This is a genomic window from Dactylosporangium sp. CA-139066 (genome assembly GCF_050936175.1).
Classification (GTDB): Bacteria; Actinomycetota; Actinomycetes; order Mycobacteriales; family Micromonosporaceae; genus Dactylosporangium.
In genome coordinates, this window is record NZ_JBNJNH010000003.1 from 41,409 (window position 1) to 91,322 (window position 49,914).

Consider the following 49,914-nt stretch of genomic DNA (forward strand, 5'->3'; position numbering starts at 1 on the left):
TCGGCGACGACGAACGGAAAGCCGCCGAGCGGACCCGCGACCGGGCCCGGGACAAGGCAGCCCGGCTCGCGACCGCGACCGGCTGGGTGCCGCGGCGCACCCAGCGTCTCGCGAAGGCCGTCCGCGCGTCGGGCGCCACCCTCGACCCGGTGCAGCGTGACCGACTCGTCGAGCAGGTGGCGGTGCTGCGGAGCGTCGCCGACCTGGCGGAGATCAAGATGGCGTCGCCGTGGGCTGCCGTCGCGGCGGAGCGGGACCGGCACCCCCAGGGTTCCGGCACCCCCGGCACCCCGGTTCCGGCCGACCCGCAGCACCCCGGCACCCCTGCCGCGCAGGCGCCGGCACGCCCGGTTCCGGCACCCCCGACACCGGGGTGCAGCACCCCTACCGGGGCACCCCTGAACGGTGCCAGCGCCGGGGGTGCTGCACCCCTGTCGGTGGGTGCCGGAACCCCGTCCTGCACCCCGGCACCCCTACCGCGAGCACCCCGGCACCCCGGGCCAACGGCACCGGTTCCGGCACCCCGGCACCCGCCGTGACCAGCGGCGGCACCCCTGACAGCACCCCCGGCGACGACGAGCTGCTGGCGGTGCTGCGGGACCCGGCGAGGGTGCCGCGGAACCCCGACGGCACCGTGCCGACGAAGCGGGCGATCAGGGTGCTGGGTGTCGGACGCCCCCGGGCGATCCGGCTTCTCGACACCCTCGGGCTGCGCCAGAACCCCGACCCCGATGACGGTTCCGGCACCCCCGGCGGCACCCCCGCCCAGGACGGTGCCGGCACCGGCGACGACGACCCTGACCGTGTTCCGGCACCCCGGATCAACGGCAACCGCCCCCTGATCGGAGCCGCGTCATGACCCCCGACTACCGCCGCGCCGCCCACGTGGCCGGCATCGTCGCCGGCTCGTTCGCGGTCGTGGCGCTCGCCGCGGACCGGGCCGGCTGCACCGTGCAGGGCTACACCGGCATCGCGTTCGGTGGCGTCGCGTTCGGCGCGGCCGTCTGGTACGCCGCGCTCCACGACCGTCAGCAGCGCATTGCCGCAGGTCAGGGGGCGTGATGGCGCTCAAGGGCACCCCGGCGGAGCGGCGTCAGCAGAAGGCCGACCAGCGGCGCGCGAACGAGATCGCGTTCCACCGCCAGGCGGGGATCGCCGCGCAGACCGGCCACGAGAAGGTCATCGCCGCGACGCAGGCGGCGAAAGCCGCGTCGAAGGGGCTCACCGACGGGGCGGCGCGGGAGCTGGCCCTGCACATCGTGCAGCTTGTCGAACGGTTCGACGTCGCGGAGAACAGGAGGCGGCCGTGACTATCAGTGACGCGTATGCGGTGGAAACCGGATCCGGAAGCCGATCCGGAAGCCCTGCCGTGGCGGTCGAGAAGGCGCGCGCGGGCCCGAGCCCGCGCGCGAGAGTACAGCCACTCTCCGTCATGGTCAACACGTTCGATGGCTGGGGCCGGCAGGCCCTGGCCGACCTGCGCGACGCGTGGTGGACCCCCGCCGCTCTGCCCACCTTCAGCACCGCGTGGGCGGAGCGGATGCCGGACCGCGACCGCGTCCCCGGCGGCAACACCGCCCTGTATGCCGGCTGGATCGCCTACAACCACACCGTCGGCCTCGCGGTGCCGCTCGCGGCCCTCGCCGTCGTCGGTGTCCTGACCCCGCTGCTGTGGATCGCCCGGCACCCGGCCCGGCTCCTGCTCGCCGCGGTCATCACGACCGCACTCATCGCAATCGCAACCAACTAAAGGAGGCACGCCATGGGACCCGGTGGCGGTTTCAACAAGGCCAAGGGCATCAAGGCCCTCGCCTGGATCTCGTTCATCCTCGCCGTGACCGGCGGCGCCGCCGTCGCCGGCACGTTCCTCGGCGACTGGGTGTCCGGCCTGATCGGCTTCTTCCCCGACTGGGTCGGCATCGTCATCCTCGCCGGCGCGTTCACCGCGATGGCCATCGACCTGTTCGTCGACGGCATCCCCAACCAGGTCGCCCTCTACACGGCCATGGTGCTGCCGTCCGTGGCCCGGGCCGTGCCGGGGAAGCTCGGCGACACCGTCACCGACCTGTCCCGGCAGCTGCTCGGCTCGGTCAACGGGGCGCTCGGCGTGTGGCTGGGCACCTCCTCGGCGATCGGCCTGGCGATCACGTGCGTGGTCGTGTCGCTGCTGATGGCCCGCCGCGTCGTCACCAAGGGCAGGTAGGCCGGCGGTGGAACTGCTCATCGGCGCCGCCGTCTACGCGCTGATCATCCAGAAGTTGTGGGCGGCGGCCCGCACCGACCACGAGCTCGCCAAGCAGGGGAAGATCTCGCCCCGGCTGGAGGCGAAGTACGGGGCGGGCGCCCGGGCGAAGGTCGAACAGTACGGGTTCTTCGACTACCTGCGCGACGCCTACCACGACTTCTGGGGCCGCCGCGGCGACGCGCTCGCCGCGGCCCGCACCGCGCAGCCGGAGCCTGACCGGCCGAGGGTGCGGTTCCGGGACCGGCTCGCCGCCGCCAGCAACGCCCTCACCCGGGTCGCCCGGCGGGCGGCGCCGGTGGCGCGGAGGCTCATCGAACCCGTCGAGCGCCGCCCGGAGGTGGACGCTCCGGCTACGCCGCCAGAACCCGAGCCAGCGCTGGCGGTCGACCGCGGCGACGTCCCCGAAGGCACCAAGCGATACACCGACGCCGGTGTGGAGGAGTTCTTCGACGGCCAGTGGCGGCCCGTCCCGACCACGCCGGACACGTTCAACGCGCCGCCGACCAATCCCGCACCGACCGCCCCACCCGCAGGAGAAACCATGACCGCACCGACCGGTGAAGTGACGAACTTCGCCTCCGCCATTCCCGAGATCGACGCCCTCATCAGCCTCATCCAGGTCCAGCACGACCAGGCGTCCGCGACGTTGCGGGCGCTGCAGCTCGTCGACAACGCCATCGACGGCATGCAGGACCGGCAGAAGACGATCGCCGGCGCGGCGGTCGCCCTCAGCGAGCACCTGGCGGCGCTACACCTCGACGCCGGCTCCCTCGGCCCGGTCATGGACGCCGCCGAGGTGCTGTCCGGGGGTGTCGTCGACGAGATGCTCGAGTACCTGGAGCGCCTCCGCAAGATCGTTATGAAGGTCATCGCGTCGTGCGACGCCGCCATCACCTGCCTGCGTGCCGCCCGGAGCAGCCTCGTCGCCAAATACGCCGACGCCGCCGCAACCGTCGAGGAGAACCTCGGCGGCGACTCCCGGTTCCTCGCCGGCGACAGCACCGCACCGGCCGCGAGCCCCAGCTGACCGTTTCCGTCGGGCCGGACCTGCGCCGGCCTGTGCGGTAACGGCCAGCACCATCGAACACGTCTGAGGAGAAGCCATGCAGACCGCACCGCCGACCAGCCCGCCGCCGGCCGGCACGCCCGGCCGGTCCGGGCTGCCCGGGGGGGCGGCCCGCATGTCCCGCACCTACTACGACACGGCCGGTGTCGAACGGCGCGCCGCCCACGACGTGCCCGTCGACCAGTACGGCGTCATCACCGCAGTCCAGTACCGGTGCCGGCAGCACGGCCCCGCCGGGTGGTTCCCGGCGCAGGCGAAGCACGCCCCGACGTGTGAGCGGTGCGGCCGTCGGATGGTCGCGATGGAGGTCGAGCGGGCGCCGCTGCTGCCGTGGCGTGACCTGTGGGCGGCGGCCGACCGGCCGCTGCGTCCCGTGTGGGCGCTGGTCGCCGCCGGCGGTGCCGCCGTCGCGGTCGACGCCGCCGACCTGCCGCCGCTGGTGTTCGCCGGGATGGCGCCGGTCGCCGGCTGGGTGGCGCGACGGATCGTCGTGCGCGAGCTCACGGCGAAACCGGCGAAGGGCCGGTTCGACTTCGAGGTGCTCACCGACGAGGAGCGGCTCCGCGCGGCGATCGGCCGGGTGGGTCGCGGCTTCGGCTACGTCACCGCCGGCGGGTTCGCGGCCTTCGCCGCCGTCGCCGCCCTGGGCGTGGACCTCGGAACGTGGCCCGGCCGGGTCGCCGCCGCCGTCGCGTTCGTTGCGTGGCTGGCCCCGGCCGCATGGTGGTGGCGCGCCGACCGGCGCGCACCCGCCGCCGAGCCGATGCCCGCTCCTGCGCCCGTGCCGACATCGGCGAGCCCGTCGGATGCCGATGTTGCCGCGAACATCTGGCGGCTGGACGTCGCTGTCGACGGGACCGAGCTGGACCGGGGATCGTGGCGGAAGATCAAAGGCGGCTGGCAGGCCGTGATCGTCGCGACGAAGCGCGGCGCGTTGAACGCCCTCGGCGGCGACAACATGACCAGCACCGTGAAACGGATCGCCGCCGGGTTCGACGTGCCCCGCGCCGCCGTCGGCTGGATCGACGAGTACGAGGGCTCCCCGAACCGCGCGCTGCTGCTGGTCCAGCCGAACAGCCCGCTGCGGGACAACATCACCTGGCAGCCACCGGGAGTCCTCGACGTAGACCGGGCGTTCCTGCACATGGGCATGAAGATCACCGGCGATCCGTTGCGGACCCGCCTGTGGACACCCGGCTGGGGCGCCCCATCACGGTTCATCGTCGGAACCAAGGGCTCCGGCAAGACGGAAGCCTTGCGGCTCCTGCTCCTCGGCATGCTCGAAGCGAAAGTCGCAAGCCCGGACGGGCCGCGCCGGCTCATCGCCCCGTTCCTGCACGACCCAAAGCGGGGCAAGGACTTCGGCGCGTTCCGGCGGCAGGTGTCCGGGTTCTCCACCGACCCGGAGATGCTGCACCTGATCGTCGAGGCGCTCATCCGGGAGATGGACCGCCGCTACGACTCCCTCGGCTCCGACGTGTGGTTCGACGAGCACGGCCGACCCCGTGAGGGCGAAACGGCGTTCGACCCGTCGATCCACGGGCCGATCCTGTCGCTGGTCGTCGACGAGTTCCACGAGCCTGCGAAAGACCAGCTGCTGATGGGCAAGCTCGAGCCGATGGCCCGCAAGATGCGCGCCGCCGGGATCGAGATCGTTGCCGCCACCCACATGTCGACGATCGGCGACTCAGGCTCGCAGGTGTTCCGCGACATGCTCGCCGGCGGCGAGGCGTGGCTGTTCAGGACCACGTCCGCGTTGAACGCTTCGCTCGCCACGGGTGGGCAGTTGGTCGGCGACCCCCGCGGCCTTCCGCGTGAGCCCGGGTCAGTGCTGTTCGCGTCCGGGGACGACGACACCATGCAGTCGCGGGTGGCGTACGTCCCGTCGGAGCCGCTGTATAACCGGCTGTACGACGAGCACAACCGGTCGCGGATCATGCCGGTGGAGTGGCCTCCGGAGACCCTTGAGGCGTTCGGGCCTGAGTTCGTGCAGTGGATGCGGGAGTGTCAGGCCCGTAACCCGGGCGATCCCGCGCCGGCGCTGCCGAAGCGGCTCGGCGGCCCGTCTGATGCCTCGCCGCCGAAGGCGAAGACCGCCGACGCGAGGTGCGTCGACGCGGTCCTGTCGGCGCTTGCCGGTTCGCCGGTGCCGCTGGGGATGGACGCGTTGCAGTCGACGCCGGTTGTCGCGGCGGGCGGCTGGTCGACGCGGGCGATCCGGGCCGCGATCCAGAAGCTCCGCGACGAGGCCGGCCTGGTGTTCACGACGGGCGCGGGTCCGTCGACCCGGCACGAGTTGACGCCGCAGGCCCGAGCCGACATCGAGCGGCAGTTGGCGGCGCAGATCGAGGAGGCCGCGGCCAGGGCCGAGGAGGCGGAGTGAGCCGGTCAGCGGCGCAGCGCGTCGGCGAGGAGCCGGAAGCCGCTGTCGAGGGTTTTGACGATGGTGCCGGTGGAGGTGTTGATCGCGGCGAGGAGTTCCTTGTGGCGTTCCTCGGCCCGTTTCTCTCGTTCGGCGGCGACTTTGCGGTTCTCGAGCTCGTCGTCGAGCCAGTCCCACAGCCGCTGGGCGTGATCGAGGATCCAGCGTTCGTCGATGCGGCGAAGTTCGAGGGCCATGCCGGTCAGGGTAGCGCCTGACCTTGAAGTTCGGAGTGTTCACGGCGTCCGGCCGTGACGGATAGGAGGTTGTGCGTGAACTACGACGACGAGCAGGCACGGACGGCACGGCGTGGCCTGGCGTGGGGCAAGGCGGAAACGCTGTGGTCCGACGGCGCCCGGGGTGCGGCGGTCGCGTTTCTGCGTGACGCCGGCTGGGACGACGACGTGGTGCCGTTCTGCCTGGCGCGTGGCCTGACCGCCGCCGAGGCGGATCAGATGGCGCAGCGGGTGTCCAAGGTTCCTTGAGTCACCGCTGTTTTGACGTGTCCACGGCGTTCGGCCGTGGACAGATTTGGGGAGGAGTCCCGTTGAGGATCGTGTTGACGTGGCAACCGGCTAGCGGGCCGGAGCAGACGGTGTACGTCGAGGACGCCACCGACCGGGACGCGCAGGTGGTGGAGGCGGCGTTCGAGCACCGCGACACCGAAGCCGAATCGGTGATCACGCTGCAGAACGTGGGCCTGCGGGAGAACGACCCGCAGCGCGGCGAGTTCATGTTCCGGGTCGGCCGGCTGCGCCGGTTCGAGGTTCAGCGGTGACCGGTTACGACCCGTGCTGCCGGGAGACCGTCGGCGTGCTCATCGCCGACGAGGCCGGCCGGCTGCTGATGTTCGCCCGCCAGCAGCCGCCGCCGGGTGTCGCCCCGGTCGCCGGGCATGTTGGCGAGCACGGCGACTTCGAGTCAGCCGCCCGGGCGGAGGTCGCCGAGGAGGTCGGCCTGACCGTGGTCCGGCTCGAGGAACTGGCCCGCGGCTGGCGGTCGACGTGGTGCCGGCGCGGCTCGGACGGGCACATGTGGCGGATCTACCGGGCCGAGGTGTCCGGGACGCTGCAACTGAAGCCGGATGAGGCGGCGAACGCCGGCTGGTACGGCCCGGCGGAGCTGCAGGTGCTCGCCGACCTGACGGTCGCCCACGCGCGAGGCGAGCTGCTGGCCGCAGCGTTCGAGGTCGCCCCCGGGCTGGAGCCGGTGTGGGTGTCGTGGCTGGCCGAGCTCGGCCACATCATCGTGCCCGCCGCCGACCTGGCGGCGGTCGAGGCGCTGGCGCAGCAGGCGCCGGAGGGGGCGAGATGAGCACGGTCCTGGACGATCCGCGAGTGACGGCCCGTAGCGGCGGCGGGTTCACGGTGGTCCGGCCCGGCGGCGACACCGTTGAGGTGCTGCTGTCGGCGGGAGGAGTGTTCGGCTGGACGGTCTGCCACGGCCCGAACCTCGACTTCGTGCCGGCCGCCGGCGGCGGGTTCGCGATCAAGTTCCCGACCGCCGAGGCGGCGATCGAGGCCGCCCTGCAGTAGCACCGCCTCCGGGCCCGCCCCAGCCTGGCAGCAGTCGGCGGGCCCGGAGCCTCCCGTCCATCCATCAGGAAGAGGGGCAACATCATCATGAGTCACGAGACCGGCACCATCGAAATCGGGATTGCCCAGAGGCTGCATCACGGGCCGGCCGACTGGGCCGACCTGGAGTCGTTCACGACTGACGGCTACGAGACCGCCCGGTTCAACATCGCCGTATGCCGAATGGTCAACGACGGGCGGATCCGAGCCGTCGGCTGCGAGTGGGGTCATGGGCATCGTCCCGGCTGCCGCTTCGAGGCGGTGGCCCGATGACCGCGACCGCACTGATCACGTACCTGGACGAGTCGACGATCACGATCACGGCGGACACCGCCCAGGGGGTCGCCGACCTGCGCCGGTTCGCCGAAGCGGCGCACCTGCCGGGAGAGTCCCGGTTCGTCGACGCGGACATCGACGGCACCCGGCAGTCGATCGTCATCGACCATGGCGATCTGGCCGCGGTCCGCCTGGAGGCATCGTGAGCGACCCGGTCGAGGCCGTCAACCAGCTCGGCGCCGTGTGGTCGCCGGACTTCGACGCCTACGCCGCCGGCGCGATCGACGCGTGCGCTGTCCGCTGCGTCCTCTGCACCCACACACCGTGCGACTGCCATCCATCTGGTTCCCCTGAGTACTTCGCTGCGCTCGACCGACTCCACGGACGGACGAGATGAACAATCAGGCCAAGGCGATCGCCGCGGAAAATGCCTTCCGCGCTCGGGTCGAGGAACTCGGCGGCACGGTCCTGGAGCCGACGTGGCTAGGCTCCGGAGCTCCCCACCGCATCCGTTGCCGCAACGGGCACGAGAGCCGACCGCATCCGACCAGCGTCCAACGAGGCGTCGGCATTTGTCGCACCTGCGCGGGTCGAGACCCTGCGGCTGCTTGGCGGCGGTTTCAAGAAAGTGTCGCTGCCCGCGGCGGGGTAGTCGTGGAGCCGCATTGGCTCGGTAAGGACACCCCGCATCGCGTTCGCTGCAGCGCAGGGCACCTGTCCAACCCTCGACCCGGACATGTTAGGCAGGGCGTCGGCATCTGCCGGATCTGCGCGGGCCTCGACCAGCCAACCGCGTGGGCCAGCTTTCGCTTCCGTGTTGAACTTGCCGGCGGGAAGGTCCTTGAGCCGGCATGGAGAGGCGACGCAGCCAAACACCTGGTGCAGTGCCCAGAGGGTCACGAGGGCAAACCGCGGCCCGGAGACGTGCGGCGAGGCGGCGCAATCTGCGCCACCTGTGCGCGCTCGGCTCCTGAGGCCTGGGCAGCGTTCTTGAAACGCGTTCGGGCCGCTGGCGGCGAAGTTCTTGAACGCGAGTGGCTTGGCGCCCGCGCTGCCCATCGGGTTCGCTGCGCCGCCGGTCATGAATTTCGGCACAAGCCCGGAAATGCTCAACCGGGCCGGATGGGATGCCGGACATGCGGCGGGGTGGACGCCGAACAAGCCTGGACGTCCTTCCGTGAGCGTGTTGCCGGACTTGGCGGAACCGTCCTGGAAGAACAGTGGCTGGGTAGCCACATTCCGCACAAGGTGAGGTGCCAGTTTGGGCACGAGTCCGCACCCAGACCCGGACATGTTCACCAGGGTTACGGGATCTGCGCGACCTGCGCCGGCAAGGAGTGGAACGTCTTCTACGTCGTAGAGAACCAAGTTGCGCTGCGCGTCAAGATCGGAATCACCTCCGGTAGCGGTCGTAGGCGCATCGCGGCTCATCGGGCAGCTGGCTACGCCGCCGTTGTTCGACTGGCAACCGACCTGCCAGTCGGGTTCGCTCAGAAGCTCGAACGCGAGGTTCTACTGGTTCTGCGCCGGGAAGGAATCCAGCCGGTAAAGGGCCGAGAGCAACTTCGACAAGGACGCTCTCGCCGCGATTCTGCAAGTCGCAGACCTCCGGCTGGCGCTCGTCAACCGCCTCCACGGGAGGTCGTCGTGATCGAGAACTGGAATCCGGTCGAGCCGACCGACGGCCGTCCCCGCACCGACCGGCATGGCGTGACGTGGACGCCCCGCGACGGCGTGTGGTGGGGCTTCATCGGCCACACCGGTGAGGACGGCGAGCCGTACGAGGACTTCCGGCAGTGGCGGGAGCTGTCGCAGCGCGGCCCGTTCGAGGTGGGGCCGTGAGCGCCGGCATCGCAGTGATCACGCTGCACAACGGCACGCGGATCACGATCGACTGCGGCATGGTCGAGGGTATCGACGAGCTGATCAGGTTTGTCGACGTGTGGCAGTCGGGCCGCCGCGGGGGTGCCGACATCAACGCCATCGACCCGAACGGCAACCCGGTCAAGGTTTCGATCGAGTACCGCGACGTGCTGCGGGTCGACTTCCCGGAGGTGACGTCGTGAGCACCTACGAGATCGCCGTCATCGACAGCAGTGACGGCTCGACGTGCTTCACGGCCACCGTCACCCCGGCGCCGTGGACGGCACGCGACGCGCAGGAGCTCGCCACAGACCTGGCCAGGTGCCTGAAGTCGGGGCATGTGGTCACCGCCGTCGCGGCTAGTGGCCGGGACGAAGGGCGCGCCGAGACGTGAAGCTCACCCCACGGTTCACAGTGCCCCGCGACGACCGGCGCGACTGCGCGCTCTACCGGGTCATGGTGCTGCATCCGGCGACGGGCAGGGTGGTGCTCGGCTACATCGGCGAGACCGCCCGGCAACCGTTCGTCCGGTTCCTGGAGCATCTGTACGACCAGCCGTGGGGCGACACGATCGTCGGACATCCGCACGTCGACCCGCGTGTCTTCTGCGGCAAGACCGACGTGATGGCCGCCGAGGAGTCCGCGGTGCTGGCGGAGAAGCCGCTGTACAACATCGAGTACCAGAAGGGCGCTCCGCACGCGATCCCGCAGTGGACGGCCCGCGAGCAGCGCGCCGAGCGGGACCGGCGGCGGGGCGTCGTCAGCCCCGACTGGGCCGCGAAGGACACGGTGGGCCCGGCCGGCTGGCCGCCGAAGGTGGTTGCGCGGCCGGTCGGGTTGTCGCCGGCGTGGCGTCGCTTCCGCAACTGGTCAGCCGGACTCGGCGCTGGCTGGCTGGCGGTGACGCTGCTGCTGTGGTGGGCGGACGCGGTGACTGTCGCGGTGGACGTGCCGGGACGGACCTACCCGATCGGTGGGCTGCTCGCCGCGGCGCTGGTGCCGGCGTGGCGGGTGCGTCGCCGGCGTGACCGGAGGATGGTCGTGGCCGTCGTCACCGTGGCGTGCGCTGCGTTGTGGCTGGTCACCGGCTGAAGACGCCGAAAAACGCCCCCGGGTCCGAAGACCACGGGGGCGTTTCTCATGCTGGTCGGCCCGCCACGGGGGAGGCGAGCCGCGGTTGCAGTTTACCGCTTGATGTTGATGCGCATCCATGCGTTGGTGGTGTTGCTGGTCGTGTTGCCGGTCCACGTCACCGGCTCGTTCCGCCGCGGCGGCTCCGGACAGGCGACCGCGGTACGGGTGCTCACGGCCCGTCCAGCGGTGCCACCGGGTTGCCGCCCGTCGAGCCGCCCGGGCTGGCGTACGGCATCCTGCGCGGCTCGCGCGGGCCCGCGGCGAGCAGCGCCGCCCGGACCGTCGCCGGCGACCACACCTTGAGCCGGCCCCAGAATGCGACGACGAGCGGGGCGGCCGCGGCGATGAAGCCGAGGATCGCCGCCTGCTGCCCGTCGGAGATGTGCAGGCCGTAGGCGACGAGCAGCGCGATCCCGGCGGTGACCACGGTGGTGATGGAGCCGACGGCGAGGAGCGGTTCCTTCGGCGCGCCGGGCGGCGGGGTTGCGGGGGTGCCGGTGTCGGACATGGGCGTGCTCCTGTCAGGAGACGGGTTGGGGGAGGTTGCGCGATGTGCCACGTGCCGTCTTTCGGTTGTGCTGGTCAGTCGTTCGCCCAGGGCAGCCACGCCTCGGCGCGCGGGCCGTGCGGCGTGTCTGCGCCTGGTGGACGAACAGCAGGGTGAGGAACTGGTCGCCGCCCTCAACCCGCAGCTGCCGCTGGTCGGACTTGGCGACCTCGAGCGTCACGAAGTCGGCGTCCTCGTGGAGGACCCGGCCGACCCGCATCAGATGCCCGGGGACCTTCACGACCCGGCCGCCAGGTAGCGGTCCCGCTCCGGGAACTCGCCCGTCCGGACGCCGGTGAGCAGGTCGTCGTGGACCTGGCCTTCTTCGGTGTAGCCGGGCAGGTCGGCGGGCCAGTGCTGGATCTCGGCCTTCTTCACCGTCGCCCCGGACCGCTTGAGGCGGCGGACGAACTCGCGGGCCATACAGTCCGGGCAGCCGGGACGGTCGCAGCCGATGACGGTCTCGCCGGTGCCCTTCTCCCGCTGGCAGCCGTGGCCGCCGACCGCTTCGACGACGACGCGGAAATCTCCCATGACGTGCTCCTTTGGTGTTTTCTGGCCTGTGGTGACCGCCCGGCCAGCGTGGGCGGAGTCGTAAGGTGGCGAGATGGAAGACGCGGAAATCTGGCGAGGCGACCCGCACAACACGCCCGACGGCGCACTGTGGGTGCCGAGCCAGTGCGGCGAGTGCAAGGCTGTTGTCGGCACGCCGCATCGCGACGGCTGCAGCGGCCAACACTTCGAGTCCGTGGTGACTGTCGACGGGGCCCGCCGGGGCTGGGCGTAGCGGCAGTTCAGGCCTCGACCCAGACGCCTCCGCGAACGAAGCCATGTTTGCCGCAACAAGGCCACAGGATCGACGGCTCCAGGTGCAGCGGCTCGTCGGCGATCAGGTCGTGTTTCCCTGCGACGGCGTACGCCCACCGGTCGCCGAGCGTGCACCAATGCCAGAACCCGAACGCCTCCGCGCCATGCCGTTCCGGTTCGCGGCGCAGGTAGACGTCGTGGCCGAGGTGAACAGCGCCGCCCCATGTGTCCGGCGTGCGGGCGCGCTTCTCGTCGGTGGTCAGTTCCCGCTCGTACTCGTCAGGGTCGCCGTACTCCAGGGTCACGACGGGCTCGGCTGGTTGCAGGCGATCGCCGCGTTGGCCGCGAACATCGCCTCCCGGACCGCCCGGAACGCGACGGTCTTGTCCGGGCACTCCGGGATCAGCTCCTGCAGCGTGGCGGCCAGCGCCCGGAACTCGGTCCGGACCCGCTCGTGGGCGGCGATGGCGTCACCCGTCGGGCGGTGGTACGCGAACCAGTTGTCGAGCTGGTCGTCGGTGGTGAAGTGCTGCATGAAGGTGCCCCGATTCTTGACGGCGATGCGAACGCGTGTGCGAAACTGCTGGTCATGGGATATCGGCCCGGTGACCTGCGGCCCGTCAACGGCGGCCCCCGCGTCGAGGTCGTCGCGCCCACCCACTGCCGCAACGGCCACCCGCTCGGCCCGCGCCAAGTCCACGTCAGCACCGAACTGTGCGACCCCGGCACCGGCCGCTACCAGCGGCACAACACCTGGACCTGCCGGACCTGCGGGGACGTCACCCTCGCCGACGGCCACCCGGACGCCTGCCGGTCACAGGCAGACCCGCGGCAGCAGCGGTAGATCCACGCACAGCAGCGGGCCGGCGCTGCTCGGCGACGGGCGCGGCGGAGGGCCGGCCGGCGACGGCACCGCGATCACCGACGACGTCCGGGCCGTCGGCGGCAGCACCCCCGACGTTGGCCGGCCCGAGATCGGCGCCGACGGCGGAGGCGACTGTGGCACCGGATACGGCCCGCCCGTACAGCCGTACCGGGCCCGGACCTCCTCAACCTGCGCGTCCCGCGGCTGCGCATGATCGGCGAAGATGCAGACGAGCCGGCGGAGCTCGGCGATCTGCCGGTCCCGCTCCGCATTCGCGCTCGTGTTCGCCGCTCGCCGCTCCGCAAGGTCCCGCTCGAGCGCGGCAATCCGACGGTCCGTGTGCGCCTCAGCCCTGGCGTACGCGACCTGCGTCGCGATCCACGCCCCCACCCCGGCGCACAGCAGCGGCAACAAGGCGTACATGATCGCGATCTGCCGCCACTTCGCCACCGGCCGGTGCAGGATCAGGCCCGGCTGGTCCGTGGCGAGCGGATGCAACCGCTCAGTCTCGTCGTCGGGCGTTGCGTGCCGCACCACTGCCACCCTTCCCCAGCTGGTCAGGGTTGAGCCCGGCGGCGATCACGTCGAGTCGCAGCTGCGCGTGCAGTTCTCTGTAGCGGTCCCGATCGGCTGTCAAAACTTCGATCCGCGCATCCTTCTCGGCGGCCTGCTTCTCCAATGCTTGAATGCGGGCGTGGACGAGCTTGTCGAACTCGGTCTCATGGTTGACCGACGCCGTTTTGAACGTGCCCCGCAGCGCCAGCCAGGCAGCCCCGACAACCCCGACGAGGGCAAGCGCTGCCGGCAGGATGTACTGCTGCCATGCGGGTGCGGCGGCATCGATCAGCAGCAGGGCGCCCGGCCACACCCGTTCACCTCTTTCCTGGCGGTAGCGATGTGGGTGTGAGCCGAGCCAGGACGACGCAGACGACGGCGACGAACAACAACTTCCCGACACCGAGGGAACTGATCTCGCCGGTGATGAACCAGGAGCCGACAATCCCGGCAGTCCAGCCCGTATACCAGACCGCGACGGTGGACAGGGTGACCCGCAGCAGCACGTACGACTTGCCGCGCCCGCCGCGGTGCCTGCCGTATGCGTATACGGCGACGAGGAACAGGGCCAGCAGCGGCGGCCCGTAGCCGGCCATGCCCCACGGGTTGACGTTGCGGAGCAGGGTGTAGGCGCTGGAGCGGTAGCCGACGTCACCGAAGAACGTGAGGCTGACTCCGTCCCAGCCGACGACGAGAACGATCAGCGCCGCCGTCAGCCACCGCCACGCGAAGTATCCGACGGCGCGCCGCCACAGCGGCGGCTGCAGGCCGGTCACCGCCGCGGTCCGCCTACGCCGACGCGGGGATGACCGGGCCGCGCTCGATGCAGCAGGTCAGGTGCCCGCGGTACACGTCCGGTCCCGGCCCGACCGGCGAGCGGGTGATCGACAGGGCCGAGGTCCCCTTCGGCAGTTCGACGGAGTACCGCTGCCCGCTGTTGAGCAGTACGAGGCCCTTGTCGCCGGTGCCGGGGAAGGCCTCCCACTGGTTGGCGGCGCCCTTGGACAGCCACAGGCGCAGGGCGTACTGCGCGTTGCCGGTGTCGTTGTTGGCGTTGAACCAGGCCCTGCGCGGGTCGGCGGCGCCGTCCTGGACCGGGGGAATGTTGAGGGAGGTGGTGCCGTCGACGTTGATCGTGATCGGGCCGAGGCTGGCGCCCATGTCGTCGTCCTCATCTCTCGTGGCGGCGGCCACGGCGGGCGCGCCGATCGTGGCCCACGGCTTCGTGCCGTCGGCTCGTGCGTCGCCGACCACGCTGAGGTGGCCGTGGGTGAAGTGCTTGTCGCCGTTCTTGGGGTTGTACGGCCGCCACGCCCACGCCGCGTACCCGGAGACCGGGTAGCTGGAGAACATCTGCCCGTTGGAGATGCCGTACTTGACGCGGGCGTCGCGGGAACGCCGGATGTCGTCGAGGACCCGGTGCGCGTCCAGCCCGAGGTCGGGCCGGTTGGGGAAGTCGGCCGCGGTAACGATCTGGTTGCCCCAGCCGGGGAAGTTGTGCGGGGTGTGGTCCGAGGTCGGGTCGTGGGCCGCGTCGCCGATCAGGCCCCACTCGTCAGCCTTCGTCGCGGGCGGTGCGGCTCGGCTGCCGGTCTTGAGCTGCTTGTGCAGGGTCAACAGGGAACGCGCGGCTCTCCATGCCATAGGGGCCTCCCAGGACGATAGATCGTGGCGTTGAGGGTCACGCCTGGACCTCCTCCACCACGAGCGAGATCCAGTCGTTGGTGTCGCAGACGATGGCGCCGCCGGCCGGCGTGGACACCCGCTTTGCGCGGACCTGGACGGTGTACGGTCCGCCTGCGGCAATGCCCGTGATGATGGTGACCCCGCCACACGGCGGCGTGTGCGCGTTCGCCGGGGTGGTGATCTCCATCCCGAACACGTCGTAGTCGGTGCCGGCGATGTTCACGGCGAACTTGGCGCTTTGCGGTACCGCCGGCGAGCGCCAGCTCAGCTGCAGCGTCACCTTCACGTTCGTGTCGCCACGCTTCTTCGTGAAGCCGACGCTGCTGGGCGGGGGAACGCTCGTGTACGTCGTCGCCGTGATGTTGGTCGCGGCCATCGCCGAGTTGAGGCCGACCGCGCGGGCGCCGAAGCTCGGGGGCGAAACCCAGTTCGTGCCGTCGAAGATCTCGACCTGGTTGGTGTCCAGCCGCCACACCGCCTGGCCCGCGTAGGCGGACAGTGCGTCACGCGCGGCCTGCGACGGCACAGGCACGATCCCGCCGGCCGCCACAAACCACAGCCCGGAGCCGGTGAACGCGGGGCTGCCGGCGCCGACCTTCGGTACGTCAATGACGCCGATCAGCAGCGACCTTGCTGGGGTGGCCGGCGCGGACGGGATAGCTGCGGCAGTGCCGGCAAGGTAGCCGACTGTCGCCGCCCGCGACCCTGACGCGTCCTCATCCGTGTCGCTGACCTGCACGTACAGGATGTCTTTGCGAGGGTTCGTTGCGTCGGCGGCGGTGACCGACCCGGTCGCGTTGGCGTCGGAGGCGACCAGGTACGGCGCCTGAATGGTGGACACGCCGGCATCCACGACAGCCGAGAACGGCCCGACCGTCCATGTCGACGAGGACACCGTCACGGTCGGCGCGCCGCCCGGCCGCATCCCGGACCGGGTCCGTAGCGGGCCCACACCGGGCATCATCAGCGCCGAGAACGCCTGCCTGGTCTGGCGCGCACTGTAGGCGGGACTACCGCCGGAGGCGTTGATCGGCAGGGCGGTGAGCGCCATGTGACCCCCTCATGGTTGTCGAAAGGGCAGCTCGCCCGCGGTGGCGGAGCCGTACGGTGGATGGACATCGAGCAGAGGAGAGGACCGTGGAGCTGGTAGCCGAAGGCGCGGACCCGCCGCCGTACGCCTACGACCCGTCGACCGGGCCGACCGCACCCCCGCCAGCACCCCCGGAGGAGCGGCGATGCCAGGACGCCAACGGAAACGAGATGCAGTGCCCGCCGCTACAGCCAGGAGGAGTCGACCCCGAGCAGTGACAGCGCACGCACACCGATCGTGCCCGACCCGGCTGTCCGCCTCGCCTGCACAGCGATCCGCTGAATCGACCCGTACGCGCCACCCGCGCCACCCACCGCGGCCGGGCCGATAACCGCCTCAGCGTTGGCGCCCGCCGCAATCGTCAGCGTCGCCCCGACCTGCGTACCGCCGACCGTCAGCCGCGCCTCACCCGCCGTCGTGCCGTCGGAAGTCCGCACGAGCAGATGCAGGTACAGCCCGGCGTGCTGGACGATGGCGGAGCCGGCGGCGAGATCGACCATGGTTGCGGACGTCGTTGTCGCGGCCGGCGCGGACAGCTCGCCGAGCGTGAGCGGCACATACGGGCGGGCAATGCCCTGGCCTGCGTACACATCGTCGGAGGCCACGTAGTTGCCGGCCCGGTCGTACTGAATGACGCCCCTGAAGCCGTCGCCCCGGTTGCCGAGCCGGGCGATGACCCGGCCGTCCGTGTCCAGGACGGCGAGCGCCCCACGCCGGATCGAGGCGGACTCGAGCGGGCGGGCGCCGCGCAGCTCCCGCAGCTGGGACTCCAGCCGGCGGATCCGCTCCACCAGCGCAGCGATCGGGTCCGGGGAGAGCTGGTCTGAGCGGATCGACATCAGTCCCCCAGCAGGATCGGCTTGACGCGGTCGCCGGCGATGTCCCACTCCCAGCCCCACGCCCTGGCCGTCACCATCAGCCCGCCGGGGTGGCGGGGCGAGGAGATGACGTGCAGGCCGATGGTGTCGCCGAGCCCCCACTCCACACCGAGCCGCGGCGCGTAGGAGGCGACGGCCTCGATCGTCCACACCTGCACGCCGAACTGCATCGCGGCGAGCGCTGCGGAGGCATGCCCGTCGAGGACGCTCTGGCTGGTGATGCTCGTCGACGGCGTGAAGCGGTGCTCGTAGCGGGGCCAGCCGGCGGCGATCAGGCCGACGGCCACCATGTCCGCGGACGTGTACCGGTCGTCGCCTTCGCCCTCGCCGCGCGCCCGGACGACGGTGGCGCCCTTCCCGGACTCGTACGACTCGGCGAGGGTGTAGCCGACGACGTCGCCGGGGTACGTCAGGATCGCCGACGGCGCGGACTGTGACCCGATCCGCTTCCGTACGCGGGCGACCAGTTCAACAGCGGACGCGCCGGCCCACCGCACATCCACGGTCCACTCCGGGCCGTCGGTGACGCCCATCAGCTCCTGCAGGCGGGACAGCGCCGTGGCGTCGTCGCTGTCCAGGTAGGTCCGGTCGCGGAGCGTCCCCGTGGCGGGGGCGTCGACGGCGAGGCGCATGCCGTTGACGAGCGTGTCGCCGATCAGCCCTGAGGCGATGACGCTGGCCTCGTCCTGCTGCGTCCACGTGTGGTCGGCTGTGTAGCGCCGGTCGAAGTACGCCTCGGGCGTGGCGCATCCGAGTTCCACGGTGGACGCGGACCCGCCGGACCTGGTGAGCACGATCCCGGCCCACACCGGCGTGTCGTCGGCGACCGCGACGATCATCGTCCGCCCGGGTACGGTCGCGGCCTCCCATCCTTGCGGGGCTCCGGCCAGGTTAAGGCTGAACGAGGAGTTGCTGGGTTTGCCCAGGAGGCGGGAGATGCTGCCGGACGGGGCCAGCGCCGGCAGCTCCTCGACGATCAGGCCCGTCTGGAGGTCGCAGCCGAGCCACTGGACCCGGATCGGCTGCGGCTCGGTCACTGCCACGCCGATCTGTACGTGACGGTCAGCAGCGCGGCGGGGTCGTAGGCGTCGGCGGTGAACGCGATCTCCGCCTGCGCCTGGCCTGCGATCTCAAACCAGCCACGCGAGAGCATCAGGGTCGACCGGCTGACCTGCCCGTTGAGCAGGCTCGTGTGCTTGTCCGTGTCGACGTCCAGCCACTGGCCGGCGGCGAGGGTCAGATCCCAGGCGAGCGCCAGGCCGTTGCCGACGAAGGTCACCCGGGGCCCCTGGCAGGGCCCGGCGATCCGCAGCCGCGGCCGGGTCGGGAAGTCGCCCGCGTTGGTCACGGACAGCCGGCCGGACGCGACCGTCGCGTCCCAGGTCATCGGCCACGTCACCGGCCAGGTGAGGCCACCCGACGTCAACGGCAGCCCAGTCGACGCCGACACCTCCGCCGTGTACTTGCGCGGGTCCCGGGCGACGACCTGCGCCGACCACTCCACGTCACACGTCGAAATCGCGTTGGCGAGGACGTCGTCCTGCCGGCGCACCATGCACGTGCGGGCCAGGCCGGCCTCGGTGACCGTCAGCGGCGACAGCCCCAGCGGCACCGCCCGGTACAGGCGGGACATCGCATCCCGCGCTGCTGCCGCCGTCGGCGCCGACATCAGGCCCTTGACTGTCATCACCCGCGGTCGCAGGTACGCGTCGCCGTCCCAGCCGCCGTGGTCACCGGACCGTTGCGCCACCTCGAGCGTCGAGCCGGGCGACCCCCAGCCCTCCACTTCCTCGCACAGCCACATCACCCCGGCGTCGTCGGGCACGCCGCTGTTGCAGACGATGTCGCCGATCTGCACCAGCGGATTCAGCTCGTCGCCGGCCATCAGCCGACCGCCGCGAGCGCGATCCTGCGGGCCGCCATCGTCGCCACCGCCCGCTCGTCAAGGTCCGCCGCCGGGTAGAAGTTCTGCACCACCGGCGGGCGGTCACCGGACATGCGCTGGAGTCGGTCGGCGGGGATCACGGGCTCGGCGCGGCCGGTGCCGTTGTAGGCGAGACTCAGCCCCTCGGGTAGGTAGCCGCCGCGGTCGTAGGTGCCGCGCGGCAGCCCCCGGACGAGGCCACCGAGCGCCATGGCGATGTGGATGTGGTTGCGGTGCTCTTCCATCAGGGCGTTGTTGAAGGAGCCCTTGTCCCGGCCGCGGGTGTACGCGTAGTCGCGTTTGTTGCTGCGGTGGATCAGCTCCAGCGGGCGGCGCTGCGACAGCCAGGTGGCGAGGGCGTCCTGGTTGTAGCCCATCCAGTCCACCGCACGGCCGGAGTTGCCGGTGAGGAAGATCTCCTCGCCCTGACGGGCCGTCCAGGTGCCCAGTTCGGTCGTTGGGCACCACACGTCCGTGCTGCGTGTCGCGGCGACCCCGACGATCGTGACGTGGCGGTCACCGTCGAAGAGGCCGGTGCCAGCGGCGTCCGCGTTCAGCGGCGCGCCGAGCCGGATGCGGGCGCCGCGGCTGAGAGCGCTGGTCTCGACAAGGCCGTCATCGGTCAGCCACTTGTGTCCCGGCGTGACTTCGGCGGACCACCCGTCCGCGTCGAGCGTCCATAGTTCGGCGTCGTCGTAGCGGTGGATACCGACGACCCTCGTCCACTCGTTCTCGCCGGTGGCCGGGTTGTAGCCGATCGTCTCGTCTTCGCCGATGCGCAGCTCGTCGTGGGCGATCCACCCGCGCTTCGTAAGGATCTGGGTGTCCAGGGGGACGCAGCCGTGCCACAACGGGTCACCGTCGCGGTACGCGTTGCCGAACGTGCCAGAGAGCGGCCCCGTACTTTTGATCATGTTGACGATGGCGCGCCAGACGCCGCTGTCGCCACGTGATGCGGCTGGCGAGCTCGGCCACGGCGGGAAACCCAGCCCCGACCCGTAGGCCGCTGCCGCCACCTCGGGCCGCGACGGGATACGGGTCATCGCCGTCGTCGTCGGATACGGGTAGTGGTCGGTGAGGATCTGCTCGACAAGGCCGCCGGCCGCATAGCCGGCGATCGCCTGGCGCGGGATGCGCTGCTCGTTGATCGCACGCATGACGCCCTGGCCGTAGTAGTCCACAGCTGCAGCGCGATGCACCCATTCGCCGTTCGACAACCAGTATGGGGTGCCGGTCGTGCGTTCCATCGCCGGCACATCATCGGATGTCCCGGTGCCTGGCCCGACCACTGGGCCGCCGCCGGCGAGGTAGCCGCCCCGCGAGTTGCCTTGGCCGCCGCCGGTGCGGATCAGCGGGTCAAGCTTGTCGCGCGCCTCGCCGACCGTGATGCCATTTCTGAGGGCGAATTGATAGATCAACAGCTCTTGTAGCTGCGACTTGGTCGCGTCGAGGCCGGTGACGTTAACGTCGGTCGTCGCGGACGTCGGCACCTTGCCGTAGATGTCGATCAGCTTCTGGGTGGCGTCCTTGTCGATGCCCTTCTGCGCCGACTTCTGCTTGAGCTTCTCGGTCTCAGCGTCGTGCTGCTTGGTCGCCTCCGCGACCGACATCCCGTTGGCGATGTTCGCGCGGTACGTGTTGTTGATCGCGATCAGCTCGTCCTTGAGGCTGTCGCGCAGCCGGGCGCCCGCCTCAGTGTTGATGTCGAGCTTCCGGGCCCCGGTCTCGTTGAGGAGGTTCCGGTCGTCGAGGGCCTTGTTGGTGTTCCGGATCGCCTTCGCCTGGTCGGCGGCGGCCTGGTCAGCGTCCCGCGCGGCGCCGAACAGGGCGTCCTCGGCCTGCTTCAGCGCGTTCGACTTGTCCGCCGCGGTCGAGGCCCCGTCGGCGAGGGTCTTGTACGCCTCGGCGAGAGTCTTCACCCGCGGCGACGCGTCGGCGAACACGTCGTTGGCCTGCCGCTGCTCAGCCGTCAACGCTTTGGTCAGGTCGCTGGCCTCGGAGGCCGCGCCACTCGACGACTTGAACGCGTCCCGCAGGCGTTCGAGCCGGACAGCCTCCTCGGACGCGGCTTCGGCGTTCGCCCGCTGACCGACGCCGAGCGCGGCGTACTCCGCGGCGGCTCCCCGCTGCACCGCGATCTGCTTGTCCAGGGCGGCGACGACCTGGTCGCGGGCGTCCTTGTCGCCGTTCAGGCCGGCGATCAGAACATCGGTGGCGATCCCGGCCTGCTTGGTCGTGTTGACAAGACCGCGGAGCTTGTCGTCCTGGGCGAGAGTCGCTTTCGCGGACTCGAGCGCGGCAGGTGTCACGCCGTCCTTGAAGATCCGGGCATATTCTTCCAGCGCCGACCTGGTGTTGTTCGTTTCGGTCTTGACGTCGGTCTGGCGGCTCGCGATGACGCCGATCACGGCGGCGGCGGCGGTGAGTGCCAGCAGGAACGGGCCGCCGACGAACGCGCTGGTGGCGCCGAGGGCCCGCTGCATCGCGGTGGTTGCTGTGGTGAGGGTCCCGGTCGCGGTGGCCGTGGTCGTGGTCACCGTACCGTAGGTGATCATGCGGGCAATGCCGGTGAGCAGACCTGAGTTGAGGAGTGCTTGCGTGCCGGCCGTGACCAGGGCGGCGGTCCGGTAGGCGGTGATCGCCACCGCCAGGGCCGTGACGACCGGCACCGGGATCGCGTCGATGACCTCGGCCAGGATACGCAGCTCGGTGACGACGACCGACCCGATCGGGGCGTACGCCTGGACGACGTGCGCGCCTGCGGTGACGATCGCGCCGATCGTCTGGATGACCCGCGGCCCCTCGGTCTGGGCGTAGCGGATGAAACCCTGGAAGCCCTGGTTCTGGTCGATGGTGCGCGACCAGTCCCGGAAACGCTCGGACAGGGTGACGAGACCGCCGCCGACCTGCCGCTGGACGGGTGCGAACTCGAGCAGGATGTGGGCGAAGCCCTCGCCGACGTTGATGCTGGCGTCGTACAGCTTGATGAGGGAGGGGCTGGCCTCGGAGGCGAGGAAGCCGAAGAACTGGCGCCAGAACGGGTTGGTGAAGGTGCGCGCGGCACGGACCTCAAGCGTGCCGACGGTCCCGGCAACGTTGCCGACGAACGCGTTCAGGCTGCCGAAGTAGGGCAGGAGCGTTTCGATCGACTGCTGGGCGCCGGGCAGAATACCGTCGGCGGCGGTCGCCTGCAACTGCTGCAGCCGGGGCTGCAGCCCGAACAGGAACCGCGCGAACGACTGGGCCGACACCGGCAGGTTGGCCATGGCGTCGGCGAGCTTGTCGACGGCAGCGCCGCCGGTCGCTGCCGCCGCGACCGTAGCCGCGCCCGCAGCCCGCTGCGCGGTGATGACCGCCTGCTGCGCTTGGGCGATCGCGAACGCGGACTGGCGGGCCTGCGCCGCCGCCTGCTGCCGGGCGTCGCTGACGCCACGTTCGGCGTCGACGATCCGCTGCTGCGACTGGGCGATCGCATCCTGCGCGGCGACGACCCGCTTCGACCCGTCGACGCCGGTCTGCGTGTTGCGCTGCTGCTCGGCGGCGAGCCGCTCGCCGGCGACCCGCAGCTCCTCCTGGCGGAGCAGTGCCTCCTCGAGCGCGTCCCGTGTCTGCTGGTTGTCCTTGCTCGCTAGGGCGGCCGTCGCGGCCTCAACGTCGGCGGCGGCTCGCCGCTGGTCGATGGCGTTCTGCCGCAGCTGGAATGCGGTGTCCTGCTGGCTGCGGCGTTCCGCCTCGCGGGCGTCGGTGAGGGCGTCCTGGGCGCGTTTCGCATCCTGCTGGGCGGCGGCGACCTGCCGTTCGGCGTCCGCGATCTGCTGCAGCGAGCGGCGCTGGGCGTCGCCGGCGTTCGCGCGGGTGTTCGCCAACGACGCCTCGGCGGACCGGACCTGGTCGGCGCCGGACGCCAGGGACCGCTGCTGCTGCACGACCGTGTTGCCGGTCTTCGCCGCGTCCTGCTGCGCGGTGCTCAGTGCCTTGACGGCGTCGCCGACACCGTGGAACGCGAGCACGAGCACGCCGACCGCGGGTGCCGCCGACAGGGCCGCTCCGCCGAGGCCCGTAATACCCGCCGTCCCGGCAGCGGCGGCCGGCACGATCGCCGGACCCAGCGCCAGTGCGGCGCTCACCAGGTGGTTCATTTCGCCGGTTGCGGACGCGGCGTTCGTGTTGACGTTGACGGTGGCGTTGGCGCGGCGGCCGTCGAGGCGCGCGAGTTCGCGGTCGATGGCGAGGAGTTCGATTGCGGCGTTGGCGGTGTCGACCCGGACCTGCGCCGACGGCGACGACCCGGCGATCCGGTCGAGTTCGACCCTCAGCCGGCGGACTTCTTCGAGCGCCTCCGTGGCGCCGATGTCGACGCCGATGCGTTTGCTGGCGAGGGTCGAAAGTTCGGCGCGCAGGTCGTTGAGCCTCTGCTGGGCCTCGCTGGTGGCGACCCCGATCTGCGGTGTCGGCAGCGACCGCAGTGCCGCCTCGATGCGGCGGCGGGCGGTGTCGGCGAAGGTGCCGCCGAAGTCGTTGCCGTACCGGCCGCCCTGGGCGCGCACCCCGGTACCGGCGCCGTCGAGCCCGTCGCGGACACCGCGGGCGATCCGGGTGGCGATCGCTTTGCCGACCCGGTCGCCGAGGTCGTCTCCGGCCTTCGCGGCACCGGCCTGGTTGTCGGCGACGAACCGCGCCCAGAAGCCTGTCGACCGCGGGGTCACGGTCACATAGACGGAGCCTGCGGAAACCCCCCGATCGTCGGCGGCCATCGACAACCCCCTCTGCTGCTACGCGGGCGGGTTGTCGAGGCTGTATCCGTGCAGTTCGGCGTGTTCGCGGGCGATCGCTTCGATCTGCGCCTTGATCGCCGGGTTGGACCGGCCACGCCGGCGGCGGACGATCCCGGGCCGGTGGTACGGCTCGGGCGGTTTCTCGTAGGCGTGTAGCGCCCAGGCGACGACGCCGAGCCGGTCAACGACCTCGGCGAGCAGCAGGTCCGTGTGGGACCAGCGGCCGTGACCCTTCGGCGGGGTCGCCGCCAGCTCGGCCAGGTCGTCGTCGCTGATCGCGTCCCGGACAGCGGTCTTGTAGAGGCTGTCGCCGGGCAGTGCGTCGAGCAGCACGTCAAGACGCCGCGGTGTCAGCCGCGACACTCCGCCGCCTTTGCGGAGCAGGTCCCGCAGGTCGGTTCCCCGCACCCACAGGTCGCCCTCGATCTGCCGGGTGTAGCGGGTCAGCTGGTCGGCAAGACGAGCCGCGACGCGAAAGGGATGCCGGTCACCTTCTCCAGGTCGGCCATGAACGCGATGACCTGCCGGTTCGTCGGGTCCGTCTTGGCCCAGACCTTGGCGAAATCGTCCTCGGCGAGGATCTTGCCCGCCCAGGCGGTGATCCGCCCCAGCGCCAGATCGTCGTCCGCGCTGGCCGGCCAGTCCAAGAAATGCTTGACCCGGACGGCGGTGTCGGCGAGCGGCACGATCGCCGTGTCGTCGGCGGCGTCGGGTTCCGCGCCGACCTCGGCGCGCAGTGCGTCGAGGTCGGCGGTGTCCGGCTTGTCGCCGTCCGTGGTGGCGGGCGCGGCTTCAGGGGTTGTCACGGGGCTACTCCTAGCCGAGGTTGGGCAGGGCGAACAGCGGGTAGATGGCGTTGCCGCTGGTGTCCGGGTAGGCGGAGAGGGTGACGCCCCAGTCCAGCGACTCCGAGTTGGCGATCTTCACGTCGCCCTGGCCGGTGACCTCGACCTGCGGGAAGTAGAACCGGGCCCGGTTGGAACCGTCGACCATGTCGACGACGAGGGCGTACAGCTGCCGGGTGTAGACGCCGGCGGTGGTGCCGAACGCGCCGGTGACCGCGGCCGGGGTGATCGAGTTGAGGGCCTTGCGCCAGAAGACCTCCATGACGCGCGCGTTGGTTTCGCCGAACACCGCCTCGATCGTGTACTCCTGCTCGGTGACGAGCGTCCGCTGCACGACCGTGGAGCCGTAGAACTTCTTCTTCGTCGTGCTGGTCGACTGCTTGATCGAGACGCCGGCCTCGGTCATGCCGCCCATGTTCTTCCAGGCGGCGGCCAGTGCGGTGGTGGCGTCGGTGGGTGCGGTCGATCCGGGCGCGGCCATCCAGACGAGGCCGGTGCCGTCCGCGCCGGTGGCGCTGATCCCGGCGAGCAGGTTCCGATTGTCGCTCACGGCGCGGGTGTCCTTTCGGGTGCACGAAAAAACCCCGGCCGTTGAACGGTCCGGGGCTGCTTGGTGGGTGCTGGGGTCAGCTGACGCCGGTGTACTGGTGCACGGTCAGCCGGTAGCGGGCGCTGGTCCGGTACACGCTGGCTGCGGACCAGGGGACGAGCTGCGGCGCGGACAGGGTTTCGACCCGGCCGACGACCGCGCCGCCGTGCACGTGCCGGGGCAGTCGCGTCCGGAGTGCGGCGCGGACGTCCTCGCCGAGCTGCTCGGCGCTGTCCTCGGTGGAGGCGAACACGTCGACCTGGACGGTCGGCCGGTCGATGGTGATCGTGTCGTCAGTACCGCCGAACCGGGCGACGGTGAGCAGCGGCACGCTGCTGGCCAGGTTGCCCGGCGGCCGGCGGTGGACGTTCTTCAGCCAGCCGGCCTGGTCGGCGACGGCGACCTCGGCGAGGAATGCCTTGAGGAGCGCGAATGCGGTGACGTAGCCGGCCACGACGTCTCCTCAGTGCGGGTCAGGTGGTCTGGTTGGCCGCCGAGCGCTTCGCCTGCGACCGGGTGGGCGTGGCGGCCTCGCCGCCGGTCTGGCTGTCGTCCTGATCGGCGGTGCGCTCCTCGCCCGCCTCGGCGGTCTGCGCCGTGCGGTACGCGTCGAGCTCGCCGGTGGACGGTTCCCGGGCGGTGCCCATCTGCAGCATCTTCACCGCCACCTCGTCCGGGATGTCCTCGACCCGGCCCATGCGGTCCGGGTCGAGGCCGGTGTTGTCGGCGTTCGGGACGACAACGATCGTGACGAGCATCGCGGCTCCTCCGTGCTCAGATGTGTGTGGACAGGGCGTCGAGGGCGCGGCCGAGGGTGTGGCGGGCTTCGACGCGCGAATTACCGAATTCCTGGGCCACCCCATAGGGGTATCCATCGGCGTAGTTCTTTGAGGGCGCCGCGTGAACGTCGTTGGAGACGACCACGCTCGCCTTGCCGCCGCGGATCCGCGCGTCCACGTTGAAGCCGCCGCCGGTCACACCCGGCTTGTGGTTGATGCCGAACGCGTACGCGCCCGTGTCGACGGCGGCGGTCCGTTCGGCGTCGATCCGGACGATCTCGCCGAGGTGCTCCATCGCAGCGACCATCGCCGGGGTGCGCAGCATCTCCGCGACACCGGCGCGATCCTCGCGGAAGGAAACGTCGGCCACGACGTCAGCCAACGACCTGCGCGGTGATCGTCGTCGTCGACGAGTAGTTGACGACGACCTTGCCCGAGGTCGCGTCGACGTAGCCCTTCAGCGCCGTCCGCCCCCACGACCGGGAGGTGTTCGCGGCAACCGTCACCGGCGTCACCGTGCCCGCCGCCGTCCCTGCGGGCGTCTTGCCCGGGTCGACGAAGGTCACGTTCGTCGGGGTGTTCCCCGCGAACACGGTGAACACGGCACCGTTTTCGATGTCGGCGCCGTCGATCCGGTCACCGGACGCGACCGAGACCGGGGTCGACACCACGGAGACGGCACCGTTCGGGAAGACGCCAACGTAGTCGGCCATGTGAGTTCCTCCGCTTATTGATGGGCGTAACCGCTGGGAAAATTCACGTACAATTTGTGAATGCCCCCGAAAATCGTCGAAACAATGCAGCAGCGCATTATCCGGAGCACGCGGCAGGTGGAATGTCCGCTCGCCCTCGACCGCCTCGGTAGGCCCATCAAGGGGCACTGCTGGCTATGGGCCGGCTATGTTCGGAAGAACGGTTACGCCATGGTCCACGAGAGCGACCAGCATCAAAAGAAGAAGATCTTCCTCCATCGGGCGTCCTACCAGGCTTTCGTGGGCCCCATACCGCCGGGCCTACACATTGACCATCTGTGCCGGCAGCGCTCATGCGGCAATCCCGAACACCTCGAGGCTGTGACGCCGCGAGAGAACCTTGTCCGAGGCAATGCAGGTAGCAACCAGCTGCGCAAAACGCACTGTCCCCAGGGGCACCCGTACGACGAATCGAATACGTACCACGGAAAGAAGGGGCGTTTCTGTCGGGCGTGCGGCAGGGAGGCGACCCGGCGGTACAAGGCTCGCAAGCGTGCCCAGCGGCTGGCCGCCTAAAGCAAGCTATCCCCCCATGGGGGCGGGGCCGGGAAGCTGTAGACGGGCACGATCGCGTGTACGGCGGGGTCGACGCCGGTGATCGCCTCGTTGCGGGCGGCGAGCCTGGCGAGCATCTGGTCGGCCTGCCTGAGCAGCCGGTCCGAGGTGGCGTTCGCTGTGCTCTTCGTCGGGTCGTCGCGTTCCGGGTAGCCGAGCTCGACGAAACCGGCGGCGCGGATCGCGGCGCAGGCAGTGGCCGACTCGTGCAGGCTGGGGTCCAGTTCGCCGGTTTCGTCGGTGAGCCAGTTGACGGCGTCTGCGATCAGCTGGTCTACCTGGCCACCGGTAGGCCGCGTACTGCTGTCGAACGTATGGGTGTCGCGGTTGGAGCCGTCAGCGGCTGGAACGAGCGGGCGGGACGGCACATACGATGCGACCCGCGCTCGGGTCGGTGTCCACTCCGGCCCACCCGCGGTCGGGTTGGGTGCGACGAAAAACCGCTCGTCGGGCTGACAGGCGCCTATGCCGGTGACCGTCCAGGACCGCACCCACCAGCCCGGAGCCGGGTAGGCGGTCAGGCCGGTGGTCGTGAATCGCAACACCGGCAGTCCGTCGACGACCGTCTCAACCCCGCCGTCGAGCGGGACGTTGGTACCCGATGGGTCGGTGTCGGCGGGCGAGTGCAGTGTCAGCGTCGCCGTCGTGTCGCCGACCTGGTAGGGGGCGATGTCGAGCCACGGCTGTTCACTGTCGCCGACGGTCAGGTCGGGGACGCTCACAGTGCCTCCCGTCCTGTGCCGGTGCGGACGTAGGGGCGGGTCGCGCCCGTGCGGACGGTGGGGCGGGCGGCCAGCAGCCGCACGTACCGGGCCGGGGGGCCGGCGGCGCCGCTCGTACCGGCCGCCACGGTGAGCACCGGGTGGGCGGCGAGCAGCGCGGCGGCAGCACGGACGGCCAGCACGGTGGCGGTCAGTAGCGGCGCAGCGGTGAGCGCGACCGCCGCGGTGTCCGTGGAGTCGCCAGCCGCGACAAGGACTGGCGTTGCTACCAGGGCTGCGACGGCGAACGTCTCGGCGCACCCGCCGGCGGTCAGGCCTGGCGCGGCGGCGAGCACCACGGCCGCCTGCAGGTCGGCGACGGCGGTCACGACGAGCACCGGTGACGCTGTCAATGTGGCTGCGGCCTCGTTGCCGCCGAGCGCGGCGGCGGTGAGCGTCGGGGACGCGACCAGTGCCACGGCGGCGGTGGTAGTCGCGTAGCCGGTGGCGGTCAGGATGGCGGCGGCGGTCAGGTTGACTGCGGCGCTGGTGGTCGTGGCGGCGGCGGCGCTGAGCGCCGACGTGGCGGTGAGGGCGACGGCGGCCGGCTGGTCGCGGGTCGCGCCCGCCGTCAGGACCGCAGTCGCGGTGAGCGCCGCGGCGGCCTGGGCTGTGGCGACACCGCCGACCGTGAGTGTCGCAGCGGCGGCGAGTGCGGCCGAGGCTTGCGCGGTGGCGGTCCCGGCGACCGTCAGCGCCGGTGTGGCGGTGAGCGCCACCGACGACGGCTGGTCGCGGATGGCGGCGACGGTCAACGTGGCCGCCGCCGACAGTGCCGCCGTGGCAACCGCCGCAGCAGTCGCGGTGGCCATCAGCGTGGGCGTGGCGGCCAGCGCTGCGGCGGCGGGACGGTCCGGGGTGCCGGCAACGACGAGTGTCGGCGTTGCGGTGAGTGCGGCAGCGGCGGACGTCGCGGCCACACCGGCAGCGGTCAGCGTCGGCGAGACGGACAGGTCGACTGCGGCGCCGACCGTCGCGGTGCCGGCCACTGTCAGGGTTGGTGTCGCTGCGAGCGCAGCCGCGCCCGTGACAGCGGCGAGAGCGCGAACCTCGACAGCGCAGGCAACGTAATTGAAGAGGTTGCCTGCGTTGGGCCGCATGTCGGCCCAGTCGGCGGTCGACGTCGAGCCGGCCTTGACCTCGGCCTCGGCGCCGCCCCAGCTCGAGTTGAAGACATCGCCGATCTCGGTCCAACCGACACCCTCGCTGATGCCGGTGGTGCTGCCGTCCTTGGCCGCGATGCCGAACGTTTCGCTGGTGGCCGCGGTCGTGGCGCTGAGCGTGATCGTGACCGGGTCGGGCGGCGACCCGAATCCAGACCCTTTCGCCGCGGTACCGGTCGCGCCGGTCGGTGTCGAAGTGTCGTAGCCGGTGTAGCCGCGGACGGACACGGCGTAGAAACCAGCGGTCCGGCCGCCCAGTCCGACGGTGATCGTCATCGCTGCCGAGGACGTGACCGGAGCGGTGTAGATCCTCACGGCGGTCGGGAACGACGTGGGCGAGACGTCGATGGAAGCCCGCGCGGTCCACGTGAGCCCGGCGCTGTCCGTGATGGTCATTGCCGTCAGCGGCGAGGTGGTTGAGCCGTTCGCCTCGATGAGGCCCACACCGACGACAAGCAGGCTGTTCGCGGCTGGGGTGAAGCTCGACGTGGTGTACGCAGACGTGCCGCGGTTGCCGCTGGTGTTGCTGATGCTGGCGTGGAGTGTGGTGCCGGCCAGTGCCACGGCTCACCCCCGGTGATGCGCCGTGCGGCTGATCACGCGTTCAAGTTCTCGCTGGCGCTTCCCGATGCGACGGTCAACGTGTCGCCGGCCCCCGTCGTCTTGCTCGCACTGAGGGCACCCCATGCCTGCCGGCGGGGGCTGCCGGCGGAGTCCCACCACTCCACGCCGACGGTGGTGGTGGCCGGCATGCCCGTGTACGAGATCGCCGCGTTGGTGCTGATGCTGCCGTTCGTCGACGACGCCGGCAGCGCCGCGGACAGCGACTGCGCGGCATACGAGCCGCCGGTCACCTGCGTCCCGTTCGAGCTGGCGGAACCGTTGCTGGACATCAACCGCTGCATGATCGGTGTCGTCGGCGCGGTGTAGCTGGCCAGACCCAGGTGGGCGTTCTGCAGCCGCTGCGCCTCAGCCTGGTCGAGAGCACCCACAGGTCAGCCCTCCAGCACGGTCACGGTGGCGGTGGTCAGGTTCAGCGGGTCGCCCGGATCGTCATTCGGAACGTGCACGACCTCGGTCGGCGGCAGCGACAGCAGGTGATCCCGGAACTCGTCGCCGATCACATGCGCCGGCAGGCCCTCGCGCCGGCTGGCGCAGATCTGGCAGCCGCGAATCTCGGCACAGCAGTCCATGTGCATGGGGCCGCCGACCAGGTCGGAGCCGTCCGGCCCGACGATCTCGTGGCGGGGGTGATCGTCGAAGGTCCGGCAGCCGAAACACGGCCGGACAGGGTTGTCCGCCATCGCGGCACCTCCAAGAGTCGGGTGGCGCCGCGCGCCGGGTAGGTCAGTTGGTCAGGGCGGGGTGAGGGTGCCGGACGTGTGCCGGCACCCCACGGCTACTTGCTGGCGTCAGCGGCCAGCTTCTGCAGCTCCTTGCGGTCCGCCTTGTCGAGCTCGGCCCGGTCGTAGCCCTTCCCGACCAGGTACTCGACGAGAACGTCGTTCGACGCCCGCCCGTCCGGGGTGCCGCCGAGCTCGGCGAGCTTCGCCCGGGCTGCAGCCCGCTTCTGCTCCGTCTCCGGGTCCGCAGCGGACACGTCCGCCTCCGTGTTGGTGTTGCCGGGGTCCCGGTCGGACGGGTCGACGATCCCGACGTCGCCGACGGTGACCGGGTCGCCGGCCTCGCCGCTCTCGGTGCCCTCGGCGAGCTTCCACGTCTCACCGTCGGGCACGACGTACTCGACGAACCCTTCGCGGACGAGCCGGTCGCGGTCGGTCTCGTCGACGAGCCGCGGGTCAATGACCGCGTTCTTGTACAGGTGACCGCCGGGCTCGCCGTGGGCGCCGCGGTACATGGTGAGTGGCGCCTTGCCGCGCAGCATCTTCTTGTTGGCCATGTCAGCTCCGCTCACGTGCTCGTGATCTTGACGGCGGCGCCGGGCTCCTGCACGATCGGCACACCGATCCGGCGGCCCTGGATCTTCCAGCCGTCGTTCTCCTCGAGCCGGATGCGCTTCGTCTGCACACCACGCGGGTCGCCCTGGTAGCCGCCGCCCTGGTCCTCCCAGCCGATCGACCCGAGCTGCTTCGAGTCGAGCAGCATCACGTCCACACCGGACGGCATGTTCGTCGTCTTCCAGATCTGCAGGCCGGCGACGACCGCCAGGCGGCCCGTCAGCAGCAGCGTGTCGGAACCCTCGCGGGGCGCCCGCTCGATGACCTTCGCCGCGGCGATGAGCCGCGCCCACCGGTTCGGCGTGCACAGCACCGTGTCGATCTCGTAGCCCTGGTTGAGGGAGTCGACGACCGACGCGCCGAGGGTGATGTCGGCGAACGGGTCCGCCGACGAGTTCGACCACGCCGCCACCGCCGCGGAGGTCTGCGTGACCGCCGACGCGACCGCGGAGATGACGAGCGCGTCGAACCCGAACGCGATCCGGTTCGCCAGCTTGATCAGCTTGCGGTTGACGATGTCGATCCGGTTCCGGGCAACCAGCTTGTCCGAGATCGTGGTCGCCAGCGCCCACTTCTCGGTAGCGGCCATCGCCGACGTGGCCGTGCCGTCGAGCGACTCCGGGTACTCCATCAGGTCGTCGACCCGCTCCGCGAGCGAGTTCGCCATGATGGCCTCGGACACCTCGTAGTTGACGGCACCCGTACCGGTCAGGTCGACCTCACCGGACAGGACCTTGTCACCGACGAGACGCTGCTGCACCAGCGTGCGCAGCGCCCGCTGGATCAGTACGGGGCTGTTGACCAGCCGCGAAACGGTGATGTTGTCGCCGGAAACCGTGGGGTTCGGCGGTGCAACGGTAGGCATCTCTCAGTCCCCCTCTACCGCGCCATCCGCACGGCGATGACGTCACCGGCGTTCGTCGCCGCGTCCAGAGCGATGCCGACGAACCGCAGCATCGCGTCGGTGCCGTCGACGAACGTGGTGACCTGGCCGTTGGCCGCGCACTTCACGGACGTCCCGGCCGAGATCGCGCCGGCGGCGGTCAGGTACTGGACGCCGCCGCACAGCACACCGAACTGGTTGCCGGAGGTGACGTCCTTGTCGGCGACGCCGAGCCACGTCACCGAGTCGGCGGCGGCGACCGCCCCGGCCACGGTGACTAGCTGACCGCCGGTGATCGTTGCGGTGGCCGACCTGGTGATCGCCTGGCCGGGCTTGAACTTGGGGCGCCAGTCACCCACGGCTGAGCTCCTTCGCGTCGATGCCGAGCATCCGGGCCCAGTCGCCCGCCTCGCTTTCGGAGACGCCGAGCGGGTCGGCGTGCTCCTCGCCGGTGCCGGTCTCGCCGGCCATGACGGTCGGCACCATCAGGCCCGGCTCGAGCGACGCGAGCGTTTCGCGGGTACCGTCCGGGTCGGCCTCCCACGCCCGGGTCCAGTGCTCCACCCGGGCGGGGGAGATCCGGCCGTCGTCGCGGGCGGCGGCGATCGCCGCGTCGCGCTCGGCGACCCGCTGCCGTTCGGCGGCCTGGATTCCGAGCTGGGCGCCGCGGCGCAGCTCGGCGAGGGTGGCGGCGTCGATGGTGACGACACCGTCGGGCAGTGCCGGCTTCGCCGGCGACGCGGCGACGGGCTCCGGCGCAGCGGCCGGGGTGTCGGGCTGGGTGGCACCGTCGCCCGTCTCGCCTGGCAGCTTCGCGTCGAGCGCCGCGAGCACGGCCGCCTCGTCAGCGTCGTCAGCCAGGCCGAGCCGAGCGCGGATCGCACTCAGGGACATGTTGTCCTCCTGGTCGGTTGTTACGTCCGGCTCGGCGGCCGGGGCTTCGGTGGGCGGTCCCGCGGGTGTGGTCGGCGCCTCGGTGACGACCGGTTCGCCGTCGGCTGGGGTGGGCTGAACTTCGACGGGCTGGCCGCCGTCCGGGGCGGTGTTCGCCTGGGGTCGGCTCCCGGGCCTGGACTCGGCCCGGGACGCGTACACGAGCCGCTTGTCCGCGGCGGCGGCAGCGACCGTCTGGTCGTTGCCGGCGTCGACGTACCGGATGAGGACCTCGGTCGGGTTGCCGAATTCGAACGTGTCCTCGCCGGTGATCGAGACGGGAATCCGGTAGTACTTGCCGTCGCGGTCGTCGCACACGATCAGCTGCAGCGGGTCCAGGTGGAACTCGGTGATCCAGTAGTCCCAGGAGGGCGCGTTGTCGTAGTAGGCGCGGCGCACGTCTTCGGTGGTGACGCCCGCGGCGACCTTCGTCGGGCTCGGGTTGGGCATGGGGCTCCTTTCGCCGGGCCCTGCAGCGGCCTGCGTTGTCGCGGTGAGCGGGATGTCGGTGATGTCGCCGGCGAACGCGACCCGGAGCCGGTCGAACGTCACGGGCCCGGTCCGGTCGACGAGTGCGGCGACCTTCGCGAGGTCGTCGGAGTAGACGAGGGAGATGTGCGCCACCCACGGCTCGTGCTGGGCGGGGACCCCATCGGCGGGCAACGTCTCGGTGACCTTGGTATGGAAGGCGGCGACCTGCTCGCCGCCGACGCCGAGGACGATGCAGGTGTCCTTGTCGTCGCTGCCCGGGTTGAACACCGACAGGGCGAACCCGTCACCTTCGACCACGCCGTCGCCGTGCAGTGTCTGGGCCGCGTCTCGCAGTGCGGCCCGTGCCGGCTCGTCCCACTCGGCGGCGTCGCCGAGAAACAGCAACGTCAAGTGCAGTTCGGCGGCTGGCAGGCCATCGTCGACGGCGAGGCGGCGAGCGTCAGCTTCGGACGGGACGAGCGCCACCATGGCTTTCGTCTTGGCCGGGTCGTCGACCGCGGCACGCACCGGTGTGCCGCCCGTCCCGGTCGTGGCGTGCACGCCGTAGAGCGCCATCAGGTCCGGCAGGGACTGGAGGGTGCCGACGCCCGGGTGGGTGGCGCCGAGCAGTGCGACCGCGGTCAGGACGAACGGGTGGGTGTGCCCGATCTGGCAGCGGAAGTCGTGGACGCCCTCGATCGAGCGGTGCGGGTACGCCGAGGAGATGACCGAGTTGCCGTCGTCGTCGACCGCGCCGAGCCAGGCGGGCACACCGGCGAAGTCGCCGACGAGGATGTTCCAGTCGTCCTCGCCAGCGAGGTTGTCGACGTAGCCGAGGAGCGGTTCCCCGTCGCCGATCGGGTCGGTGAACCGGCCATCCGTGTGACCGATCTTGATCCCGGGGCGGTGAACGGCCGGGCAGTCGAGCGCTGCAACAGCCGCCTGCAGGTCCTCCCGTGTTGCCGTCCACACCCCGGTCGAAATCGGCCACTGCCCAGTGTGGATCAACTCCACGCGGGGGATACGGACCAGCGCCGGCGGCTGCGGCACGACAATGTCCGCCACGGCGACCACCCTCCGCGGGTTGGCCGGCCACGCCGGAAGGGGTCAGTTCGCGAGTTTGATGCGGAGCGCGCCGCGGCAGCGGAGCCCACCGAGGCACCCGTGATGTCCAGCGACGGGGTAGACGGCGCGGGCGTCAGCCCAGTCCGGATATTCGGTGCCGTTGGCGTCTGCGCAGACAACGCAGGTGTTCCGGTCGAGGGTTTCGTCGCTGACGAACACCACGTTGGCGAGCTCGGCGAACACGGCCGACCGGCCCGCGTTCTGCGCGGACGTCAACGCGCCCCCGACGATGTCGGCGACCAGCCCGGTGCGGGAGGTGCTGATGTCGTCGAGGTAGGCGCGCAACTCGGCGGTCACCTCGGCCTCGGCCGTGCCTGGGGCGAACAGGACCGCCCGTCGGCTCGCCGCCTGCGCATAGCTGGCCGTGACCTGTCCGGCGAACACCGACGCTAACTCGTCCAGCTGGCCACCGACCTCGGCCGGGGCCGAGACGGTCCGGCCGAGAACGGCCGATGCTTCAGCCGCCGCGCCAACAGCAGCAGCCGCTGCGAGTGGCGCCATCGCCGCCGACAACGCACCAGCCAGGGTCGTAGCCGCTGCAGCATCCGCTGCGAGTGACCCGAGACCAGCCAGCGCACCAGCAGCGACCAGCGCCGCGGCGGCAGCAGCCAAACCGGCAGCAAGATCGGCGGCGGTATCCGGCCACCGGTCAAGGACCTCGCCGCGGGCGGTCTCCCAGTCGGCCTGCAACTGTGCCAGGTCTGCTGCCGGTTCTTCCGCCGCGGAGGCAACAGGAAGTTCGAGCTGACCTGGCGCAGGCTCCTTGCGCCGTGACGAGCGGGCACGGGCCGGACGGTTCGCCGCCGCGATCGTGTCGCCGGCCACGGACGGCGCCGGTTTCGCCATGCCTTCACGCTCGGGGAGCTTGTACTGGCGGCGGATGTGCGCCTCGAGCGCCGGGTCCGCCGACAGGGCGCCCGAGCCGAGGAGCAGGTTGAGCGCCTCGGCGGTCACCTCGTGCCGGGCGCCGACGTCGCCGATCTGTACCGCCGGTACCGGCTCGTCGGCACCCCAGTTCCATTCGACGAGCCTGGCGGCGGCCTGCCGGGTGATCGTGTCCGCGACCGCGTCCGCCTCGGCCTGCGTCGCCAGCAGGAAGAGGTCGATGAACTCGCCTGCCAGCGCCCGCGACCCCGACTCGGACGTACCCAGGTCGAGGAACCCGGCCAGCGCCATCCGCGACATCGCCTGGTCGAGGTAGCGCACGAACGCAAGCGTGTCCGGCACGGACCCGGTCAGGCCGACGAGCTTCATGTGCGCGCCCGGCGGCAGCGCCATCCCGCCGGTCTCACCGACCCGCGCGGACGTCATTGCCCGCTGCAATTCGGCGTGCTGTTCCGGTGACGGCATCACGCCGGCGTCCCACTCGCCGGTCGGCACCCCGACCGAGAACCGGCGATGCCCGGTCGCCATGACGCGCAGCATCTCCCGGGACAGCAGCCACGCCGGGTAGGCGGGGCGGAGCAGCGACTGGCCCCACCAGGCGGCGCCTTCGCGTTCCCGGGCGTACCACACCATCTGGTCGGCGCGGATCTGCGGCACCCGCTTGCCGGTGTACATGTGCTGGGTGACGCCGGCGAACCGGCCGACCTTGTCGACGTGGATCTCGGAGATCGTCGCCGGGAGCCGCTCGGACAGTTCGACCAGGCGGGCCAGGCCGTCACGGATCTCGGCGAGCATCTCGAACCCGGAATGCCCGTAGGACAGGTTCAGCAGGGCGAGACGCAGATGTTCGGCCCACGACACGCCCCGGACGCGGGCGGCGCCGGGCTCGTCGTGCCCGAACACCGGCAGGCCCAGATCGTCGGCGACGAGCTTCACAACCTCGTCCCGGCAGCCGGCCGGGTTCACCGCCGATTGTGCCCGCCTGATCGGCAGACTGTAGGCGCCGAGGACCGCGGCGAGCTGGTGATGCTTGCGCATCTGCCGGTACGTCTCGTTCGACGACGGCCACAGGCAGTCGGGGACGTGGTCAGCTAGGTCGGTGAGGATCGACCCGTACGCGGCGTTGTACGCGTACGTGAGCTGGTCGTCGAGGTAGCCGCGCAGGGTAGTGGGGGCCGTGGCCATCTGGACCCCCTACAGCGGCATCGTCAGGTAGTCCAGGTCGTAGCCGCCGTCGAGGCTTGGCTGGGTTTTCGCCGGCGGCGGCACCCAGCGGGTTGCGACGACACGGGCGGCGGTGGCGAGCGTTTCGACGCATCCGGCTATCCGCCCAGCTGGAAATGCGGAGAACTCGGCTTTCCACCCGGCCAGCCAGTCGGCGCCGGCCGGGAGCCAAACCGTGCCGGCGGTCATCTTCGCCGCCGCGGGGACGGCCCGGGCGAGCCGGTCAGTGTCGGCGTCGACGGCGCTCAGGTGCACGCCACACGCCTGGCCGGAGGCGCGGACCACGTCGGTGAGCTGCGGCTTGGGCACGAACATGGTGTCCAGGCGGTGCGTTCTCATCAGCGCGCCGGCCAACGCGGCGACGGTCGCGCCGAGCGCCGGTGTGCGGACCCGGCCGAGAAGGATCAGGTTCCCGTCGGGCCGGTGCGCCCACGCGCACGCGACGGCGTAGTCGTCGACGGCGTCGTCGCCCTTCGGCAAGTGGAGTGTGCCGAACCGCCAGCTCGACTCGACCGGCCACAGTGTGTCCCCGCACGCGATGTGCCCGTCGGCGGCGGTCCGCCACAGCCGCCATTGCAGAGGCGGGAACATGTCCCCGGGCGGGGCGCCGTCGAGGTTCATCAGCAGGTATCGGCCGGCGTCGGCGAGGTGGTCGGGTGCGCGCGTGTCGGCGTCTTCAGGGTCGCCGGTGATCGCGTGTGGCAGGTCCCGGATCTCTTTGAACGTCTCCGGGCAGGTGGTGAACATGTGCAGCTTCGGGCAGGTGTCCCAACCGAGCGCCCGATGGTGCGGGCAGGCGGGCGCTTCGGCAAGGTAGGTGTGCCAGCGCTGCCAGCCGTGGACCCGCGACCCGGCGCCCTTGCCGGCTTTCGTGAGGTGAACGCCATTGTCGCCGTACACGTCGGCGATCGGTTTCGCGTCGCCGCGGGTGGCCCACATGGCGTCGTCGGCGAACCGAACGCTGACCCGTTCGCCGGGCTGTTCGGCGGCGAGGATGCGGCGGGCCTGTTCAGCTTCGCCGACTTTCCGTTCGTAGATCTCCCGGTAGATCCAGACCCGGCCGTCCTCGTCGACCGCGGCCCACAGGACAGCCCACGGGGCGGTGAAACCCCAGTCGATGCCGGTGTAGCGGCGCCATGACTGTGGCAGTTCGATCGGTTCGACGACGTGCCGGTCCCGTTTCAGTTCGGGGAACATGGCGCCGGCGAACGCGTCCCAGTTGCCGTCGAGGAACGCGGCCCGCTGCGGCCCGTCGAGGGCCATGAGGTCCATGGCGTATTCGGCGTTGACGTGCGGGTTGTCGGAAAGCTTCGACGGGATGAACCGGACGGTCCGGCCGCGGACGTCGAGGACGACCTTCTTGCCGTACTCGGTCGGGTCGATGTAGCGGTCTCGGGAAGCGCCATGGCCGACACCGCCGGGGTTGGTACCAGATCGGGTGCCGATGACGGGGATGTCCCTGCGACCCGAACGCATGCGCGATTCGAGGAACCGGATCACGTCCGGCGAGGTCAGGTTCCGCTCGTCGAAGGTGAGCTTCTGGTACTGGCCGCCCTGGCGGCGGGTGGCGTCGGCCATGTTCTCCGCATAGCGGTACATGATCAGCGACCCGTTCGGGAACCGCAGCTCGTACTCCGTGCCGTTCCACTTCGCGCCGAGCGCCTGCCCGAACCCGAACATGGCGAGCTCGGCGAGCAGGGATTCTTTCAGCTCGCCGTAGGTCCGGCGGAACGCGCCGATGCGGATGCCGGGGTAGCGCACCGCGTCGCGGAGGTCGTCGGCAACCAGGGCTTTCGTCTTGCCGCCGCCGGCCGCGCCGCCGAACAGGACATCGAACTCGGTGGCCGCGTGGAACAGCTCCTGAGGACACTGGCCACACATGGGCGGTAGCTTGTCCTCGGGCACGCCGGCGTTGCGAGCTTCGGACCGCGGCTTGCAGTTCGGCTCGTACTCGAGCAGCCCGAAGACGTCGATTTCAGGCTGTGGCAGGAACGCCTCGATGACCTTGGCGTACACCTGCCGTTCGAGCGGCGACAGCGGCGCGAGCGTCACGGCGTTCACCTACTCGGCGAGCTGGAATGCCCAGGTGAACACGTTGGCGAGCATCGGCCGGGCAGGGCCGAGCCCGTCGGGCATGTGGTCCCGGACGACCCAGTCGCCGATCGTGGCGGGGATCTTCGACTGCGGCAGCCGAATTTGGAGCTTCCCGGTCTGCGGGTCGCGGTCGATGTGCCCGTCGGCCCAGTCGGCGATTTCGACCGCGTCCGCTTCGGTGACCTGCATCGCGTCGACGAGGTTGGGGCGGCGCGCGTACCGATAGGCGGTCACTTGCTGCCGGTCTCCTCGTGGACTTGTGAGGCGGTGAGCAATGAGGCTGATTCCACGATCAGGGCCAGGAAGGAGAGGCCGAGCACGAACTGGGGTTCATGCCGTGCGGGGCCGAATGCGGCGACCGGCCATCCGATGATCGAGCCGATGAGCAGCGCCCAGGCGGCGATGGTGCGGGCCCGGCGTAGCCGCATCTGGTCTCCTTGCGGGATCCCGTGCCGGGCGCCGCCGTGGGGGTGGCGGCGCCCGACGTCCGGGGGGTCAGACGGCCGGCTGCTCCGGCTCGGCCGGCGCGCTGTCGGACCCGTCGACGTCGCCGATCTCGGCCTGCTTGTCGGCGACGAGCTGCTTGAGCGCGTCGAACGTGGCCTGGGCCTCGGGGTTGAAGTCGTCGGTCTGGGCGTTGAGCTGGTCGAGCTTCGCGTCGACGTCGGCGAAGACGGCGGTGAGGTCGTTGCGGAGGGCGGTGAGCTTGTCGTTCTGGGCGGTCATGAGGCGCTCCAATCGGTAGGCGATCCAGAGGGCGGCGACGGCGGCGGTGCAGGCGGCGACTGCTGTGAGGGCGCGGAGCATTGCGGCGCTCCTTTGCTGCGGTGAGGGTGGGCGAACCCGGCCCGACTTTCACGGGCGGCACGGTGGACGCGGACCGGGGAGGCTGGCGTCGTGGCGGGCTCGTGTGGCGCGGCCGAGCCACCCCTCAGAAACCGGGCCGCGCCGTCCGGGTGCTCACCGCGGCCCGCCGCCCGCCAGCAGCGTGATGGCCGGGGAGCTGCCCGGAGACAAGAAAAGCCGGCACGATGGCCGGCCTCGAGGCTGCTCTTCGCAGACTCCTCTAAGGCCGGGATCGTAGGTGTCGCCGCCCCATCGTGTCAAGAACGCGCCCGTCAGGCGGCCTCGGCGCGCCGCTTCTTCGCCTCCTCCAGGAGCCGCCGCTGCTCGGCCTTCTGCTCGCGAACCACCCTCCGCGCCTTCTCCGCCGCAGCCTTCGACGCCTCCGTGTATCGCTTGACGTGCTCAAACAGTAGGGCGACGTCCCGCTCGTCCCAGGCGGCGCCGCATTTCACGCACCGGGCGCCGGTCCCGTCGCGCTGGGCGAGGAGGCTCCCGCGGGCGCCGCAGGGGGTGCCCGCGCCGTCGGTGTCGACGATCGGGCAGGGGGCGACGAGTTCGATCGGCGGCTGCTCCCAGCCGAGGATGACGTCGGCCTGTCGCCGCCACGACGTCAGCTCGTGGCGAATGTCTCGCTGCGTGTCTGAATCGATGCTGGATGCGGCGCCGACGATGGCGCGGATGTTCGCCTCGGCGGTGTCGCGTGGCTGGAGTCCGAGCTGCCCGGCCCGCCAGGCGGCGCCGAACGTGACGGCGGCGATGAGGGCGACGGCGTCGAACTCGCCGGGTGGCCGGCTGTCGGGGACGGAGCGGACGCCGGTTTCGTCGCCGCTGGCGGAGCCTTCTTCGGCGAGGTCGCGGAGTTGCTGGATGAGGCCGGGGACGATGGTCCGGTGGGGGGCGATGGGTTTCTTGTTGCGGTTGGCGTCCCACTCGTATCGGGGTTCGGCGTGTTGGCGGGCGTCGCAGAGCGCCTCGGCGGCGTCGGCGATGTCCGTGAGGGTGTCGCTCATGGTTTCGGGGCTCCGTTTCCGCAGGTCAGATGTACGATCCGCTAGATCAGGAGCCACTGGCGGTGGGGCTTGGTGGGCGGCGTTCGGTTGGCAGACCGGGCGCCGCCGTCGTGTCAGGTGCCGTCGAGCGAGAAGGTGGCTGCGGCGGATTCGGGGCGTTGCGGCTTGCATGCCCGGACTCTGGAGAAGATCGACGGGTTGATCACTTCGAGGTCGACGACGTGCAGTGAGCAAAGACCGATGGGCGCCGTCTGGCTGACCTCACGCCCGAAGAGTTCCCTCGGCGGCCAGCACTCGCATGAGCTGTCGGCGTCGTTGTCGCAGCCGGGCGCCTCGCAGGCGGGTGGGAGTTCGGTGGTCGTCATGCGCTCTCCTTGATTTTCTTCGACGCGGCGTACATGTCGCAGACCCGCTGGTAGGCGTCGGCGTCACGCTGCCCGGCGGGCACCGCGGCGAGTACGCGGGCCTGCGCGATCTGCAGTTCGGTCCGGCCGAAGCTGGAGCCCTTGCCACACATGGCGCACCTGCCGTAGCTGCCGTGAGTGAGGAGCGGGTCGGCGCACAGGCAGGTGCGGTGGGCACGCTCGATGGATGAACAGTCGCGATGGAATAGCCCTGGCTCGCCCCGCCACCACGGCCCGCGCGGGCCGTCCCACTGGTGGCTGATGTTGACGTGGTCGCCCTTGCGGGACTGGCCGCCGCACCATGAGCAGCGGGTAAGCGCCCACCGGCGGAGGGTTTGGAGCGGGTGGACCTGGATGCGCCAGTGGTGGATGTGGAATCGCCAGCCGTGCAGGATCTTCGACTGCCATTTGCCGTCGTCGCCGCGCCAGCGCACGTAGTGCTTGCAGATCTCGCCGGAGTCCTTCCCACCCGGCTCGCGATGCCAGACGGTGATCAGCGTCGGCCAGTACAGGCCGCGCCCGGCGACCGTCCAGAACGCGTGGCCGACCTTCCAGCGCGGCTGACCTGGCTTGGCGTCGTAGGTCCGGGATCGCTTTGGCCACGGGCGGCGGATGTCGAAGGCCACCACATCAGGGTCGTGCATGGGCTCGCTCTCCTTTAGACGGCGTGCGGCGTGGGCAGGGGGCAGCGCTCGCTCGGTCACGGTCCGGGAAACGGACGATCTTCATGTCCCGGTCACCTTCAGCCACAAGTTCGGGCTGCGGACGGTAGCGGCGGCCCACGCGTAGTTGCCGATCATGCATCCCGGCAGGTGTCCGTGCCCGGCGATCTGGCCGCAGCACGCGTTGGTCTTCACTTCGAATAGTGGTCGACGCATGTCCTGCTGGACCGCCTCGGCGAGCGCGGCGTCGATGGCCCGTTCGTCGATGACGTACCACGTATCAGGCGGCAGCAGCGGCGAACACTGCACGGTGATCACGTCGTCGAGGCGATGGGCGGCCAGCCACGCTTCTAGCTTTACCGCCGAAGCCGGACCGGGCACGAGGACGGTGCGGCGGGCCTCCTCGCGCTCGATCTCGGCGCAGGTGACTGCGTCCTCGATGCGTTGCATGGCAGCACACAGTTCATCGAAGGTCATCGCCCAGCCTCCAGCCGCCGCTCGTACGCCGCGAACCGCTCCCAGTCGATCGGCGGGTGCTCCAGTCCGGCCTCGCGGTGGATGCGTTCGTACAGGCCGGACCGGATCAGCGGCGCCTGAATGTGGGTCCAGTTGGTGGCGCCGACGTGCCGGGTAAGGACGACGATCCGCCTCGCGAGGCTCTCGCATTCGCCGGACCAGCAGCCCCGATAAGCGTGCCTGCGCGCACGGCTCATGTCGTCCCACAGGCGCATCAGCTCGTCGCGGGCCGCATCTTCGAGCGTGGCGAAGTCATCCACCTCGGCCAGGTCGACGAGGCGATCGGGCAGGTTCGTCACGTTGCTCCTCCTCGTTCGTCGTCGGGCTCGTCGTCCTGCGGCAGGATCGCGAGCGGCGTCCGCGCGCACAGCGCGTCGCGCCGGTGGTTGCCGGGCTGGCAGCCGTCGTCCTCGTCGACGACCTGCACCGGGTTGTGTGGGTCGGTGCGGAACACGAGCGCGGTCACGGCGATCTCCTCTCGGTTCGGGCCGCCTCGTGTGCGCGGCCGATCAGGTACACGGACCCGGCGGCAGCGAACCCGGCGATCGTGGCTCCGCCGATCCACGTCGCGTGCCGGCCGCCGTCAAGGCCGGCGATGGACCAGGCGAACCCGGCTGCGGCAACCGCCATGAATAGGGCGGCGCCGGCTGTCATCGCGGTCGAGCGGATCATGTCGGCCGCTCCTGGGCCTTGACCGCGGCGTACACGTCGGCGGCGAGTTGCGGCAGCGGGTCGGCGGCGTGCTCCCACAGGCGACCGTCACGCTGCAGCATCTCCAGGAGCTTCCGGACCTCACCGTCGAGGGCGACGAGGGCGGCGCCGATGTCGTCAGGCATCACGGCCTGCCCCCCCCCGGTAGCCGATGGCGAACCCGGGGATGCCGAGCCCGAAGTCCGGGTCGGCGCTCGCCGGGCGCAGCGGCGCGTGCAGCTTCGCCTCGTCGACGGACACCATCGGGTGCGCAAACGACAGGCCGGCGGGGACGCCGAGCCAGCGGAACGGCTCACCGCACGCCGAGCAGGACACGCGGATGTCGGCCATGTAGGCGTGGGGCATCCCGTCCGGGGTTTCTTCGGTGCCGATGCGGCCGACGGCGACGTCTGCGGCGAACGTCTCGTGTGGGCAGGGACGGTCGGGGTCAGCCACGGTCACTCCCCGGCGGGTCGGGGATCTTGTCGTAGTCGACGGTCGTCACGCTCCACAACGCCTGGTGGACGTCATCGGCCCAGGCGCTCCAGCGGCGCCGCCACAGTGGTGTCGGGGCGAGGGACTTGCGCCGGCCGGGCAACCCGACGGTCCCCGCATACCAGCAGGCGACGAGGACGTCGCCGCGGGTCAGGTCGTGGTCGGCGGCGGCCTGGTCGACGCCGTCGGCCCACACGTAGTCGGCGACGGCGGCGACGGTGAGGCGGGTGCCGTTGACGGTCGGCTGGCCCGACTTCATCGCTGGGTCGACGGCCACGAACGGCCGTAGGTCCCGCCTGCCGGTCGACGGCGGGGGTGGGGGCGGCAGGACCGTCGCCGGCGGCGGGATTCGCGCCGCGCCGGCCTTGTCGATGCTCACAGCGCACTCGAAAAGGCCGAGACGGTCAGCAGCTCCCGCTCGGCGGGGTCGAATAGCCGCCTCATGACGCTGTCCAGCATCGACATGGTCTCCGGGTCGGGGTCGACCAGCGGCGTGTCGAGGCGGACGTAGGCGAGGTCGAGCATGCCGTCCTGGATCTCGCCGGCGGTGATGGTGGTCATCGGTCTCTCCTGTCGGTGCGGTGGACGATCCAGCCGCGCTCGGCGAGCGCGTCGCAGATGGCACGGGCGTCCCAGGCGTGGCCGGCCCGGTCAGCGGCGGCCACCTGCGGGTCGCCGGCGTAGTTCTCGTCGCCGCACGACTGCTCGTGCAGCACCCGGGCGATCAGGTGCTCGACGTCGGCGCGCGGCACCTCGCCCGGGCGGAGGTCGTCGGCGGCGGATCGGGGGCGGGGCACGAACGGCTCATCGCACGGCATCGGCGGCCTCCCGGCAGGTGTGGGCCCGGTGCTGCTCGCAGGCGTCATGGCCGCACGGGCAGACGAACCGGGCGCGGTCGTTGCGGAGACAGCCGCAGTTGAGCCGGGGAGGCTCCGGTTCGACGAGGTCGAAGAACTCGCCGAGCCAGCGGAGAGCGCGGCGCAGAATGGTGGTCATCGATGCCCCCTCGGCTCGATCCGGCGCGGGGCGCGCAGTGGGCGGGCGGGTCCGGACTGGCCCTTGACCGGCGCCCGGTGCGGCTTGGCGCCGAGGTCGGCACTGTGGTCGGTCGGGCAGCCGCCCGGCTCGTCGGCGAAGATCAGCCCGCAGCAGGCGAAGCCGTGCGACGTTCGGCCGCAGTGGCGGCACGGCTCGGCGTTCACCGGTCACCGCCGGATGCCTCGGAGGCCGGGTTCTCCCAGGTCGGCCGGGCATCCCCTTTGAGGGCGCCGTCGCCGCTGTCACCGCCCCCAAAGCCCGGGCCAAAGCCGGGCCGGGCTTCGACCTTCGGCGGCGGCCCGTCGACCGCCGCGAACACGCGGCGCAGGCCGGCCTCGAGCTGCGCGTCGGTCCACACGTCGGTGACGTTGACGCACTCGTCGTCGATCGGGTGCGGGTCCTGGCCGTACTGGCAGCGGACGATGCGGGGCTCAGTCACGGTCACCATCCCCGGTCGGCGGCCAGTGCCCCCAGATCTCGTACATCCGCTCGTCGCCGAGGGTGCAGCAGAGCTTGCCGACGCGCTGCATCTCGGCGTTGAGTCCGTCAGGGGTCTTCGCCGAGGCGACCTCCCGGAGAAAGACCGAGATCAGCTCCGTGGCGGCGCCGAGACCGTTCGCGCCGAGGATCGGGCAGGGCGCCCAGTGGCGAGCGCACCACTGGTCGTTGCCCTTGACGCCGGAGAGGGCGACCGGGAACTGGTCGAACCAGGCCGTCGGGCCGATGGGCTGCTCAGTCATGCCGCCTCGCCCTCGGCCGACCGGGTGCCCCACACCTCGTAGGCGCGGCCCGGGATCAGCACGAGGCCAACGTCAGCGGGCGGGTTGCAGCGTCCGCCACGCCGGTGCCGGTCGAAGGCCTCGACGCCGGTGCCCACGAAGTTGTGGCAGGTGCCGCAGTGCGTGGTGTTCGACCCGGACCAGCGGGTGCCGCAGCGGCACGAGTGCGGCAGGTCCTCGAATGCGCGGGTGCCGGCGGCGGTGAAGTTCGCGGGGGTCGTGGTCGTCATCGGGAGTCTCCTTCGGGCTGCGCGGGAATGGGGGTTGCTTGGCCGCGGACCACCGTGGCCGTTTCTCGCGTCCTGGCTCGGCGTGCGGGCCGGGAATCGCTATCTGAGGACCGGTGGTGGGCATGCCGCTGGGCCGGTTCGAGCGGGCGTGGCTTTGCGGGGTCCGTCAGCCGACCGCTTCGGCCCGAAAACGCGCCGGGCGTGGGTCGGGTCACCAAACGCGTCCCCGGGAGCGCTGAGGCCGTCACGCCGCCACCGTCCCGTCGACCGTCCGAGCCCCCGCGAAAGCTGCGATCCGCTCCACCGCGAGCGGACGGAACGAGGCGGCCAGCACACCCGCATCCGCCTCCGACAGACCCGCGAACCGGGCCGCCTCGGCCGCGCACGCCGCCATCAGCCCGTCGAGCAACGGACCGAGCTGCCCGGCAAGCCGGCCCGCCAGGTTCTGCGCCGCCGTCTCCAGGCCCACACGGATGATGTCCAGGCCCAGCTTCTCCGCCGCCGCCTGTGCCTTGTCGTACTGCTCCAAGATCGCGTTCGGCCCGGCTTTCGACTTCCGCTCGAACTCCGCCGCCGTCCCCGTGCGCAGCCGCTCCCCGTCCTCCCCATCCGGCGAGCGGCGGTCCGTCTCCGACTCGACACCCCAGAACAGCGCCTCCGCCGGCAGGGCGTTCACCAACTCGCGCAGGTGCGCCACCTCGCCCATCCGGAACGCGTACTGCTCCAGCAGCCCCTCCAGCGGGTGAATGTGCCGGGGCACCGAATAGCGGGCGGCCGTCGCGGCAAGCTCAGCGCGTTCGGCCGCGATCACGTGGGACGGAAGGTTCCCACCGTGGCGCTCGCAGGGTCCGCGACCCAGGTGTGACGTGCCCTGACCGGCCGTCCACGTACAGAAGCCCTCCTCGCGTTTCTTCTTCGCCCCGCACAGCGGACGCCCGTCCGGCCAGCGCCTCGACCGCTCTCCGACATACCGATCCCCACCTCCCTCGCGGATCGGACCGCCCCCCACCTCGCTCACGACGAAGCGCCCCCGAGGTCGAGCTGCCCGGCCCGCTCAGCCAGCCGCGCCCGCCGCAGGTCCTCGGCCTCCCGCAGCGACGCCGCGATCACCTCCGGCTTCAGCAGCCCCAGCTTCGCGACCAGCTCGGCGTTGCGCCGGCGCCGCTCCTCGGCCTGCTCGCGGGCGAGCCGGTCCACGTCCTCGGCCCGACGCCCCGGACAGGCGTCGGCGGGATGCGATTGCCGGATCGTCTTGTTGACGAGGTGCTGCGGGCACGCCTCACCGACCTTCAGCGCGGCCTGGTCGACAAGCCCGCACGGCGCCTTCGGGCACGGGCAGCCGTCCTCGATCTCAGTGCCGGACCATGCCCGGCCGATGTGCCAGGCGGTCATGACAGCTCCCGCAGGCCGTACGCCGGCTCGGTGAGGGCCGCCCGCTCGTCCTCGGTGCGCTGCCGGGCGGCGCGGTGCTCGGGTGCCTCGGCGTTCGCGCGCGCCGGCCACGTCTGGTGCTGGGCAGCGGCGTACTCGCGCTTGCAGTCGTCGGTGTGGGTCCAGGCAGCCCAGCCCATCGCTGGGCCGCAGCCGTGGCGTTCGCAGTCGGGGCGCGGGTCTCGAGGGTCGGGCATCGGTTCTCCTTCGGGTTTGTGGTGCCAGGGACGGGCGGGTCAGGCTGCTTCGCGCTGCTGCTGGACCTGGTGAAGCAGTTCGTTGATGTGAGCCCGGGCGTGGTCGTAGGCGTGGCTGCTGTCGAGCCACGAGGGAGTGGCTTGGAATTCGCGGGCGACGGTGGCCATGGCCCAGAGGCGGGTGCCAGCGGGTACGGCGCGGAGGCCGTTGCGGGGCGCCCGGCCGCGCTGGGGGCCGACGAGCCAGCCGATGAGGGGTTTCGCCATGACGTAGACGGTTTCGGCGTGGCATTCGTCGCTGTGACCGAGGAGCGCGACGGCAGCTTCCAGGACCGCGGTGAGCCGGGGCTCGGCGTTGGTGAATTCGTCCCAGGTCGGCATCATGCGGCACCCCTGGGGCGCTCAATCCAGTCTCGCGTCTTGGCCGCCTGGGCGGCGATCTCCTCTGTGGTTGGCCCCGGCTCGCCGGGGTACGTGATGTGCCAGAACGTGGAGTCGTTGTCGGCCGCCTCGATCTCGGCTTCGCTGAGGACTCCGGCAACGATCCGGCGGTATGGCCGGACGTCGGGATTGGCGAGGGCGTCGCCGTTGGAGTCGGTGTCGCATTCGTCGACGGTGAGCCAGCCGAGGACGGGCCGGGTGAAGTGTTCGCCGTTGGCTGTGACGTAGTGCGCTTCCATGCCTGTCGGGCATGGCTGGAAGGCGGCGATGACGTCGGTGGTGGTGCTCATCGGGGTTCTCCTCCGGGGCGGGGACTTTTCTCGCACTTTTCTCGCACTTTTCTCGCGGCGTGGAGATCGCGAAATCTGGCCTTTGACCTGCGGTTTTGCTGAGGGTCCGGACCTTCTATCGCTTTTCTCGCTTCTGCGCAGGGGTGAGAGTGTGGGTATGGATCATGGGGTGAGGCGTAGGGGGTGTGAGCTGGTAATATATATATCTATCTATATTAAAAACCACCTCTATTATCGCGAGGGCCTTGATCCACACCCGCACCCCTTCGTTAGCGCAAAAGCGAGAAAAGCGAGAAAAGTCGAGCGATCTTGCGTTTCCCCAGGTCGCAGCCTCGCGAAGGCCAAAACTTTTCTCGCAGCGACGGCGAGAAAAGTGCGAGAAAAGGTCCCCCGCCAGAGCCCTACGCGGCATCGTCATCGCCCGTCCTGGGCTTGACGCCACCCCGGCAGACCGCCCACCCCGGCCGTCCGCGCGTGGGCACCTGCTCCAGCGAGTAGTTGCCCGTCTCCATGAGCTCGCCGATCCACCGCGACATCGCAGCCTTCGACGCCTTGTTCATGAACACCCGCCTGTTGATCTCACTGCGCAGCGCGTAACCGAACTCGGCGTTGTCGACGTACTCCTTGATCCGGCCCGCCTCCTCCGACAGGCCCGACGCCTTTCCCGCCGCCAGGAAGTGCTCGATCGACCACTCGCCGATCGTGATCGCGTCCTCCATCACCTGCTCCGACAGTTCGTCGTCGGTCGACAGGCCGGCGGCCAGGTGCAGCAGCGCCGCCACCCGCATCACACGCGCCAGATGCTTCGACCCCCACGCCGCCGCAGCGAGCAGGTCACCGGACGCCGGGTGCAGCCGCCCCTCGAACTCGCGCTCGTACTCCCGGTGCCGCTTGAACGCCGCCCGGGTCAGGTCGATCGTCGGAGCGTCCTCAGTCGGGGTGTCGCCGATGACGTCGTACTCGACGATCGACGCGATCAGCCCCGACCACCAGTCGCGGCCCGACCGGTCCGGGCGCTCCGCCGGCAGGTCCTTGTAGTAGGTGGCCGGGCGTTCCTCACGCTGGCCGATCAGGTCGCCGGGGATCGACACCAGGAACCGGTTGATGACGCCCGCGTCGACCATCGCATGGTCGCGGAGCATGTCGGCGATGATTCCCGGCTGTGGGGCGATGACCAGCGACAGCGCGGCCCGGTCGATCGGCTCCGAGTTCCGGGTGATCCGGGCCGGGGCGTAGGAGCGGCAGTCGTAGCCAACGAGGACCAGACCCAGGTTGCCGGTCTTCCCGCCGTTGTACATGCCGCCCAACATGCGCAGGAACGTGCCCTCGTCATCGACGATCGCGCCGGCCCCGCCGTTGGCGGCGAGCTTCGCCGCCAACGCCTCGACGCTGATGTCACCGTCGAACATGATCTGCGGCGCGGGTGGCGGCTCGGTGCGCAGCTTCTCGGCCTCGGACTCCTTGGCCTTCGCCTGCGTCCGGAATGCCTCACGGGCCCCGGCCGCCGTCGGCGCGGTGGCGTTCGCCTGCCGGTACAGCTGCTCCGCCTCGTGTTCGAGTCCGGCGATCCGCTCACCGAGGCGCTGCTGGTGCCGCTCGGTGAGCAGTTTGAGCGCCTTCCGAGCGCCGCGGCGCAGCTCCTCGATGGTCGGCGACTTCCCGGCGCCGGACGGCAGTCCGCAGCAGGTGTACAGGTTGCACGGCTGGGTCCAGTCGAGGTCGCGCCGGACAATGATCCGGGGTCCGGCAACAGCGCCGAGCATCCCGAGCATGGTGAGCGCGACCAGGTCGACGGGGACCTGTTTGCGTACGGCGAGGTCGTGGCAGTAGGCCCGCATCGGCTCGGGGAGCGTCTGCGTCGGGAAGCGGCGCGCGTACCCGCGTCCGGCAACGAACGGGGTGGCGCCGAGTCCCATGACCGGCTCAGCCGGGAGCGTGGCCGGCGGGTTGACGCGGTCGGCGAGCCGCTCGGAGAGGTGGATGACGTTGCTGCCCCGGCCCTCCCACTCCGCTTCGTCGGCGTCCCAGAGTCCCTCGGTGTACGTCACGCCGCCTCCCGTCCGCCGTAGCCGAGCCGCCGGAGCTCGCGGGCGGCCTCGGCGAAGTGGTGAGCGCTGGTGCCCCCGAAGTTGAGCAGCGTGTAGGCGCCGAACTTCGTCAT

At 70.9% G+C, this 49,914-nt stretch carries 82 protein-coding genes (2 of these 82 running past the window's edge); 24 read left to right on the forward strand and 58 right to left on the reverse strand.

Going from position 1 to position 49,914, the window contains the following annotated elements; genetic code table 11:
• The 8 genes from ACQEVU_RS58070 to ACQEVU_RS58105 form a co-directional block, all read left to right on the forward strand.
• Nucleotides 1–539 carry the 3' portion of a hypothetical protein gene (locus tag ACQEVU_RS58070; protein ID WP_433339795.1) on the forward strand. It extends 472 nt beyond the left edge of the window, so 539 of the gene's 1,011 nt are visible here — the last part of the coding sequence; its start codon lies beyond the left edge, outside the window; the stop codon is at nucleotides 537–539.
• Nucleotides 536–859, forward strand: a complete 324-nt coding sequence (locus tag ACQEVU_RS58075) for a hypothetical protein (RefSeq protein ID WP_433339796.1) — start codon at nucleotides 536–538, stop codon at nucleotides 857–859. The genes ACQEVU_RS58070 and ACQEVU_RS58075 overlap by 4 nt, the downstream gene beginning before the upstream one ends.
• Complete coding sequence (locus tag ACQEVU_RS58080; RefSeq protein WP_433339677.1) at nucleotides 856–1,062, forward strand: hypothetical protein; 207 nt, start codon at nucleotides 856–858, stop codon at nucleotides 1,060–1,062. The genes ACQEVU_RS58075 and ACQEVU_RS58080 overlap by 4 nt, the downstream gene beginning before the upstream one ends.
• Nucleotides 1,059–1,310: a hypothetical protein gene (locus ACQEVU_RS58085; protein ID WP_433339678.1), complete on the forward strand. Its 252-nt coding sequence runs from the start codon at nucleotides 1,059–1,061 to the stop codon at nucleotides 1,308–1,310. Before ACQEVU_RS58080 ends, ACQEVU_RS58085 begins: the two co-directional genes overlap by 4 nt.
• A 122-nt stretch (nucleotides 1,311–1,432) precedes the next feature.
• Entirely contained in the window at nucleotides 1,433–1,750 is a 318-nt protein-coding gene (locus ACQEVU_RS58090; RefSeq protein WP_433339679.1) for a hypothetical protein, read from the forward strand.
• A 12-nt stretch (nucleotides 1,751–1,762) separates the two neighbouring features.
• The gene (locus ACQEVU_RS58095) at nucleotides 1,763–2,203 is read left to right on the forward strand and encodes a hypothetical protein (RefSeq protein ID WP_433339680.1); all 441 of its coding nucleotides are present in this window, start codon (nucleotides 1,763–1,765) and stop codon (nucleotides 2,201–2,203) included.
• Between the two features lie 7 nt (nucleotides 2,204–2,210).
• The gene (locus ACQEVU_RS58100; RefSeq protein ID WP_433339797.1) at nucleotides 2,211–3,272 is read left to right on the forward strand and encodes a hypothetical protein; all 1,062 of its coding nucleotides are present in this window, start codon (nucleotides 2,211–2,213) and stop codon (nucleotides 3,270–3,272) included.
• 76 nt (nucleotides 3,273–3,348) lie between these two features.
• Nucleotides 3,349–5,694, forward strand: coding sequence for a hypothetical protein (locus ACQEVU_RS58105; protein ID WP_433339798.1), 2,346 nt, complete (start codon nucleotides 3,349–3,351; stop codon nucleotides 5,692–5,694).
• Nucleotides 5,695–5,699: 5 nt separating this feature from the next.
• Here ACQEVU_RS58105 and ACQEVU_RS58110 read toward each other — a convergent pair whose 3' ends face one another.
• A complete protein-coding gene (locus ACQEVU_RS58110) occupies nucleotides 5,700–5,930 on the reverse strand; it encodes a hypothetical protein (protein ID WP_433339799.1) in 231 nt (76 codons plus the stop codon).
• Between the two features lie 75 nt (nucleotides 5,931–6,005).
• On the opposite strand from ACQEVU_RS58110, the gene ACQEVU_RS58115 reads away from it, so the two are divergent.
• The 11 genes from ACQEVU_RS58115 (at nucleotide 6,006) to ACQEVU_RS58165 (ending at nucleotide 10,538) form a co-directional block, all read left to right on the forward strand.
• Complete coding sequence (locus ACQEVU_RS58115; RefSeq protein ID WP_433339800.1) at nucleotides 6,006–6,218, forward strand: hypothetical protein; 213 nt, start codon at nucleotides 6,006–6,008, stop codon at nucleotides 6,216–6,218.
• A gap of 62 nt (nucleotides 6,219–6,280) precedes the next feature.
• On the forward strand, nucleotides 6,281–6,511 hold the full coding sequence (locus ACQEVU_RS58120; protein ID WP_433339801.1) for a hypothetical protein: 231 nt from the start codon (nucleotides 6,281–6,283) through the stop codon (nucleotides 6,509–6,511).
• Entirely contained in the window at nucleotides 6,508–7,047 is a 540-nt protein-coding gene (locus tag ACQEVU_RS58125; RefSeq protein WP_433339802.1) for an NUDIX hydrolase, read from the forward strand. The genes ACQEVU_RS58120 and ACQEVU_RS58125 overlap by 4 nt, the downstream gene beginning before the upstream one ends.
• A complete protein-coding gene (locus ACQEVU_RS58130) occupies nucleotides 7,044–7,268 on the forward strand; it encodes a hypothetical protein (RefSeq protein ID WP_433339803.1) in 225 nt (74 codons plus the stop codon). Before ACQEVU_RS58125 ends, ACQEVU_RS58130 begins: the two co-directional genes overlap by 4 nt.
• A gap of 87 nt (nucleotides 7,269–7,355) precedes the next feature.
• On the forward strand, nucleotides 7,356–7,580 hold the full coding sequence (locus ACQEVU_RS58135; RefSeq protein ID WP_433339804.1) for a hypothetical protein: 225 nt from the start codon (nucleotides 7,356–7,358) through the stop codon (nucleotides 7,578–7,580).
• A complete protein-coding gene (locus tag ACQEVU_RS58140) occupies nucleotides 7,577–7,789 on the forward strand; it encodes a hypothetical protein (RefSeq protein ID WP_433339805.1) in 213 nt (70 codons plus the stop codon). The genes ACQEVU_RS58135 and ACQEVU_RS58140 overlap by 4 nt, the downstream gene beginning before the upstream one ends.
• Nucleotides 7,786–7,980, forward strand: a complete 195-nt coding sequence (locus ACQEVU_RS58145; RefSeq protein WP_433339806.1) for a hypothetical protein — start codon at nucleotides 7,786–7,788, stop codon at nucleotides 7,978–7,980. The genes ACQEVU_RS58140 and ACQEVU_RS58145 overlap by 4 nt, the downstream gene beginning before the upstream one ends.
• Nucleotides 7,981–9,230: 1,250 nt before the next feature.
• On the forward strand, nucleotides 9,231–9,425 hold the full coding sequence (locus ACQEVU_RS58150; protein WP_433339807.1) for a hypothetical protein: 195 nt from the start codon (nucleotides 9,231–9,233) through the stop codon (nucleotides 9,423–9,425).
• On the forward strand, nucleotides 9,422–9,649 hold the full coding sequence (locus ACQEVU_RS58155; protein ID WP_433339808.1) for a hypothetical protein: 228 nt from the start codon (nucleotides 9,422–9,424) through the stop codon (nucleotides 9,647–9,649). Before ACQEVU_RS58150 ends, ACQEVU_RS58155 begins: the two co-directional genes overlap by 4 nt.
• On the forward strand, nucleotides 9,646–9,840 hold the full coding sequence (locus tag ACQEVU_RS58160) for a hypothetical protein (RefSeq protein WP_433339809.1): 195 nt from the start codon (nucleotides 9,646–9,648) through the stop codon (nucleotides 9,838–9,840). The genes ACQEVU_RS58155 and ACQEVU_RS58160 overlap by 4 nt, the downstream gene beginning before the upstream one ends.
• On the forward strand, nucleotides 9,837–10,538 hold the full coding sequence (locus ACQEVU_RS58165) for a hypothetical protein (protein WP_433339810.1): 702 nt from the start codon (nucleotides 9,837–9,839) through the stop codon (nucleotides 10,536–10,538). The genes ACQEVU_RS58160 and ACQEVU_RS58165 overlap by 4 nt, the downstream gene beginning before the upstream one ends.
• A 92-nt stretch (nucleotides 10,539–10,630) precedes the next feature.
• Here the strand turns inward: ACQEVU_RS58165 and ACQEVU_RS58170 are convergent, their stop codons facing one another.
• Nucleotides 10,631–10,753 (reverse strand): hypothetical protein, encoded by a 123-nt coding sequence (locus ACQEVU_RS58170; RefSeq protein WP_433339811.1) that lies wholly within the window; start codon nucleotides 10,751–10,753, stop codon nucleotides 10,631–10,633.
• Nucleotides 10,750–11,088 carry a hypothetical protein gene (locus ACQEVU_RS58175; RefSeq protein WP_433339812.1) on the reverse strand — a complete coding sequence of 113 codons (339 nt, stop codon included), beginning with the start codon at nucleotides 11,086–11,088 and terminating at the stop codon, nucleotides 10,750–10,752. The genes ACQEVU_RS58170 and ACQEVU_RS58175 overlap by 4 nt, the downstream gene beginning before the upstream one ends.
• A gap of 136 nt (nucleotides 11,089–11,224) precedes the next feature.
• On the opposite strand from ACQEVU_RS58175, the gene ACQEVU_RS58180 reads away from it, so the two are divergent.
• On the forward strand, nucleotides 11,225–11,386 hold the full coding sequence (locus tag ACQEVU_RS58180) for a hypothetical protein (protein ID WP_433339813.1): 162 nt from the start codon (nucleotides 11,225–11,227) through the stop codon (nucleotides 11,384–11,386).
• Here ACQEVU_RS58180 and ACQEVU_RS58185 read toward each other — a convergent pair.
• On the reverse strand, nucleotides 11,365–11,661 hold the full coding sequence (locus ACQEVU_RS58185; RefSeq protein WP_433339814.1) for a hypothetical protein: 297 nt from the start codon (nucleotides 11,659–11,661) through the stop codon (nucleotides 11,365–11,367). The genes ACQEVU_RS58180 and ACQEVU_RS58185 overlap by 22 nt on opposite strands.
• A gap of 73 nt (nucleotides 11,662–11,734) precedes the next feature.
• On the opposite strand from ACQEVU_RS58185, the gene ACQEVU_RS58190 reads away from it, so the two are divergent.
• Nucleotides 11,735–11,914, forward strand: a complete 180-nt coding sequence (locus ACQEVU_RS58190) for a hypothetical protein (RefSeq protein WP_433339815.1) — start codon at nucleotides 11,735–11,737, stop codon at nucleotides 11,912–11,914.
• 7 nt (nucleotides 11,915–11,921) lie between these two features.
• Here ACQEVU_RS58190 and ACQEVU_RS58195 read toward each other — a convergent pair whose 3' ends face one another.
• Together ACQEVU_RS58195 and ACQEVU_RS58200 are read right to left on the reverse strand one after the other, a co-directional pair.
• A complete protein-coding gene (locus tag ACQEVU_RS58195) occupies nucleotides 11,922–12,239 on the reverse strand; it encodes a hypothetical protein (RefSeq protein ID WP_433339816.1) in 318 nt (105 codons plus the stop codon).
• Entirely contained in the window at nucleotides 12,236–12,469 is a 234-nt protein-coding gene (locus ACQEVU_RS58200) for an Acb2/Tad1 domain-containing protein (RefSeq protein WP_433339817.1), read from the reverse strand. The genes ACQEVU_RS58195 and ACQEVU_RS58200 overlap by 4 nt, the downstream gene beginning before the upstream one ends.
• A gap of 54 nt (nucleotides 12,470–12,523) precedes the next feature.
• Here ACQEVU_RS58200 and ACQEVU_RS58205 point away from each other — a divergent pair, with 54 nt between their 5' ends.
• Nucleotides 12,524–12,778: a hypothetical protein gene (locus ACQEVU_RS58205; RefSeq protein WP_433339818.1), complete on the forward strand. Its 255-nt coding sequence runs from the start codon at nucleotides 12,524–12,526 to the stop codon at nucleotides 12,776–12,778.
• Here ACQEVU_RS58205 and ACQEVU_RS58210 read toward each other — a convergent pair.
• The 5 genes from ACQEVU_RS58210 to ACQEVU_RS58230 are packed head-to-tail and all read right to left on the reverse strand — an operon-like array spanning nucleotide 12,749 to nucleotide 15,881.
• Entirely contained in the window at nucleotides 12,749–13,333 is a 585-nt protein-coding gene (locus ACQEVU_RS58210) for a hypothetical protein (RefSeq protein WP_433339819.1), read from the reverse strand. The two genes, ACQEVU_RS58205 and ACQEVU_RS58210, sit on opposite strands and share 30 nt — an antisense overlap.
• Nucleotides 13,302–13,667, reverse strand: coding sequence for a hypothetical protein (locus ACQEVU_RS58215; protein WP_433339820.1), 366 nt, complete (start codon nucleotides 13,665–13,667; stop codon nucleotides 13,302–13,304). Before ACQEVU_RS58215 ends, ACQEVU_RS58210 begins: the two co-directional genes overlap by 32 nt.
• A gap of 4 nt (nucleotides 13,668–13,671) precedes the next feature.
• Nucleotides 13,672–14,130, reverse strand: a complete 459-nt coding sequence (locus ACQEVU_RS58220; RefSeq protein ID WP_433339821.1) for a hypothetical protein — start codon at nucleotides 14,128–14,130, stop codon at nucleotides 13,672–13,674.
• A gap of 13 nt (nucleotides 14,131–14,143) precedes the next feature.
• On the reverse strand, nucleotides 14,144–14,998 hold the full coding sequence (locus tag ACQEVU_RS58225) for a hypothetical protein (RefSeq protein WP_433339822.1): 855 nt from the start codon (nucleotides 14,996–14,998) through the stop codon (nucleotides 14,144–14,146).
• A 37-nt stretch (nucleotides 14,999–15,035) separates the two neighbouring features.
• The gene (locus ACQEVU_RS58230) at nucleotides 15,036–15,881 is read right to left on the reverse strand and encodes a hypothetical protein (protein WP_433339823.1); all 846 of its coding nucleotides are present in this window, start codon (nucleotides 15,879–15,881) and stop codon (nucleotides 15,036–15,038) included.
• Between ACQEVU_RS58230 and ACQEVU_RS58235 the strand changes: the two genes are divergently transcribed.
• Complete coding sequence (locus ACQEVU_RS58235; protein WP_433339824.1) at nucleotides 15,871–16,044, forward strand: hypothetical protein; 174 nt, start codon at nucleotides 15,871–15,873, stop codon at nucleotides 16,042–16,044. The two genes, ACQEVU_RS58230 and ACQEVU_RS58235, sit on opposite strands and share 11 nt — an antisense overlap.
• 271 nt (nucleotides 16,045–16,315) lie before the next feature.
• Here the strand turns inward: ACQEVU_RS58235 and ACQEVU_RS58240 are convergent, their stop codons facing one another.
• The 11 genes from ACQEVU_RS58240 to ACQEVU_RS58290 all read right to left on the reverse strand — a co-directional run bounded on the left by ACQEVU_RS58240 (nucleotide 16,316) and on the right by ACQEVU_RS58290 (nucleotide 26,633).
• Complete coding sequence (locus tag ACQEVU_RS58240) at nucleotides 16,316–16,969, reverse strand: hypothetical protein (RefSeq protein ID WP_433339825.1); 654 nt, start codon at nucleotides 16,967–16,969, stop codon at nucleotides 16,316–16,318.
• Complete coding sequence (locus ACQEVU_RS58245; protein ID WP_433339826.1) at nucleotides 16,969–18,051, reverse strand: hypothetical protein; 1,083 nt, start codon at nucleotides 18,049–18,051, stop codon at nucleotides 16,969–16,971. The genes ACQEVU_RS58240 and ACQEVU_RS58245 overlap by 1 nt, the downstream gene beginning before the upstream one ends.
• Nucleotides 18,042–18,893, reverse strand: a complete 852-nt coding sequence (locus ACQEVU_RS58250; protein WP_433339827.1) for a hypothetical protein — start codon at nucleotides 18,891–18,893, stop codon at nucleotides 18,042–18,044. The genes ACQEVU_RS58245 and ACQEVU_RS58250 overlap by 10 nt, the downstream gene beginning before the upstream one ends.
• Nucleotides 18,893–23,644, reverse strand: coding sequence for a hypothetical protein (locus ACQEVU_RS58255; RefSeq protein ID WP_433339828.1), 4,752 nt, complete (start codon nucleotides 23,642–23,644; stop codon nucleotides 18,893–18,895). Before ACQEVU_RS58255 ends, ACQEVU_RS58250 begins: the two co-directional genes overlap by 1 nt.
• 60 nt (nucleotides 23,645–23,704) lie before the next feature.
• The gene (locus tag ACQEVU_RS58260; RefSeq protein WP_433339829.1) at nucleotides 23,705–24,070 is read right to left on the reverse strand and encodes a hypothetical protein; all 366 of its coding nucleotides are present in this window, start codon (nucleotides 24,068–24,070) and stop codon (nucleotides 23,705–23,707) included.
• 80 nt (nucleotides 24,071–24,150) lie between these two features.
• Nucleotides 24,151–24,513, reverse strand: a complete 363-nt coding sequence (locus ACQEVU_RS58265; RefSeq protein ID WP_433339830.1) for a hypothetical protein — start codon at nucleotides 24,511–24,513, stop codon at nucleotides 24,151–24,153.
• 10 nt (nucleotides 24,514–24,523) lie between these two features.
• Nucleotides 24,524–25,102: a hypothetical protein gene (locus ACQEVU_RS58270; RefSeq protein WP_433339831.1), complete on the reverse strand. Its 579-nt coding sequence runs from the start codon at nucleotides 25,100–25,102 to the stop codon at nucleotides 24,524–24,526.
• Between the two features lie 76 nt (nucleotides 25,103–25,178).
• Nucleotides 25,179–25,595 carry a hypothetical protein gene (locus ACQEVU_RS58275; protein WP_433339832.1) on the reverse strand — a complete coding sequence of 139 codons (417 nt, stop codon included), beginning with the start codon at nucleotides 25,593–25,595 and terminating at the stop codon, nucleotides 25,179–25,181.
• Between the two features lie 19 nt (nucleotides 25,596–25,614).
• On the reverse strand, nucleotides 25,615–25,899 hold the full coding sequence (locus ACQEVU_RS58280) for a hypothetical protein (RefSeq protein WP_433339833.1): 285 nt from the start codon (nucleotides 25,897–25,899) through the stop codon (nucleotides 25,615–25,617).
• Nucleotides 25,900–25,915: 16 nt separating this feature from the next.
• Nucleotides 25,916–26,245: a hypothetical protein gene (locus ACQEVU_RS58285; protein ID WP_433339834.1), complete on the reverse strand. Its 330-nt coding sequence runs from the start codon at nucleotides 26,243–26,245 to the stop codon at nucleotides 25,916–25,918.
• 49 nt (nucleotides 26,246–26,294) lie between these two features.
• On the reverse strand, nucleotides 26,295–26,633 hold the full coding sequence (locus tag ACQEVU_RS58290) for a hypothetical protein (protein WP_433339835.1): 339 nt from the start codon (nucleotides 26,631–26,633) through the stop codon (nucleotides 26,295–26,297).
• A gap of 210 nt (nucleotides 26,634–26,843) precedes the next feature.
• On the opposite strand from ACQEVU_RS58290, the gene ACQEVU_RS58295 reads away from it, so the two are divergent.
• Nucleotides 26,844–27,188, forward strand: coding sequence for an HNH endonuclease signature motif containing protein (locus ACQEVU_RS58295; protein WP_433339858.1), 345 nt, complete (start codon nucleotides 26,844–26,846; stop codon nucleotides 27,186–27,188).
• Here the strand turns inward: ACQEVU_RS58295 and ACQEVU_RS58300 are convergent.
• The 36 genes from ACQEVU_RS58300 to ACQEVU_RS58475 form a co-directional block, all read right to left on the reverse strand.
• Nucleotides 27,185–27,949 (reverse strand): hypothetical protein, encoded by a 765-nt coding sequence (locus ACQEVU_RS58300; protein WP_433339836.1) that lies wholly within the window; start codon nucleotides 27,947–27,949, stop codon nucleotides 27,185–27,187. The two genes, ACQEVU_RS58295 and ACQEVU_RS58300, sit on opposite strands and share 4 nt — an antisense overlap.
• Nucleotides 27,946–29,715 carry a hypothetical protein gene (locus ACQEVU_RS58305; protein WP_433339837.1) on the reverse strand — a complete coding sequence of 590 codons (1,770 nt, stop codon included), beginning with the start codon at nucleotides 29,713–29,715 and terminating at the stop codon, nucleotides 27,946–27,948. The genes ACQEVU_RS58300 and ACQEVU_RS58305 overlap by 4 nt, the downstream gene beginning before the upstream one ends.
• Before the next feature lie 32 nt (nucleotides 29,716–29,747).
• A complete protein-coding gene (locus ACQEVU_RS58310) occupies nucleotides 29,748–30,143 on the reverse strand; it encodes a phage tail fiber protein (protein WP_433339838.1) in 396 nt (131 codons plus the stop codon).
• A gap of 3 nt (nucleotides 30,144–30,146) precedes the next feature.
• Nucleotides 30,147–30,455, reverse strand: a complete 309-nt coding sequence (locus ACQEVU_RS58315; protein WP_433339839.1) for a hypothetical protein — start codon at nucleotides 30,453–30,455, stop codon at nucleotides 30,147–30,149.
• A 95-nt stretch (nucleotides 30,456–30,550) separates the two neighbouring features.
• Nucleotides 30,551–31,051, reverse strand: coding sequence for a hypothetical protein (locus ACQEVU_RS58320; RefSeq protein WP_433339840.1), 501 nt, complete (start codon nucleotides 31,049–31,051; stop codon nucleotides 30,551–30,553).
• Nucleotides 31,052–31,062: 11 nt separating this feature from the next.
• Nucleotides 31,063–31,974 (reverse strand): hypothetical protein, encoded by a 912-nt coding sequence (locus ACQEVU_RS58325; RefSeq protein ID WP_433339841.1) that lies wholly within the window; start codon nucleotides 31,972–31,974, stop codon nucleotides 31,063–31,065.
• A 14-nt stretch (nucleotides 31,975–31,988) separates the two neighbouring features.
• The gene (locus ACQEVU_RS58330; protein ID WP_433339842.1) at nucleotides 31,989–32,351 is read right to left on the reverse strand and encodes a DUF2190 family protein; all 363 of its coding nucleotides are present in this window, start codon (nucleotides 32,349–32,351) and stop codon (nucleotides 31,989–31,991) included.
• Nucleotides 32,344–34,461 (reverse strand): phage protease, encoded by a 2,118-nt coding sequence (locus ACQEVU_RS58335; RefSeq protein ID WP_433339843.1) that lies wholly within the window; start codon nucleotides 34,459–34,461, stop codon nucleotides 32,344–32,346. The genes ACQEVU_RS58330 and ACQEVU_RS58335 overlap by 8 nt, the downstream gene beginning before the upstream one ends.
• A gap of 42 nt (nucleotides 34,462–34,503) precedes the next feature.
• Nucleotides 34,504–36,591 (reverse strand): phage portal protein family protein, encoded by a 2,088-nt coding sequence (locus ACQEVU_RS58340; protein WP_433339844.1) that lies wholly within the window; start codon nucleotides 36,589–36,591, stop codon nucleotides 34,504–34,506.
• 9 nt (nucleotides 36,592–36,600) lie between these two features.
• Nucleotides 36,601–38,682 carry a hypothetical protein gene (locus ACQEVU_RS58345; RefSeq protein ID WP_433339845.1) on the reverse strand — a complete coding sequence of 694 codons (2,082 nt, stop codon included), beginning with the start codon at nucleotides 38,680–38,682 and terminating at the stop codon, nucleotides 36,601–36,603.
• 9 nt (nucleotides 38,683–38,691) lie between these two features.
• Nucleotides 38,692–38,958 carry a hypothetical protein gene (locus ACQEVU_RS58350; RefSeq protein ID WP_433339846.1) on the reverse strand — a complete coding sequence of 89 codons (267 nt, stop codon included), beginning with the start codon at nucleotides 38,956–38,958 and terminating at the stop codon, nucleotides 38,692–38,694.
• Nucleotides 38,955–39,152 carry a hypothetical protein gene (locus tag ACQEVU_RS58355; protein ID WP_433339847.1) on the reverse strand — a complete coding sequence of 66 codons (198 nt, stop codon included), beginning with the start codon at nucleotides 39,150–39,152 and terminating at the stop codon, nucleotides 38,955–38,957. The genes ACQEVU_RS58350 and ACQEVU_RS58355 overlap by 4 nt, the downstream gene beginning before the upstream one ends.
• A gap of 67 nt (nucleotides 39,153–39,219) precedes the next feature.
• Nucleotides 39,220–39,531: a hypothetical protein gene (locus ACQEVU_RS58360; protein ID WP_433339848.1), complete on the reverse strand. Its 312-nt coding sequence runs from the start codon at nucleotides 39,529–39,531 to the stop codon at nucleotides 39,220–39,222.
• A 311-nt stretch (nucleotides 39,532–39,842) separates the two neighbouring features.
• On the reverse strand, nucleotides 39,843–40,580 hold the full coding sequence (locus tag ACQEVU_RS58365) for a DUF7341 domain-containing protein (protein ID WP_433339849.1): 738 nt from the start codon (nucleotides 40,578–40,580) through the stop codon (nucleotides 39,843–39,845).
• A 113-nt stretch (nucleotides 40,581–40,693) separates the two neighbouring features.
• Nucleotides 40,694–40,945 carry a hypothetical protein gene (locus ACQEVU_RS58370; RefSeq protein ID WP_433339850.1) on the reverse strand — a complete coding sequence of 84 codons (252 nt, stop codon included), beginning with the start codon at nucleotides 40,943–40,945 and terminating at the stop codon, nucleotides 40,694–40,696.
• A complete protein-coding gene (locus ACQEVU_RS58375) occupies nucleotides 40,942–41,628 on the reverse strand; it encodes a hypothetical protein (RefSeq protein WP_433339851.1) in 687 nt (228 codons plus the stop codon). Before ACQEVU_RS58375 ends, ACQEVU_RS58370 begins: the two co-directional genes overlap by 4 nt.
• Before the next feature lie 81 nt (nucleotides 41,629–41,709).
• Nucleotides 41,710–42,123 carry a hypothetical protein gene (locus ACQEVU_RS58380; RefSeq protein ID WP_433339852.1) on the reverse strand — a complete coding sequence of 138 codons (414 nt, stop codon included), beginning with the start codon at nucleotides 42,121–42,123 and terminating at the stop codon, nucleotides 41,710–41,712.
• A complete protein-coding gene (locus ACQEVU_RS58385) occupies nucleotides 42,120–42,461 on the reverse strand; it encodes a hypothetical protein (protein WP_433339853.1) in 342 nt (113 codons plus the stop codon). Before ACQEVU_RS58385 ends, ACQEVU_RS58380 begins: the two co-directional genes overlap by 4 nt.
• On the reverse strand, nucleotides 42,458–42,628 hold the full coding sequence (locus ACQEVU_RS58390) for a hypothetical protein (RefSeq protein WP_433339854.1): 171 nt from the start codon (nucleotides 42,626–42,628) through the stop codon (nucleotides 42,458–42,460). The genes ACQEVU_RS58385 and ACQEVU_RS58390 overlap by 4 nt, the downstream gene beginning before the upstream one ends.
• Before the next feature lie 202 nt (nucleotides 42,629–42,830).
• Nucleotides 42,831–42,998, reverse strand: coding sequence for a hypothetical protein (locus ACQEVU_RS58395; RefSeq protein ID WP_433339855.1), 168 nt, complete (start codon nucleotides 42,996–42,998; stop codon nucleotides 42,831–42,833).
• Nucleotides 42,991–43,308, reverse strand: coding sequence for a hypothetical protein (locus ACQEVU_RS58400; protein WP_433339856.1), 318 nt, complete (start codon nucleotides 43,306–43,308; stop codon nucleotides 42,991–42,993). The genes ACQEVU_RS58395 and ACQEVU_RS58400 overlap by 8 nt, the downstream gene beginning before the upstream one ends.
• Nucleotides 43,301–43,726, reverse strand: coding sequence for a DUF433 domain-containing protein (locus ACQEVU_RS58405; protein ID WP_433339857.1), 426 nt, complete (start codon nucleotides 43,724–43,726; stop codon nucleotides 43,301–43,303). Before ACQEVU_RS58405 ends, ACQEVU_RS58400 begins: the two co-directional genes overlap by 8 nt.
• Nucleotides 43,723–43,908, reverse strand: coding sequence for a hypothetical protein (locus ACQEVU_RS58410; protein WP_433334722.1), 186 nt, complete (start codon nucleotides 43,906–43,908; stop codon nucleotides 43,723–43,725). The genes ACQEVU_RS58405 and ACQEVU_RS58410 overlap by 4 nt, the downstream gene beginning before the upstream one ends.
• A complete protein-coding gene (locus ACQEVU_RS58415) occupies nucleotides 43,905–44,165 on the reverse strand; it encodes a hypothetical protein (RefSeq protein ID WP_433334720.1) in 261 nt (86 codons plus the stop codon). The genes ACQEVU_RS58410 and ACQEVU_RS58415 overlap by 4 nt, the downstream gene beginning before the upstream one ends.
• Nucleotides 44,152–44,343 carry a hypothetical protein gene (locus ACQEVU_RS58420; RefSeq protein WP_433334718.1) on the reverse strand — a complete coding sequence of 64 codons (192 nt, stop codon included), beginning with the start codon at nucleotides 44,341–44,343 and terminating at the stop codon, nucleotides 44,152–44,154. The genes ACQEVU_RS58415 and ACQEVU_RS58420 overlap by 14 nt, the downstream gene beginning before the upstream one ends.
• Nucleotides 44,340–44,549, reverse strand: a complete 210-nt coding sequence (locus ACQEVU_RS58425) for a hypothetical protein (RefSeq protein ID WP_433334716.1) — start codon at nucleotides 44,547–44,549, stop codon at nucleotides 44,340–44,342. The genes ACQEVU_RS58420 and ACQEVU_RS58425 overlap by 4 nt, the downstream gene beginning before the upstream one ends.
• Nucleotides 44,546–44,824 carry a hypothetical protein gene (locus ACQEVU_RS58430; RefSeq protein ID WP_433334714.1) on the reverse strand — a complete coding sequence of 93 codons (279 nt, stop codon included), beginning with the start codon at nucleotides 44,822–44,824 and terminating at the stop codon, nucleotides 44,546–44,548. The genes ACQEVU_RS58425 and ACQEVU_RS58430 overlap by 4 nt, the downstream gene beginning before the upstream one ends.
• Nucleotides 44,817–45,125, reverse strand: a complete 309-nt coding sequence (locus tag ACQEVU_RS58435; protein ID WP_433334712.1) for a hypothetical protein — start codon at nucleotides 45,123–45,125, stop codon at nucleotides 44,817–44,819. Before ACQEVU_RS58435 ends, ACQEVU_RS58430 begins: the two co-directional genes overlap by 8 nt.
• Nucleotides 45,122–45,394, reverse strand: coding sequence for a hypothetical protein (locus tag ACQEVU_RS58440; RefSeq protein WP_433334710.1), 273 nt, complete (start codon nucleotides 45,392–45,394; stop codon nucleotides 45,122–45,124). The genes ACQEVU_RS58435 and ACQEVU_RS58440 overlap by 4 nt, the downstream gene beginning before the upstream one ends.
• Nucleotides 45,395–45,638: 244 nt before the next feature.
• On the reverse strand, nucleotides 45,639–46,205 hold the full coding sequence (locus ACQEVU_RS58445) for a hypothetical protein (protein ID WP_433334708.1): 567 nt from the start codon (nucleotides 46,203–46,205) through the stop codon (nucleotides 45,639–45,641).
• Between the two features lie 203 nt (nucleotides 46,206–46,408).
• Entirely contained in the window at nucleotides 46,409–46,786 is a 378-nt protein-coding gene (locus tag ACQEVU_RS58450; protein WP_433334706.1) for a hypothetical protein, read from the reverse strand.
• Nucleotides 46,783–47,022, reverse strand: coding sequence for a hypothetical protein (locus tag ACQEVU_RS58455; RefSeq protein WP_433334704.1), 240 nt, complete (start codon nucleotides 47,020–47,022; stop codon nucleotides 46,783–46,785). The genes ACQEVU_RS58450 and ACQEVU_RS58455 overlap by 4 nt, the downstream gene beginning before the upstream one ends.
• Nucleotides 47,023–47,061: 39 nt before the next feature.
• Nucleotides 47,062–47,406: a hypothetical protein gene (locus tag ACQEVU_RS58460; RefSeq protein WP_433334702.1), complete on the reverse strand. Its 345-nt coding sequence runs from the start codon at nucleotides 47,404–47,406 to the stop codon at nucleotides 47,062–47,064.
• Nucleotides 47,403–47,753 carry a hypothetical protein gene (locus ACQEVU_RS58465; protein ID WP_433334700.1) on the reverse strand — a complete coding sequence of 117 codons (351 nt, stop codon included), beginning with the start codon at nucleotides 47,751–47,753 and terminating at the stop codon, nucleotides 47,403–47,405. The genes ACQEVU_RS58460 and ACQEVU_RS58465 overlap by 4 nt, the downstream gene beginning before the upstream one ends.
• A 401-nt stretch (nucleotides 47,754–48,154) precedes the next feature.
• Nucleotides 48,155–49,801 carry a DUF3987 domain-containing protein gene (locus ACQEVU_RS58470; protein WP_433334698.1) on the reverse strand — a complete coding sequence of 549 codons (1,647 nt, stop codon included), beginning with the start codon at nucleotides 49,799–49,801 and terminating at the stop codon, nucleotides 48,155–48,157.
• Nucleotides 49,798–49,914: the final stretch of a hypothetical protein gene (locus ACQEVU_RS58475; RefSeq protein WP_433334696.1), read on the reverse strand. The gene runs 987 nt beyond the window's last position; the window shows 117 of its 1,104 coding nt (coding positions 988–1,104); its start codon lies off the right edge, out of view; its stop codon occupies nucleotides 49,798–49,800. Before ACQEVU_RS58475 ends, ACQEVU_RS58470 begins: the two co-directional genes overlap by 4 nt.

Bases quoted from the DNA above. Each gene is read 5' to 3' on its own strand.
- ACQEVU_RS58080 (WP_433339677.1), top strand. From the start codon at position 856: ATGACCCCCGACTACCGCCGCGCCGCCCACGTGGCCGGCATCGTCGCC.
- ACQEVU_RS58090 (WP_433339679.1), top strand. From the start codon at position 1,433: ATGGTCAACACGTTCGATGGCTGGGGCCGGCAGGCCCTGGCCGACCTG.
- ACQEVU_RS58095 (WP_433339680.1), top strand. From the start codon at position 1,763: ATGGGACCCGGTGGCGGTTTCAACAAGGCCAAGGGCATCAAGGCCCTC.
- ACQEVU_RS58105 (WP_433339798.1), top strand. From the start codon at position 3,349: ATGCAGACCGCACCGCCGACCAGCCCGCCGCCGGCCGGCACGCCCGGC.
- ACQEVU_RS58110 (WP_433339799.1), bottom strand. From the start codon at position 5,930: ATGGCCCTCGAACTTCGCCGCATCGACGAACGCTGGATCCTCGATCAC.
- ACQEVU_RS58130 (WP_433339803.1), top strand. From the start codon at position 7,044: ATGAGCACGGTCCTGGACGATCCGCGAGTGACGGCCCGTAGCGGCGGC.
- ACQEVU_RS58135 (WP_433339804.1), top strand. From the start codon at position 7,356: ATGAGTCACGAGACCGGCACCATCGAAATCGGGATTGCCCAGAGGCTG.
- ACQEVU_RS58140 (WP_433339805.1), top strand. From the start codon at position 7,577: ATGACCGCGACCGCACTGATCACGTACCTGGACGAGTCGACGATCACG.
- ACQEVU_RS58175 (WP_433339812.1), bottom strand. From the start codon at position 11,088: ATGTCCGACACCGGCACCCCCGCAACCCCGCCGCCCGGCGCGCCGAAG.
- ACQEVU_RS58185 (WP_433339814.1), bottom strand. From the start codon at position 11,661: ATGGGAGATTTCCGCGTCGTCGTCGAAGCGGTCGGCGGCCACGGCTGC.
- ACQEVU_RS58190 (WP_433339815.1), top strand. From the start codon at position 11,735: ATGGAAGACGCGGAAATCTGGCGAGGCGACCCGCACAACACGCCCGAC.
- ACQEVU_RS58200 (WP_433339817.1), bottom strand. From the start codon at position 12,469: ATGCAGCACTTCACCACCGACGACCAGCTCGACAACTGGTTCGCGTAC.
- ACQEVU_RS58205 (WP_433339818.1), top strand. From the start codon at position 12,524: ATGGGATATCGGCCCGGTGACCTGCGGCCCGTCAACGGCGGCCCCCGC.
- ACQEVU_RS58225 (WP_433339822.1), bottom strand. From the start codon at position 14,998: ATGGCATGGAGAGCCGCGCGTTCCCTGTTGACCCTGCACAAGCAGCTC.
- ACQEVU_RS58235 (WP_433339824.1), top strand. From the start codon at position 15,871: ATGGTGGACACGCCGGCATCCACGACAGCCGAGAACGGCCCGACCGTC.
- ACQEVU_RS58240 (WP_433339825.1), bottom strand. From the start codon at position 16,969: ATGTCGATCCGCTCAGACCAGCTCTCCCCGGACCCGATCGCTGCGCTG.
- ACQEVU_RS58250 (WP_433339827.1), bottom strand. From the start codon at position 18,893: ATGGCCGGCGACGAGCTGAATCCGCTGGTGCAGATCGGCGACATCGTC.
- ACQEVU_RS58280 (WP_433339833.1), bottom strand. From the start codon at position 25,899: ATGCTCGTCACGATCGTTGTCGTCCCGAACGCCGACAACACCGGCCTC.
- ACQEVU_RS58285 (WP_433339834.1), bottom strand. From the start codon at position 26,245: ATGCTGCGCACCCCGGCGATGGTCGCTGCGATGGAGCACCTCGGCGAG.
- ACQEVU_RS58290 (WP_433339835.1), bottom strand. From the start codon at position 26,633: ATGGCCGACTACGTTGGCGTCTTCCCGAACGGTGCCGTCTCCGTGGTG.
- ACQEVU_RS58295 (WP_433339858.1), top strand. From the start codon at position 26,844: ATGGTCCACGAGAGCGACCAGCATCAAAAGAAGAAGATCTTCCTCCAT.
- ACQEVU_RS58315 (WP_433339839.1), bottom strand. From the start codon at position 30,455: ATGGCGGACAACCCTGTCCGGCCGTGTTTCGGCTGCCGGACCTTCGAC.
- ACQEVU_RS58320 (WP_433339840.1), bottom strand. From the start codon at position 31,051: ATGGCCAACAAGAAGATGCTGCGCGGCAAGGCGCCACTCACCATGTAC.
- ACQEVU_RS58325 (WP_433339841.1), bottom strand. From the start codon at position 31,974: ATGCCTACCGTTGCACCGCCGAACCCCACGGTTTCCGGCGACAACATC.
- ACQEVU_RS58340 (WP_433339844.1), bottom strand. From the start codon at position 36,591: ATGGCCACGGCCCCCACTACCCTGCGCGGCTACCTCGACGACCAGCTC.
- ACQEVU_RS58355 (WP_433339847.1), bottom strand. From the start codon at position 39,152: ATGCGGCTACGCCGGGCCCGCACCATCGCCGCCTGGGCGCTGCTCATC.
- ACQEVU_RS58360 (WP_433339848.1), bottom strand. From the start codon at position 39,531: ATGCTCCGCGCCCTCACAGCAGTCGCCGCCTGCACCGCCGCCGTCGCC.
- ACQEVU_RS58365 (WP_433339849.1), bottom strand. From the start codon at position 40,580: ATGAGCGACACCCTCACGGACATCGCCGACGCCGCCGAGGCGCTCTGC.
- ACQEVU_RS58370 (WP_433339850.1), bottom strand. From the start codon at position 40,945: ATGACGACCACCGAACTCCCACCCGCCTGCGAGGCGCCCGGCTGCGAC.
- ACQEVU_RS58375 (WP_433339851.1), bottom strand. From the start codon at position 41,628: ATGCACGACCCTGATGTGGTGGCCTTCGACATCCGCCGCCCGTGGCCA.
- ACQEVU_RS58380 (WP_433339852.1), bottom strand. From the start codon at position 42,123: ATGACCTTCGATGAACTGTGTGCTGCCATGCAACGCATCGAGGACGCA.
- ACQEVU_RS58395 (WP_433339855.1), bottom strand. From the start codon at position 42,998: ATGCCTGACGACATCGGCGCCGCCCTCGTCGCCCTCGACGGTGAGGTC.
- ACQEVU_RS58410 (WP_433334722.1), bottom strand. From the start codon at position 43,908: ATGACCACCATCACCGCCGGCGAGATCCAGGACGGCATGCTCGACCTC.
- ACQEVU_RS58415 (WP_433334720.1), bottom strand. From the start codon at position 44,165: ATGCCGTGCGATGAGCCGTTCGTGCCCCGCCCCCGATCCGCCGCCGAC.
- ACQEVU_RS58420 (WP_433334718.1), bottom strand. From the start codon at position 44,343: ATGACCACCATTCTGCGCCGCGCTCTCCGCTGGCTCGGCGAGTTCTTC.
- ACQEVU_RS58435 (WP_433334712.1), bottom strand. From the start codon at position 45,125: ATGACTGAGCAGCCCATCGGCCCGACGGCCTGGTTCGACCAGTTCCCG.
- ACQEVU_RS58440 (WP_433334710.1), bottom strand. From the start codon at position 45,394: ATGACGACCACGACCCCCGCGAACTTCACCGCCGCCGGCACCCGCGCA.
- ACQEVU_RS58450 (WP_433334706.1), bottom strand. From the start codon at position 46,786: ATGACCGCCTGGCACATCGGCCGGGCATGGTCCGGCACTGAGATCGAG.
- ACQEVU_RS58455 (WP_433334704.1), bottom strand. From the start codon at position 47,022: ATGCCCGACCCTCGAGACCCGCGCCCCGACTGCGAACGCCACGGCTGC.
- ACQEVU_RS58460 (WP_433334702.1), bottom strand. From the start codon at position 47,406: ATGATGCCGACCTGGGACGAATTCACCAACGCCGAGCCCCGGCTCACC.
- ACQEVU_RS58465 (WP_433334700.1), bottom strand. From the start codon at position 47,753: ATGAGCACCACCACCGACGTCATCGCCGCCTTCCAGCCATGCCCGACA.